Annotated in this window: 56 protein-coding genes (2 of these 56 only partly in view); 36 read left to right on the top strand and 20 right to left on the bottom strand. The window is 71.8% G+C overall.

Features of this window, described 5'->3' with window-relative positions:
• From AB5L52_RS15970 to AB5L52_RS15960, 3 genes are all read left to right on the top strand, one after another.
• A protein-coding gene (locus AB5L52_RS15970) for an ABC transporter permease (RefSeq protein WP_369364629.1) crosses the window boundary here: on the top strand, nt 1–397 show its final stretch. Its footprint begins 584 nt before the window's first position; the window shows 397 of its 981 coding nt (coding positions 585–981); its start codon lies beyond the left edge, outside the window; the stop codon is at nt 395–397.
• A 143-nt stretch (nt 398–540) separates the two neighbouring features.
• Nucleotides 541–1,515: an ABC transporter ATP-binding protein gene (locus tag AB5L52_RS15965; RefSeq protein WP_351033096.1), complete on the top strand. Its 975-nt coding sequence runs from the start codon at nt 541–543 to the stop codon at nt 1,513–1,515.
• Nucleotides 1,508–2,542 (top strand): dipeptide ABC transporter ATP-binding protein, encoded by a 1,035-nt coding sequence (locus AB5L52_RS15960; RefSeq protein ID WP_351033098.1) that lies wholly within the window; start codon nt 1,508–1,510, stop codon nt 2,540–2,542. The genes AB5L52_RS15965 and AB5L52_RS15960 overlap by 8 nt, the downstream gene beginning before the upstream one ends.
• A 169-nt stretch (nt 2,543–2,711) precedes the next feature.
• Here AB5L52_RS15960 and AB5L52_RS15955 read toward each other — a convergent pair whose 3' ends face one another.
• Nucleotides 2,712–4,838 (bottom strand): alpha/beta fold hydrolase, encoded by a 2,127-nt coding sequence (locus AB5L52_RS15955; RefSeq protein ID WP_351033100.1) that lies wholly within the window; start codon nt 4,836–4,838, stop codon nt 2,712–2,714.
• Between the two features lie 164 nt (nt 4,839–5,002).
• On the opposite strand from AB5L52_RS15955, the gene AB5L52_RS15950 reads away from it, so the two are divergent.
• From AB5L52_RS15950 to AB5L52_RS15910, 9 genes are all read left to right on the top strand, one after another.
• Nucleotides 5,003–5,197, top strand: coding sequence for a hypothetical protein (locus AB5L52_RS15950; protein WP_023546985.1), 195 nt, complete (start codon nt 5,003–5,005; stop codon nt 5,195–5,197).
• Nucleotides 5,198–5,419: 222 nt separating this feature from the next.
• Nucleotides 5,420–6,622 (top strand): MFS transporter, encoded by a 1,203-nt coding sequence (locus tag AB5L52_RS15945; protein WP_369364624.1) that lies wholly within the window; start codon nt 5,420–5,422, stop codon nt 6,620–6,622.
• A gap of 86 nt (nt 6,623–6,708) precedes the next feature.
• Nucleotides 6,709–7,623 carry an N-acetyl-1-D-myo-inositol-2-amino-2-deoxy-alpha-D-glucopyranoside deacetylase gene (gene mshB / locus AB5L52_RS15940; RefSeq protein ID WP_351033104.1) on the top strand — a complete coding sequence of 305 codons (915 nt, stop codon included), beginning with the start codon at nt 6,709–6,711 and terminating at the stop codon, nt 7,621–7,623.
• The gene (locus tag AB5L52_RS15935) at nt 7,620–8,036 is read left to right on the top strand and encodes a DUF6113 family protein (RefSeq protein ID WP_351033106.1); all 417 of its coding nucleotides are present in this window, start codon (nt 7,620–7,622) and stop codon (nt 8,034–8,036) included. Before mshB ends, AB5L52_RS15935 begins: the two co-directional genes overlap by 4 nt.
• A 159-nt stretch (nt 8,037–8,195) precedes the next feature.
• Nucleotides 8,196–10,598, top strand: a complete 2,403-nt coding sequence (locus AB5L52_RS15930) for a hypothetical protein (RefSeq protein ID WP_351033107.1) — start codon at nt 8,196–8,198, stop codon at nt 10,596–10,598.
• 168 nt (nt 10,599–10,766) lie between these two features.
• Nucleotides 10,767–11,696 (top strand): ABC transporter ATP-binding protein, encoded by a 930-nt coding sequence (locus AB5L52_RS15925; protein WP_351033108.1) that lies wholly within the window; start codon nt 10,767–10,769, stop codon nt 11,694–11,696.
• Entirely contained in the window at nt 11,693–12,433 is a 741-nt protein-coding gene (locus AB5L52_RS15920; protein ID WP_351033110.1) for an ABC transporter permease, read from the top strand. The genes AB5L52_RS15925 and AB5L52_RS15920 overlap by 4 nt, the downstream gene beginning before the upstream one ends.
• Nucleotides 12,434–12,438: 5 nt before the next feature.
• The gene (locus tag AB5L52_RS15915; RefSeq protein ID WP_369368887.1) at nt 12,439–13,623 is read left to right on the top strand and encodes a sensor histidine kinase; all 1,185 of its coding nucleotides are present in this window, start codon (nt 12,439–12,441) and stop codon (nt 13,621–13,623) included.
• On the top strand, nt 13,620–14,234 hold the full coding sequence (locus AB5L52_RS15910; protein WP_351033112.1) for a response regulator transcription factor: 615 nt from the start codon (nt 13,620–13,622) through the stop codon (nt 14,232–14,234). The genes AB5L52_RS15915 and AB5L52_RS15910 overlap by 4 nt, the downstream gene beginning before the upstream one ends.
• A gap of 13 nt (nt 14,235–14,247) precedes the next feature.
• On the opposite strand, the gene AB5L52_RS15905 is transcribed toward AB5L52_RS15910, so the two are convergent.
• Entirely contained in the window at nt 14,248–15,114 is an 867-nt protein-coding gene (locus tag AB5L52_RS15905; RefSeq protein WP_351033114.1) for a transglutaminase-like domain-containing protein, read from the bottom strand.
• A gap of 28 nt (nt 15,115–15,142) precedes the next feature.
• Nucleotides 15,143–16,159 (bottom strand): GNAT family N-acetyltransferase, encoded by a 1,017-nt coding sequence (locus AB5L52_RS15900; RefSeq protein ID WP_369364614.1) that lies wholly within the window; start codon nt 16,157–16,159, stop codon nt 15,143–15,145.
• 140 nt (nt 16,160–16,299) lie between these two features.
• On the opposite strand from AB5L52_RS15900, the gene fdxA reads away from it, so the two are divergent.
• Together fdxA and AB5L52_RS15890 are read left to right on the top strand one after the other, a co-directional pair.
• The gene (gene fdxA / locus AB5L52_RS15895) at nt 16,300–16,620 is read left to right on the top strand and encodes a ferredoxin (RefSeq protein WP_053758679.1); all 321 of its coding nucleotides are present in this window, start codon (nt 16,300–16,302) and stop codon (nt 16,618–16,620) included.
• Between the two features lie 125 nt (nt 16,621–16,745).
• Nucleotides 16,746–17,843, top strand: coding sequence for a bifunctional succinyldiaminopimelate transaminase/glutamate-prephenate aminotransferase (locus AB5L52_RS15890; RefSeq protein ID WP_369364611.1), 1,098 nt, complete (start codon nt 16,746–16,748; stop codon nt 17,841–17,843).
• Nucleotides 17,844–17,950: 107 nt separating this feature from the next.
• On the opposite strand, the gene AB5L52_RS15885 is transcribed toward AB5L52_RS15890, so the two are convergent.
• Together AB5L52_RS15885 and AB5L52_RS15880 are read right to left on the bottom strand one after the other, a co-directional pair.
• Nucleotides 17,951–18,358, bottom strand: coding sequence for an ATP-binding protein (locus tag AB5L52_RS15885; RefSeq protein WP_351033121.1), 408 nt, complete (start codon nt 18,356–18,358; stop codon nt 17,951–17,953).
• A 299-nt stretch (nt 18,359–18,657) separates the two neighbouring features.
• Nucleotides 18,658–19,644 (bottom strand): heavy metal transporter, encoded by a 987-nt coding sequence (locus AB5L52_RS15880; RefSeq protein ID WP_351034579.1) that lies wholly within the window; start codon nt 19,642–19,644, stop codon nt 18,658–18,660.
• Between the two features lie 120 nt (nt 19,645–19,764).
• Between AB5L52_RS15880 and dapE the strand changes: the two genes are divergently transcribed.
• The gene (gene dapE / locus AB5L52_RS15875) at nt 19,765–20,844 is read left to right on the top strand and encodes a succinyl-diaminopimelate desuccinylase (protein ID WP_351034576.1); all 1,080 of its coding nucleotides are present in this window, start codon (nt 19,765–19,767) and stop codon (nt 20,842–20,844) included.
• 104 nt (nt 20,845–20,948) lie between these two features.
• On the top strand, nt 20,949–21,707 hold the full coding sequence (locus AB5L52_RS15870) for a TIGR00730 family Rossman fold protein (RefSeq protein ID WP_351034574.1): 759 nt from the start codon (nt 20,949–20,951) through the stop codon (nt 21,705–21,707).
• A gap of 67 nt (nt 21,708–21,774) precedes the next feature.
• Here AB5L52_RS15870 and folP read toward each other — a convergent pair whose 3' ends face one another.
• Nucleotides 21,775–22,635: a dihydropteroate synthase gene (folP, locus tag AB5L52_RS15865; RefSeq protein ID WP_351034572.1), complete on the bottom strand. Its 861-nt coding sequence runs from the start codon at nt 22,633–22,635 to the stop codon at nt 21,775–21,777.
• 160 nt (nt 22,636–22,795) lie between these two features.
• Between folP and AB5L52_RS15860 the strand changes: the two genes are divergently transcribed.
• Genes AB5L52_RS15860 through AB5L52_RS15850 form a run of 3 tightly spaced genes read left to right on the top strand, consistent with a single transcriptional unit; the run spans nt 22,796 to nt 24,389 of the window.
• Nucleotides 22,796–23,152 carry a DivIVA domain-containing protein gene (locus AB5L52_RS15860; RefSeq protein WP_351034570.1) on the top strand — a complete coding sequence of 119 codons (357 nt, stop codon included), beginning with the start codon at nt 22,796–22,798 and terminating at the stop codon, nt 23,150–23,152.
• Complete coding sequence (locus tag AB5L52_RS15855; RefSeq protein ID WP_369364603.1) at nt 23,149–23,739, top strand: DNA-3-methyladenine glycosylase I; 591 nt, start codon at nt 23,149–23,151, stop codon at nt 23,737–23,739. Before AB5L52_RS15860 ends, AB5L52_RS15855 begins: the two co-directional genes overlap by 4 nt.
• Nucleotides 23,712–24,389, top strand: coding sequence for a GNAT family N-acetyltransferase (locus tag AB5L52_RS15850; protein ID WP_351034564.1), 678 nt, complete (start codon nt 23,712–23,714; stop codon nt 24,387–24,389). Before AB5L52_RS15855 ends, AB5L52_RS15850 begins: the two co-directional genes overlap by 28 nt.
• A 93-nt stretch (nt 24,390–24,482) precedes the next feature.
• On the opposite strand, the gene AB5L52_RS15845 is transcribed toward AB5L52_RS15850, so the two are convergent.
• A complete protein-coding gene (locus AB5L52_RS15845; RefSeq protein WP_351034562.1) occupies nt 24,483–25,286 on the bottom strand; it encodes an enoyl-CoA hydratase-related protein in 804 nt (267 codons plus the stop codon).
• 371 nt (nt 25,287–25,657) lie between these two features.
• Between AB5L52_RS15845 and AB5L52_RS15840 the strand changes: the two genes are divergently transcribed.
• Nucleotides 25,658–25,825, top strand: a complete 168-nt coding sequence (locus tag AB5L52_RS15840; protein WP_004950282.1) for a DUF3117 domain-containing protein — start codon at nt 25,658–25,660, stop codon at nt 25,823–25,825.
• Nucleotides 25,826–25,923: 98 nt separating this feature from the next.
• On the opposite strand, the gene AB5L52_RS15835 is transcribed toward AB5L52_RS15840, so the two are convergent.
• On the bottom strand, nt 25,924–26,622 hold the full coding sequence (locus tag AB5L52_RS15835) for an O-methyltransferase (RefSeq protein ID WP_351562192.1): 699 nt from the start codon (nt 26,620–26,622) through the stop codon (nt 25,924–25,926).
• A gap of 234 nt (nt 26,623–26,856) precedes the next feature.
• On the opposite strand from AB5L52_RS15835, the gene sigE reads away from it, so the two are divergent.
• The 5 genes from sigE to AB5L52_RS15810 all read left to right on the top strand — a co-directional run bounded on the left by sigE (nt 26,857) and on the right by AB5L52_RS15810 (nt 33,077).
• On the top strand, nt 26,857–27,567 hold the full coding sequence (gene sigE / locus AB5L52_RS15830; protein WP_351024191.1) for an RNA polymerase sigma factor SigE: 711 nt from the start codon (nt 26,857–26,859) through the stop codon (nt 27,565–27,567).
• Nucleotides 27,564–28,649: a zf-HC2 domain-containing protein gene (locus AB5L52_RS15825; protein WP_369364598.1), complete on the top strand. Its 1,086-nt coding sequence runs from the start codon at nt 27,564–27,566 to the stop codon at nt 28,647–28,649. The genes sigE and AB5L52_RS15825 overlap by 4 nt, the downstream gene beginning before the upstream one ends.
• 860 nt (nt 28,650–29,509) lie before the next feature.
• Nucleotides 29,510–31,564: a trypsin-like peptidase domain-containing protein gene (locus AB5L52_RS15820; RefSeq protein WP_369368886.1), complete on the top strand. Its 2,055-nt coding sequence runs from the start codon at nt 29,510–29,512 to the stop codon at nt 31,562–31,564.
• Nucleotides 31,565–31,650: 86 nt separating this feature from the next.
• A complete protein-coding gene (locus AB5L52_RS15815) occupies nt 31,651–32,112 on the top strand; it encodes a sec-independent translocase (protein ID WP_351024186.1) in 462 nt (153 codons plus the stop codon).
• 299 nt (nt 32,113–32,411) lie between these two features.
• Complete coding sequence (locus AB5L52_RS15810; RefSeq protein ID WP_351562114.1) at nt 32,412–33,077, top strand: hypothetical protein; 666 nt, start codon at nt 32,412–32,414, stop codon at nt 33,075–33,077.
• A gap of 146 nt (nt 33,078–33,223) precedes the next feature.
• Here AB5L52_RS15810 and AB5L52_RS15805 read toward each other — a convergent pair whose 3' ends face one another.
• The 3 genes from AB5L52_RS15805 to AB5L52_RS15795 are packed head-to-tail and all read right to left on the bottom strand — an operon-like array spanning nt 33,224 to nt 36,282.
• A complete protein-coding gene (locus AB5L52_RS15805; protein WP_351024181.1) occupies nt 33,224–34,357 on the bottom strand; it encodes an Mrp/NBP35 family ATP-binding protein in 1,134 nt (377 codons plus the stop codon).
• Between the two features lie 43 nt (nt 34,358–34,400).
• Nucleotides 34,401–35,003 carry a DUF1003 domain-containing protein gene (locus AB5L52_RS15800; protein WP_351024179.1) on the bottom strand — a complete coding sequence of 201 codons (603 nt, stop codon included), beginning with the start codon at nt 35,001–35,003 and terminating at the stop codon, nt 34,401–34,403.
• Complete coding sequence (locus AB5L52_RS15795) at nt 34,993–36,282, bottom strand: CBS domain-containing protein (protein WP_351024176.1); 1,290 nt, start codon at nt 36,280–36,282, stop codon at nt 34,993–34,995. Before AB5L52_RS15795 ends, AB5L52_RS15800 begins: the two co-directional genes overlap by 11 nt.
• A 238-nt stretch (nt 36,283–36,520) precedes the next feature.
• On the opposite strand from AB5L52_RS15795, the gene AB5L52_RS15790 reads away from it, so the two are divergent.
• The gene (locus tag AB5L52_RS15790) at nt 36,521–37,264 is read left to right on the top strand and encodes a hypothetical protein (RefSeq protein ID WP_351562119.1); all 744 of its coding nucleotides are present in this window, start codon (nt 36,521–36,523) and stop codon (nt 37,262–37,264) included.
• 43 nt (nt 37,265–37,307) lie between these two features.
• Here AB5L52_RS15790 and AB5L52_RS15785 read toward each other — a convergent pair whose 3' ends face one another.
• Nucleotides 37,308–37,823, bottom strand: coding sequence for a hypothetical protein (locus AB5L52_RS15785; protein ID WP_351024170.1), 516 nt, complete (start codon nt 37,821–37,823; stop codon nt 37,308–37,310).
• A gap of 24 nt (nt 37,824–37,847) precedes the next feature.
• Nucleotides 37,848–38,972, bottom strand: coding sequence for a magnesium and cobalt transport protein CorA (locus AB5L52_RS15780; protein ID WP_351024167.1), 1,125 nt, complete (start codon nt 38,970–38,972; stop codon nt 37,848–37,850).
• Between the two features lie 485 nt (nt 38,973–39,457).
• On the opposite strand from AB5L52_RS15780, the gene AB5L52_RS15775 reads away from it, so the two are divergent.
• From AB5L52_RS15775 to AB5L52_RS15760, 4 genes are all read left to right on the top strand, one after another.
• A complete protein-coding gene (locus AB5L52_RS15775; protein ID WP_369364589.1) occupies nt 39,458–40,042 on the top strand; it encodes a suppressor of fused domain protein in 585 nt (194 codons plus the stop codon).
• 226 nt (nt 40,043–40,268) lie between these two features.
• A complete protein-coding gene (locus tag AB5L52_RS15770; protein ID WP_351024162.1) occupies nt 40,269–40,910 on the top strand; it encodes a DUF6758 family protein in 642 nt (213 codons plus the stop codon).
• A 210-nt stretch (nt 40,911–41,120) separates the two neighbouring features.
• Nucleotides 41,121–41,978: a PHP domain-containing protein gene (locus tag AB5L52_RS15765; RefSeq protein ID WP_369364587.1), complete on the top strand. Its 858-nt coding sequence runs from the start codon at nt 41,121–41,123 to the stop codon at nt 41,976–41,978.
• A 155-nt stretch (nt 41,979–42,133) separates the two neighbouring features.
• On the top strand, nt 42,134–42,739 hold the full coding sequence (locus AB5L52_RS15760; protein WP_351024157.1) for a MarC family protein: 606 nt from the start codon (nt 42,134–42,136) through the stop codon (nt 42,737–42,739).
• 55 nt (nt 42,740–42,794) lie between these two features.
• Here AB5L52_RS15760 and AB5L52_RS15755 read toward each other — a convergent pair whose 3' ends face one another.
• Nucleotides 42,795–42,947: a hypothetical protein gene (locus AB5L52_RS15755; RefSeq protein WP_351024154.1), complete on the bottom strand. Its 153-nt coding sequence runs from the start codon at nt 42,945–42,947 to the stop codon at nt 42,795–42,797.
• A gap of 216 nt (nt 42,948–43,163) precedes the next feature.
• Here AB5L52_RS15755 and AB5L52_RS15750 point away from each other — a divergent pair, with 216 nt between their 5' ends.
• Nucleotides 43,164–44,060, top strand: coding sequence for an NYN domain-containing protein (locus AB5L52_RS15750; protein ID WP_351024152.1), 897 nt, complete (start codon nt 43,164–43,166; stop codon nt 44,058–44,060).
• A gap of 8 nt (nt 44,061–44,068) precedes the next feature.
• Here AB5L52_RS15750 and AB5L52_RS15745 read toward each other — a convergent pair whose 3' ends face one another.
• Nucleotides 44,069–44,953 carry an alpha/beta hydrolase gene (locus AB5L52_RS15745; protein WP_351024149.1) on the bottom strand — a complete coding sequence of 295 codons (885 nt, stop codon included), beginning with the start codon at nt 44,951–44,953 and terminating at the stop codon, nt 44,069–44,071.
• Nucleotides 44,954–45,838: 885 nt separating this feature from the next.
• Nucleotides 45,839–48,376, bottom strand: coding sequence for a DEAD/DEAH box helicase (locus AB5L52_RS15740; protein ID WP_369368884.1), 2,538 nt, complete (start codon nt 48,374–48,376; stop codon nt 45,839–45,841).
• Nucleotides 48,377–48,878: 502 nt separating this feature from the next.
• Between AB5L52_RS15740 and AB5L52_RS15735 the strand changes: the two genes are divergently transcribed.
• Nucleotides 48,879–49,616, top strand: coding sequence for a ferritin-like fold-containing protein (locus tag AB5L52_RS15735; protein WP_369364581.1), 738 nt, complete (start codon nt 48,879–48,881; stop codon nt 49,614–49,616).
• 149 nt (nt 49,617–49,765) lie between these two features.
• On the opposite strand, the gene AB5L52_RS15730 is transcribed toward AB5L52_RS15735, so the two are convergent.
• The 4 genes from AB5L52_RS15730 to AB5L52_RS15715 form a co-directional block, all read right to left on the bottom strand.
• Complete coding sequence (locus tag AB5L52_RS15730) at nt 49,766–50,035, bottom strand: hypothetical protein (RefSeq protein ID WP_369364579.1); 270 nt, start codon at nt 50,033–50,035, stop codon at nt 49,766–49,768.
• Nucleotides 50,036–50,241: 206 nt separating this feature from the next.
• Nucleotides 50,242–50,469 carry a DUF3107 domain-containing protein gene (locus AB5L52_RS15725; protein ID WP_351024142.1) on the bottom strand — a complete coding sequence of 76 codons (228 nt, stop codon included), beginning with the start codon at nt 50,467–50,469 and terminating at the stop codon, nt 50,242–50,244.
• Nucleotides 50,470–50,603: 134 nt separating this feature from the next.
• On the bottom strand, nt 50,604–51,245 hold the full coding sequence (locus AB5L52_RS15720) for a TetR/AcrR family transcriptional regulator (RefSeq protein ID WP_369364577.1): 642 nt from the start codon (nt 51,243–51,245) through the stop codon (nt 50,604–50,606).
• Between the two features lie 180 nt (nt 51,246–51,425).
• On the bottom strand, nt 51,426–51,647 hold the full coding sequence (locus AB5L52_RS15715; protein ID WP_351024136.1) for a hypothetical protein: 222 nt from the start codon (nt 51,645–51,647) through the stop codon (nt 51,426–51,428).
• Nucleotides 51,648–51,901: 254 nt separating this feature from the next.
• On the opposite strand from AB5L52_RS15715, the gene AB5L52_RS15710 reads away from it, so the two are divergent.
• From AB5L52_RS15710 to AB5L52_RS15695, 4 genes are all read left to right on the top strand, one after another.
• Entirely contained in the window at nt 51,902–52,909 is a 1,008-nt protein-coding gene (locus AB5L52_RS15710) for an alpha/beta hydrolase (RefSeq protein WP_351562138.1), read from the top strand.
• 7 nt (nt 52,910–52,916) lie between these two features.
• Entirely contained in the window at nt 52,917–54,563 is a 1,647-nt protein-coding gene (locus tag AB5L52_RS15705; protein ID WP_369364574.1) for a DUF3152 domain-containing protein, read from the top strand.
• A gap of 56 nt (nt 54,564–54,619) precedes the next feature.
• Nucleotides 54,620–54,715 carry an Ms4533A family Cys-rich leader peptide gene (locus tag AB5L52_RS15700; RefSeq protein WP_351024127.1) on the top strand — a complete coding sequence of 32 codons (96 nt, stop codon included), beginning with the start codon at nt 54,620–54,622 and terminating at the stop codon, nt 54,713–54,715.
• Between the two features lie 192 nt (nt 54,716–54,907).
• Nucleotides 54,908–55,353: the 5' portion of an ABC transporter substrate-binding protein gene (locus tag AB5L52_RS15695; protein WP_369364572.1), read on the top strand. 1,273 nt of this gene lie beyond the right edge of the window; the window shows 446 of its 1,719 coding nt (coding positions 1–446); the start codon lies at nt 54,908–54,910; its stop codon lies off the right edge, out of view.

Below are 55,353 nucleotides of genomic sequence, written 5' to 3'. Positions count from 1 at the left end.
GGTGCTGCTCGGCTGGCCGCAGATCTCCCGGATCGCGCGCGGCTCGGTCATCACCGCCAAACAGAACGACTACGTCCAGGCCGCCCGCGCCCTCGGCGCCTCCGACTCCCGCATCCTGCTGCGCCACATCGCCCCGAACGCAGTGGCCCCGGTGATCGTGGTGGCGACCATCGCGCTGGGCACGTACATCGCACTGGAGGCGACCCTGTCGTACCTCGGCGTGGGCCTCAAACCGCCCAGCGTCTCCTGGGGCATCGACATCTCCGCCGCGTCCCCCTACGTCCGCAACGCCCCCCACGCCCTGCTGTGGCCCTCGGGCGCCCTGGCCGTCACGGTGCTCGCCTTCATCATGCTCGGCGACGCGGTCCGCGACGCCCTCGATCCGAAGCTGAGGTGATGACGGCGTGCGGTGGGAGGCGCGAGGTGTGTGGGGGGAGTGCGCGGTGGCGTGCGGTCGCGGTGCCGATCGGCGTTCTGCTTCCGGTGGGCCGTGGATGCGGGTGCGCGGTGCTTTTGATCCGAGGGCGAGGTGACGGGGGCGTGCTGCTCGAAGTGCGGGATCTGCAGGTGGAGTTCCGGACGCGGGACGGGGTCGCGCATGCCGTCAACGGGGTGAGTTACGAGGTCGACGCGGGGGAGACGCTGGCCGTGCTGGGGGAGTCCGGGTCGGGCAAGTCCGTCACCGCGCAGGCCGTGATGGGGATCCTCGACATGCCCCCGGGCAGGATCACCGGCGGACGGATTCTGTTCCAGGGGCAGGATCTGCTGAAGCTGAGGGAAGAGGAACGGCGCAAGATCCGGGGCGCCGGGATGGCCATGATCTTCCAGGACGCCCTGTCGGCCCTCAACCCCGTCATCTCCGTGGGGGACCAGCTGGGAGAGATGTTCGTCGTGCACCGGGGGATGTCGGCGAAGGACGCGCGGGCCAGGGCCGTCGAGCTGATGGAACGGGTGCGGATCCCGGCCGCCGCCCAGCGCGTGCGGGACTATCCCCACCAGTTCTCCGGCGGTATGCGCCAGCGCATCATGATCGCCATGGCGCTGGCCCTGGAGCCGGCGCTCATCATCGCCGACGAGCCCACCACCGCTCTGGACGTCACCGTGCAGGCCCAGGTCATGGACCTGCTCGCGGAACTGCAGCGTGAGTTCCACATGGGGCTCATCCTCATCACCCACGATCTGGGGGTCGTCGCCGACGTCGCCGACCGGATCGCCGTGATGTACGCCGGGAAGATCGTCGAGTCCGCGCCCGTCCGTGACCTCTACAAGACGCCCGCCCACCCCTACACCCGCGGCCTGCTGGACTCCATCCCGCGCCTGGACCAGAAGGGACAGGAGCTGTACGCCATCAAGGGCCTGCCGCCGAACCTGATGGACATCCCGCCCGGCTGCTCCTTCCACCCGCGCTGCCCGATGGCCCAGGACGTCTGCCGCACCGACGAACCCCCGCTGTACGAGGTCTCCGACGTGCGCGGCAGCGCCTGCCACTTCTGGAGGGAGTGCCTCCATGGCTGAGCCGATCCTCGAAGTGACCGGGCTCGTCAAGCACTATCCGCTGACCCGGGGCATCCTCTTCAAGAAGCAGATCGGCGCGGTGAAGGCCGTCGACGGCGTCGACTTCACGCTCGGCAAGGGCGAAACCCTGGGCATCGTCGGCGAGTCGGGCTGCGGCAAGTCGACGGTCGCCAAGATGCTCTGCAACCTGGAGCGCCCGACGGCCGGCTCCATCAAGTTCAAGGGCGAGGACATCACCCGGCTGTCCGGCCGGGCGCTGAAGGCGGTACGCCGCAACATCCAGATGGTCTTCCAGGACCCGTACACCTCCCTCAACCCCCGGATGACGGTCGGCGACATCATCGGGGAGCCGTACGAGATCCACCCCGAGGTCGCGCCCAAGGGCGACCGCCGCCGCAGGGTCCAGGAACTATTGGACGTGGTCGGCCTCAACCCGGAGTACGTCAACCGCTATCCGCACCAGTTCTCCGGCGGCCAGCGCCAGCGCATCGGCATCGCCCGCGGGCTGGCGCTGCGCCCGGAGGTGATCGTCGCCGACGAGCCGGTGTCCGCGCTGGACGTCTCGATCCAGGCCCAGGTGATCAACCTGCTGGACCGGCTGCAGTCGGAGTTCGAGCTGTCGTACGTCTTCATCGCGCACGACCTGTCCATCGTCCGGCACATCTCCGACCGGGTGGGTGTGATGTACCTCGGGCGGATCGTGGAGATCGGCCGGGAGCCCGAGATCTACGACCACCCCACCCATCCCTACACCCAGGCGCTGCTCTCCGCGGTCCCGGTCCCGGACCCCGAGGCCCGGGAACACCGCGAGCGGATCATCCTCACCGGGGACGTGCCGTCCCCGACGAACATCCCCTCCGGCTGCCGCTTCCGCACCCGCTGCTGGAAGGCGCAGGAGCGGTGTGTCGTGGAGGTCCCGGCCCTGGCGGTCCCGGCCGTGTTCCGGGGCACGCCCGGGCCCGCGGCCCATGACTCCGCCTGCCACTTCGCCGAGGAGATGCAGGTGGTCCGGGCGGAGGGGGAGTAGCGGAGGGGCAGTAGCGGAGGGGGAGCGGAGCGCATGGCAACGGGCCGGGACGACATGCCGCGTCCCGGCCCGTTCACGGCACCCGCACGGCCGTACGCTGATCAGCCTCCCGTGTCCGTATATCGGTACCACTTCGGCGAAGTTGCCGGTGTGTTAACGCAGTTGGCGGTCATTTGTCCCCGTCTGGCAGCGAACGCCGCAGGAAGTCCAGCTGCAGCCGCAGCAGGTTCTCCGCGACGGTCTCCTGCGGGGTCATGTGCGTCACCCCGGACAGCGGCAGCACCTCGTGCGGGCGGCCCGCGGCGAGCAGCGCGGAGGACAGCCGCAGGGAGTGCGCGACGACGACGTTGTCGTCCGCCAGCCCGTGGATGATCATCATCGGGCGGTGCGGCTCGGCCGGGTCGACCAGGCCCGCGTCGTCGATCACCGAGTTGCGGCGGTAGACCTCCGGCTGCTCGTCCGGGAGGCCGAGATAGCGCTCCTGGTAGTGGGTGTCGTACAGCCGCAGATCGGTGACCGGGGCGCCGACGACCGCCGCGTGGAAGACGTCCGGGCGGCGCAGTACCGCCAGCGCCGCCAGGTAGCCGCCGAAGGACCAGCCGCGGATCGCCACCCGGCCGAGGTCCAGCGGGAACCGCTCGGCGAGCGCGTGCAGCGCGTCCACCTGGTCCTGGAGTACGACGGCCGCCAGCTCGTCCCGGACCGACTTCTCCCAGGCCGGCGAGGATCCCGGCGTGCCCCGCCCGTCGGCCACGACCACCGCGAACCCCTGGTCGGCGAACCACTGCGAGGTGAGGTGGGGGTTGTGCGCGGCGAGCACCCGCTGGCCGTGCGGGCCGCCGTAGGGGTCCATGAGGACGGGCAGGGGAGTGTCACCGGGGTAGTCCCGTGGCATAAGCACGGCGCACGGAATTCGGCGTGCGCCCCCTTGAGTGAGGGTCACTCGTGGGGACAAACCGGGATCTTCGGCGAACGACCGGACAGTTGCCGTCGCTTTTCCGTCACTCAGCACCTGGGCCCGGGTGCCCGGCCGGTCCGGCGTCGCGGACACGAGTACCGTAACGCCCCCGGCCCGTACCGCCGTGTGCACCCCCGGCTCCTGCGACACCCGTTCCACGCCCAGTTCGTTCACCCGGTACACATGGACTTCGCCAATCTCGGGCTCCTGGGCCTCCTCGCCCGCCGAGGCGGAAACCAGTACGTCCTCCGGACCCACGTCCAGCACCGCCCGCAGCTGCAACTGGCCGCTGGTCAAAGGCCGTTCGCCGACCGTCAGCACCCGGGCGCCACCCTCGTCCGCGATGCGGACAAGCTGTCCGGAGGGGCTCCAGCAGGGCACTCCAGCGAACAATTCAAGCCAACTTGGATCTTCGTCGGCGTGCACCATCCGGGTGGCCCCCGTGTCCGGGTCCACCGCCAGGAACAGCTGGCTGCGCTGGTCCCGCGCCTGCACGAGGATCAGCGGTGCACCCGCCTCTGACCAGTGCACATGGGCCAGATAGGGAAAGCGGGACCGGTCCCACGCCACCTCCGTGCGCGCCCCGTCGAGGCCCACCACGAAGAGCCGCACGTCCGCGTTCGGCGTACCCGCCGCCGGGTACGCGATGTTGAGTGGCTCACGCTCCGGACGGGCCGGATCCGCGATCCACCACCGCCGTACCGGCGTGTCGTCCACGCGCGCCACGAGCAGCCGGCGCCCGTCCGGCGCCCACCAGAAGCCGCGCGAACGCTGCATCTCCTCGGCCGCGATGAACTCCGCGAGGCCATAGGTGACCTGCTCCGACTCCGGCTCGGCGAGCGCCCGGTCGTCCTCGCCCTCGGCGCCCACGACCCGCAGCGCACCCCGCGCGACGTACGCGATGTGCCGGCCGTCGGGGGCGGGGCGCGGGTCGATCACCGGTCCCGGGACCCGGAGTTCACGCGTCGTGCCGGCCCGCAGCTCGGCCGTGAAAAGCCGCCCTGACAAGGCGAAAGATGCCAACTCCAGAGTCGTGTCGGTGGCATAGCCGACGATGCCCGCACCTCCCTCCCGGCTGCGCTCCCGGCGCGCCCGCTCCTCGGTCGAGAGCTCTTCGGAGGCGCCGCCGAGCAGCGCGCCCGGATCGGCCGCCGGGCGTTCCGTGCCCTCCGGAAGGTCCATGACCCAGAGGGAGTTGGCGCGGTCGGTGCCGGAGGCGGAGCGCAGGAACGCGACCCGCGAACCGTCGGGCGCCACGGTGAACGCACGCGGCGCGCCGAGCGTGAACCGCTGGGTCCTGGCGTGCCGACGGGGGAAGGAGTCAGACTCGGTCGTCATACCCCGACCATATTGGCCATGCGCCCCCTTGTGCGGCCGTGCGCCGCGCGATGCGCGAGCACGGATAGTTATGATCACTACCGCTGTGTGGGTATGAACCTGCTGGCGTCTGCATGGATTTGCTCTACTGATCTAGATCTGGCGATCTTTGGAGGTGAGCCGCCGTGGCACTCTCGATTTCGGCGGTGGTGCTGCTGGCGATCATCGTCTTCCTGCTGATCAAGAAGTCGGGACTGAAGGGCGGCCATGCCGTGATCTGCATCCTGCTCGGCTTCTATCTCGCCTCGTCGACCATCGCGCCCACGATCAGTCAACTCACGACGAACGTCGCGAGCATGATCGGCAGCATCAAGTTCTGAGCCGGCGGCGTCAAGTTCCGGGTCGGCGGAGCCAAGTTCGGAGAGGGCCTCGCGCCCGTCTGGATAGTTGCACTGTCTTCCAGTCCTGCCAGTCGTGGACCAGTTGCTCGCCGGTGACCCGACCCGCAGGGGCCCGTAGGAGTTCCGCAGACGCCTCGCCCGTGAAGTGGCCGCCGCCCGCCGGGGGCCGTACTGGTCCAACTCGGCTGCCACGCCGCCCAGTTGCTGGACTTCGCCTCCGTACCCCGCGCCGAGCCGGTCGCGGACGCCCCGGCCGCCCAGCCGGACCCGCGTATCGCGCTCCGGCAGACCCGGTCCCGGCCGGAGCCCGGGCCGCCGGCTCCGCTGCCTGCGCCGCCCGCGTACACCCTGACGCCGTCTCCCGCCCCGCATGCCGTCTCGCCCTCGGGTCCGCACCCGAGGCGCTGGTGGGGGCCGGCGGCGCTGGTGCCCGAAGCGAACCTGGGGACGGCATGGCTGTTCCTCGACCGTGAAGTGCACCTGGGACCCACGGGCCCGGCCGCGCTGCCGGTCGTCCACGGCCTCTTCTTCGGCGGGCTGCTGCTGTTCGGCGGGCAGCTCGCGGACCGCATCGGGCCCAGACGGACACTGATCACCGGCCTGGTCGGATCCGTGCCGGCCGCCCTGCTCGGCGGCACGGCCACCGATGCGGGCCGGCTGATGTCCGCCCGCGCCCTGCAGGGCGTCTCCGCCGCGCTGATCACACCGTCCCTGCTCGCCCTGGTGAGCACCGGCTTCACCGATCCGCGGGAACGCCGCAGGGCGTTCGGGAACCATGCCGCGTTCGGCGTCGGCGGAGCGGCACTCATGGCGCTGCCGGACGCAGGGCTGCTGGAGGCGCTGAGCTGGCGCATCTGCCTCTATGCCGCCGTTCCGCCGGCCGTGCTCGCCCTGGTCGGCACGGTCACCCTGGTGCGCGACGGCTCGGTCCGTCCCGGCGCCCGCTTCGACGTACTCGGTACGGTGCTCGGCCTCGCCGGAGTCGCCGGGCTCACCTACGGCCTGGGCCAGGGCGCGCGGGCCGGCTGGACCGACCCCCTCGTCGTGGCCCTGGTCGGCCGCTACCTGACCATGATCCTGTCCGGCGGGGCGCCGGACGGAGGCGCCGCGGCTGACCTGCCCGCCCTGTTCGTCATCGGCTTCGGCCTCGGCATCGCCTTCATGCTGGTCTTCGCCGTCGCGACCGACGCCCTCGCCCCGGGGCACTCCGGTGGGGCGTCGGCGGCCCTCATCGCGACCCAGCACCTGGGCGGAGTGATCGGCTCGGCGCTGTTCTCCGCCGTCGTCCACCCCCGCCACCTCTGGTACGTGTACGTGGCCGCCGGCGTCCTGCTCGCCGGACCGCTGGTCGGCCGGCGCGCGCGTACGACAGGAAGCGAGCCCGCGCATCCGGCGTCGGCGTGAGCGTCCGTTGCCGCGACGTCCGAAACCGCCCCGCGAGGACGCGAGCCGTGGCGTGGAGGAGGGAGCGGCCTCGTAGGGTGGTCCCCATGACGGAATTGCCCGATCGGCGTCTGCTGCTGGTGCACGCGCACCCGGACGACGAGTCGATCAACAACGGCGTGACGATGGCCCGGTACGCGGCCGAGGGTGTGCACGTGACCCTGGTCACCTGCACGCTCGGGGAGCGCGGCGAGGTCATCCCGCCCGGGCTGCGGCATCTGACGGGTGCCGCGCTGGGCCTGCACCGGCGCGGGGAACTGGCCGAGGCCGTGCGCGCGCTGGGCGTGAGTGACGCCCGGCTGCTCGGCGGGGCGGGCCGGTACGGGGACTCCGGGATGATGGGCATTCCGGACAATGACGACCCCGGGTGCTTCTGGCAGGCCGATCTGGACCAGGCCGCCGGCCACCTCGCCGAGGTGATTCTGGAGGTCCGGCCGCAGGTGCTCGTCACCTACGACGACCAGGGGGGCTACGGCCACCCGGACCACATCCAGGCCCACCGCGTCGCCATGCGTGCCGTGGAGCTGGCGGACCGGCGCGGGCACCGGATCGACAAGGTCTACTGGAACCGCGTCCCGCGCTCCGTCGCCGAGGCCGCCTTCGAGCGGCTCCAGGACGAGCTGTCCGCGCTGCCGTTCGACAAGAGCGCGTCCGTGGCCGACGTTCCGGGTGTGGTCGAGGACGAGCGGGTCACCACCAGCGTCGACGGCGCCGCCTTCGCCGCCGCCAAGGCCGCCGCGATGCGCGCCCACGCCACCCAGATCGACGTGGCCGAGCCGTACTTCGCGCTCTCCAACGAACTCGCCCAGCCGCTGTTCACCACCGAGTACTACGAGTTGGTGCGCGGTACGGCCGAGCCCGGGGAGACCGACCTGTTCGCCGGAGTCGGCCTCGGACCCGGCATCGGGTCCGGACCCGGACCCGGCATCGGCTCCGGCGTCGACATCGAGGAGGCCTCATGAGCAACTCCGGACCGGGCTCGCTGCTCGCCCAGCCGTTGCAACGGCCGTCGGCCGCACGGGTCGTCGCTTATGCCGGACTCTTCCTGCTCGGTGCCGTCGTCGGTCTCGCCGGGACCCTGGTGCAGGCCGCCTGGTTCCCCGGCGGGCTGCTGCTCGCCCTCGCGGGCGCGGCGGGGCTGTTCCTCGGTGGGGCGTACGTCACCCGCGGCCGGGGCGGGGCGGTCGCACCGGTGGTGGGCTGGATCGTCGCCGTCATCCTGCTCACCACGGCGCGCCCCGAAGGCGACTTCCTGTTCGCCGCCGGAGGCAGCTCCTATCTCTTTCTGCTCGGCGGCATGGCTCTCGCTGTGATCTGCGCCACCGTCGGTGCCGGGCGGCAACCTCGTGACGGTGCTGCCCGACTTGGCAAGTGACGTACCACTTCGCCATACGGCGCGCGTGCGAGTCCGGTGTGGGTTTCCTCGGCGGTCCTGGGATAAGCGCCAGAAGTGGCCAGTATGGTGGTGCGCGCCGCCGAGCCGCCCGAGCAGTCAGGTCGTAACGGGCGGTGGAGCCAACTGGGAGAACCTGCCTTGAGTCGTGAAACTGACACTCCGTCCTCCGGGCCCAACGGGCGCGGCGGAGCCGCATACCCCTCCGGCACGCCGCCGTACGGGACCCCCATGGCTTCCGACGACGCTACGGACGCAGGCCGTTCGGCCACGCGACCGGAGGAGAAGAAGACCGAGACCACGCTGACGACCCGGATCCGGATCAACATCCCCGGATCCCGGCCCATCCCGCCGGTCGTCGTGCGCAAGCCCGTCGGGGATTCCGACGGCGCCCGGGAAGAGGCGCCCGCCGGCGACCCGCGCCCCTCCGCCGACGGTGCGGCTCCGCGCCCCGCCGAGCCCGCCGCGGAGCCGGCGGCCCAGGCCGAGGAGAAGACCAGCGACTGGTTCGCGCCCCGCAAGTCCGGCGGCGGCAAGGGCGGTCCGGGCGGCGGGGGCACGAACGGGGCCGGAATGCCGGGTGGTTCGGGCGTTTCCGGCAGTTCCGGTGGTTCTGGCGGATCCACCCCCGCTTCCGGCGTAACGGGCACCCGTACGGGTGGTTCGGGAGCATCCGGCAGCCCCGGTGGCACCGGCGCACGCCCTGGCGGTGGCCGTCCCGGCGGTGTGGTCGGCTCCATGAGCGTCCCGGGCGCGTCCCGCTCCGGTACCACGAACGGCAAGGGCCTGCCCGGCGCCACCGGCGGCCCCGTCGCCCCGGGGCACGGTGGCGGCACCGGCTCCTTCGACGTGACCGAGGCACTGGCCGCGGGCCCGCTGGGCGGCGGCTCCCGCCCCGGCGCGTCCGGCGGCGAGCCGAGCCGCGACGACCTGCCGTACTTCTCGGAGAACGCCGGGCAGGAAGGCTTCGGCGGCACGGGCACGGCCGGCCCGAGCGGCCCCGACGGCTTCGGCGGTACGGGCGCCCCGGGCGGGAACGCCCACAACGGCTTCCCCGGCCCCGGCGCGGGCGGCCCGAGCGGTCCCGACGGCTTCGGCGGTACGGCGGGCACGAGCGGAGCGGACGGGCTCGGCGGTCTCGGCGGTCTCGGTGGCCCCGGTGGTCCCAGCGGCTTCAACGGCCCGCGCGGCCAGGGCGGACCCGGCGGCCCGAGCGGCCCGGCCGGCCCCACCAGCGGCCCGGTCACCGGCGACGGCCCCCTCGCCCCGTCGCCCGCCGCCCCCTTCGCCGGCCCGAGCGGCCCGGTCGGCCCCACCGGTCCGGGCTCCGGCAGCGGCCCCACCGGTCTCGGCCCCGGCGGCGGCCTCAGCGACGACACCGCGATCCTCACCCCGCAGAAGCCGGCCCCCGAACCGGGCACGCCCGCCTTCCGCCCCGACAATGTCTCCGGACACACCGTCACCAGCGGCATCCCGGTCGTCCCCGGCGCCGGCCCCTCCCCGTTCGGCAGCGGCTCCTCCGACGGCCCGGCCACCCAGACCCCGGCCAGGCCGGAGCCGGCCGCCACGGCGCCCAAGGCGCAGGCCAAGCCGAAGAAGAAGGGCCGTAGCAAGCTGGTGCTGCTGGGCGTCGGCGTGGTCGTCGTCGTGGGCGGTGCCTACGGCGCCGGACTGCTGATGAACCACACCGACGTCCCCAAGGGCACCACGGTCCTCGGCGTCGACATCGGCGGCGGCACCCGTGACGACGCCGTCAAGAAACTCGACGACGCCTTCGGCAGCCGGGTCAACAAGCCGCTGCAGCTCGCCGTCGGCGGCAAGACGGTCACCCTCACCCCGGAGAACGCCGGTCTGCAGTTCGACTTCCAGGCCACCGTGAGCAAGGCCGCGACCAGCGACTACAACCCGGTCCATGTCGTCGGCTCCCTCTTCGGGCAGAAGCGCGTGATCGAGCCCGACATGCCGGTGGACGAGGAGAAGCTGCAAGCCGCGCTCGCGCAGACCGGCGGCGGCTCCGGCTCGGTCGTCGAGGGCGGCATCGACTTCAAGCCCGGCCAGGCCGTCGCCGTCTACGGCAAGGCGGGCAAGGCCATCGACGCGAGCCAGTCGACCGACGCGGTCGAACAGGCCTACCGCCACATGGTGGAGACGGGCACGGCGTCCGCGGTCACCGTCCCGTCGACCACCAAGCAGCCGACGGTGTCGAATGCGGCGGTCGACGACGAGATGAAGAAGTTCGCGGAGCCGGCGATGTCGGGCAAGGTGACGGTGTCGGCGGGCGCGGGGCACGTGGTGGTGATGAGCCCGGCGAAATCGCTCTGGAAGTTCCTCAAGGTGGTGCCCACCGCGGACGGCAAGCTGGTCGACAAGCCCGACCTGAACGCCCTGAAGCAGCTCTACGGCGGGACCTTCGACGGCGTACTGATCACCCGCGCCAACGGCAAGAAGACACCGGTCACCCCGCAGGAGGTCTACATCGCCCTCCGCCAGGCCCTGATCAGCAGGACCAACCGGGTCGCGGTCATCTCCACGAACCCGACGTAGCCGAGAAAAGTCGTAGCCGAGAGAAGTCCTGGCCGAAAGGGGGCGTCCGTCGTTCGGCGGGCGCCCCCTTCGGCATGCCTGTCACCCGATCCGCATGACATCTGTCATCCGGCACTGAGGACCGCCGACACTGCCCGGTCAAGGGCCCTCGCCGCCAGCATGGAGGGCATGACGACAACTGCGGCACCGGCCACCACCACCCCGGTGGTCGGCTTCGACCAGGTGACCAAGACCTACGGCAATGTGCGGGCCGTCGACGGGATCTCGCTCCGGCTGCACCCCGGCGAGACCGTCGCCCTGCTCGGCCCGAACGGGGCCGGCAAGTCCACCACCCTCGATCTGCTCCTCGGCCTCAAGAACCCCGACAGCGGCACGGTGAGTCTCTTCGGCGGCACCCCGCGCGAGGCGATCGCCGCCGGGCGGGTCGGGGCCATGCTGCAGAGCGGCGGCCTGATGGACGAGGTCACCGTGGCCGAGCTGGTGAAGCTGGGCTGCTCGCTGCACCCGAAGCCGTACAAGCCCGCCGACGTCATGGCCCGCGCGGGCATCGCGCAGATCGCCGACCGCAAGGTCAACAAGCTCTCCGGCGGCCAGGCCCAGCGGGTCCGCTTCGCCCTCGCCACGGCCGGCGACACTGACCTGATCATCCTGGACGAGCCGACCACCGGCATGGACGTCTCCGCCCGCCAGGCCTTCTGGGCCACCATGCGGGAGCAGGCCGACCAGGGCCGTACCGTCCTGTTCGCCACCCACTACCTCGAAGAGGCCGACGCCATCGCCGACCGGGTCCTGGTGCTGCACCGCGGCCGGCTCCTCGCCGACGGCACCGCCGCCGAGATCAAGGCCAAGGCGGGCGCCCGCAGGGTCTCCTTCGACCTGGAGGGCGAGATCGAGGAGACGGCCCTGCGCGGGCTGCCCTTCCTCACCTCGATCGATATTTCCGGGCACACCGTCCGCATCCAGTCGTCCGACGCCGACGCCACCGTCCACGCCCTGTACGGCCTCGGTGTCTTCCCCCGCAATCTCGAAGTCGCCGGCCTCGGTCTGGAGCAGGCCTTCGTCGCCATCACGGAGGCCGAGGAGGCCAAGCAGTCATGAACGCCCTGATCAAGCTCGAACTGGCCCGCGTCCTGCGCAACAAGAAGTTCCTGTTCTTCTCGGTGCTCTACCCCTCGTTCATCTACCTGATCTTCTCCAGCAGCTCCGGCTCGGACCAGAAGGTCGACGGCACCGGCCTGACCGTCGCCACCTACCTGATGGTCTCCATGGCCTCCTTCGGCGCCCTGACCGCCGTCCTCATGGGCAACAGCGAGCGCATCGCCAAGGAGCGCGAGAGCGGCTGGGTACGGCAGCTGCGGCTGACCCCGCTGCCCGGCCGCGGATATGTCCTCGCCAAGACCGCCAGCGCCGCCGTGGTGAGCCTGCCGTCGATCATCGTGGTGTTCCTCGTCGCCGCGGTGGTCAAGCACGTCCACCTGGACGCCTGGCAGTGGCTCGCCCTCACCGGGGTCATCTGGGCCGGCAGCCTCGTCTTCGCCGCGCTCGGCGTCGCCATCGGCTACGTCGCCTCCGGTGACGCGGTCCGCCCGATCACGATGATCGTCTACTTCGGTCTGTCGATCCTCGGCGGTCTGTGGATGCCGTCCACCACCTTCCCGAAGGTCCTCCAGGACATCGCGAAGTGGCTGCCCACCCACGCGTACGCTGCACTGGGACGGGCCATCGAACAGAGCCAGGCTCCCAGCGCGACGGACGTCGCCATCCTCGCCGTCTACTTCGTTCTCTTCGCGGGCGGTGCGGCCTGGCTGTACCGGAAGGACACGCTGAAGGCGTGAGCGCGATGACGGAAGACCAGACGGCCACAGCCGCGGGGGACACCCCCATGGGCCGGCCGCCCCGCAACCGGCGCGAGCTGCTGGTGAAGATGCTGTGGATCGGCGTCTGGCTGATCTTCCTCAGCTCGCCGATCAGCGACCTCACGAGCGGCCGCCACACCACGGGCGCCACCGTCGCCGGCGCCCTCGGCCTCGCGGCGTTCGTCGGTGTCTACCTCTCGCTGGTCTTCCGCCGCATGGGCCGGCCGTTCTCGCCGCGCCTGACCGTCTCGATGATCACGATCCTCGGCGTGCTCGCCCCCGCGCTGGCCTACAGCCTCGGCAGCGCCTGGCTCGGCCTGTTCGTCTACCTCTCGGTGGCCTGCGGGGCGACCCTGCCGGTCCGGGCGGCCTACTGGGCGATCCCGGTGTCGGGCGCGGCGATGTACCTCGTCGGTCTGCACTCCAGCGAGAAGGAGGCCCGCGGGCTGCTGTTCCTGGTCGTGATGATCGGGTTCTCGATGGTCGGCGTCGGCCAACTCGTCCGCACCACCATCGAGTTGCGCAAGGCCCGGGCCACCGTGGCCCATCTCGCGGCCAACGAGGAGCGGCTGCGGCTCGCCCGCGACCTGCACGATCTGCTGGGCCACTCGCTCTCCCTGATCACGCTGAAGAGCGAGCTGGCCGGCCGGATGCTGCCCGACCAGCCCGAGAAGGCGGCCCAGCAGGTCGCCGACATCGAACAGGTCAGCCGGCAGGCCCTGGTCGACGTCCGGGAGGCCGTCTCCGGCTACCGGCGCCCGCGGCTGGCCGCCGAACTCGCCGGCACCCAGGTCGCCCTGACCGCCGCCGGCGTCACCGCCGACGTGCCCGCCGAGCCCGACCTCACCGGCGTCCCCGAGGAGTCCGAGTCCGCGCTCGCCTGGGCGCTGCGCGAGGCCGTCACCAACGTGGTCCGGCACAGCGGCGCCGACAAGTGCCTGATCCGGCTCACGCACCGCCAGACCCTGGACGGCCCGATGCTCGAACTCTGCGTCGAGGACAACGGATCCGGCGGCTCGGGGAAGGGTCCGGGCAACGGTCTGACCGGGCTGACCGAGCGTCTGGAGAAGGCGGGCGGCACCCTGGAGGCGGGCCGGGTCAGGCATGGATTCCGGCTGGTCGCCCACGTACCTACGGCCACTTCGGGGCACGTAGGATCCGGGGCATGACGAGCACGATCAAGGTCCTTCTCGCCGAGGACCAGTCGATGGTCCGCGAGGCCCTGGCCGCGCTGCTCGGCCTGGAGGACGACATCGAGGTCGTCGCCCAGGTCGCGCGCGGGGACCGGGTACTGGCGGCCGTCGGCGCGCACGGCGTGGACGTGGCACTGCTCGACATCGAGATGCCCGGCTGCACCGGAATCGAGGCGGCCGCCCAGGTGCACCGGGAGTTCCCGCAGGTCAAACTGGTCGTCCTGACCACCTTCGGGCGCCCCGGCTATCTGCGCAGCGCCATGGAGGCCGGCGCCGACGCCTTCCTCGTCAAGGACGCCCCGGCCGCCCAGCTCGCCGAGGCGATCCGCAAGGTGCTGTCCGGCGAGCGGGTCATCGACCCCACGCTCGCCGCCGCCGCGCTCGCCGAGGGCGCCAACCCCCTCACCGAACGCGAACGCGAGGTGCTCCGCGCGGCGGCCGACGGCTCCACCAACGCCGAGCTGGCCAAGGCCCTGCACCTCTCCCAGGGCACGGTCCGCAACTACCTCTCCACGGCGATCCAGAAGCTGGCGGTACGCAACCGGGCGGAGGCGGTGCGGATCGCGCGGGAGAAGGGCTGGCTGTAGGCGGACCGGGGCTTCAGTTGAGCATCGCGCGAGCGGTGTGCGCCTGTTCCCGCACCTTCCGCGCCGCGGACTCGTCGACGACCTCGATCAGGTCGGCATAGGCGTCCAGTTCCTCCGCACCCGATACGAACTCGCCCCGCTGCACGAGCAGTTGCCCGTGCTCGTACCGCAGCCGGGCCGGATGCGCGGGGATCAGCAGCGCCAACTCCACGGCCCGCAGGGCGACATCCGACCGTTCGGGCCGGGCGGCGGCCCACGCGCGGATGTTGTTCAGGATGCGCTGGACGACCTCCAGCGGCGCCGCCGGCTCCAGCATGGCGGCGTCCAGCGGCGCCCCCGTCGCCCCCACCACGAGCATCTCCGCATCGGTGCCGGTCAGCACCCGCCCCGCGTCGAACGGATCGGCCAGCACCTGCTCGTCCGCCGCCCCGAACCCCACCACGAAGTGCCCCGGCAGCGCGACCCCGTACACCGGCGCTCCCGCCCGCCGTGCGACCTCCAGCCACACCACCGACAGCAGGATCGGCAGCCCGCGTCGGCGCCGCAGCACCTCGTGCAGCAGGGAGGACTCCAGCCGCTGGTAGTCGCCGGGTGTGCCGTGGAAGCCGTAGCGCGCTCCGAGCAGCCGTCGTACGGCCTCCGCCCATGCGTGCGGCCCGCCCGGCCGGTACGGCAGCTCGCCCGCGAGCCGGTCCAGCTCCAGCTGGGCGGCATCGATCCCGGCCTCGTCCAGCGAGCCGTCCGCCACGGCGCCGATCAGCAGGCACAGCGCCGACAGGTCCGGCCGCTCGGACCGGGCCTCCTCGGCGAACCGGCGGCGCAGCTCGGCCGACCGCTCCGGCGGGGGCGGATACGGCGGCGGCAGATACGGGTGACGCATGCGAGGCTCATGCCCTTCCACGACGGTTCTACGACGGGGCCAGGCCGGAGTCGTCCGGCTCCCGGTAGTGGTGGTAGCTGTGGTGCGGGGCGAAGCCCAGGCGGGCGTACAGGCCGCGGGCGCCCTCGTTGTCCGTCTCGACCTGCAGCCAGGCCGCCGACGCGCCCTCGGCCAGCGCCCGGCGGGCGAGCGCGGCCATCACCTCCGTGGCGAGGCCCTGCCGGCGCCGCACGGGATCCACCTCGACCGCGGCGAACCCGGCCCACCGCCCGTCCACGACACACCGCCCGATCGCCGCCGGAGGCTCACCTTCCGCCCCCGGCATGGTCGCGAACCACACCGACGGGCCGCCGCCGAGCACCCGCAGGGCCACCTCGCTCACTCCCTTGCGCTGGTACCGGGCGAGCCAGGCCTCGTCCGCCCGCCGGGAGAGGGTCACGCCCGCGCCCTCGGCCAGGTCCGCGACCGGCGCCAGGGCACCGGTCCACACCTCGGCGGTCACCTCCCGCACCCAGCCGCGTCGCTCCAGCTCCGCGCAGAGCAGCTCCTGCGTGCCCTCGGCCCCGGTGGCCGGCTGGACGTAGGCGGGCAGGCCACGCTCGCGGTACCAGCGTCGTACGACCGTGAGGGCCGCGTCGAGGGGGAGACTGGGGTCGCCGAGCGGCAGCACGCTGTTGGCCCGCCGGGTGAACCCGCCGGACGCCCGCAGCTCCCACTCCCCGAGCCGCTCGGTCTCCAGCGGTGGCCAGCCGCGGGAGGTGACCCGCGCGAGTTCGTCGTACGAGGCGGCGGGCCCGCGGCGGCGTGCCGGAGCGGCCGGTACGACCTTGCCCGCGACCAGGGCAGACTCGGCGATTCGGACACTTCGCCCGTCCCGTCGTGTGATCATGAGCACGCCATTATCCCATGATGTGAGAACACCCACCGTGTCGGTGAACTTCTCCTTCGCCGTTCCAGGTTCGCTCAAGCGCCGTACGGAGACACGTTTTCCCACGTCAGCCGGGGTGATCCGGACTTCCAGCCGCCCTGCCGCCGATATTTCCACTGGTCAGTTCACCCCTCCTGTATGGATCATGCCCCGGAACGGAGATACTAGGGGCGGGCATCGACGACGCCGCGCTCCCGCGCGCCAGGCGGCGGAGCCTGAGGAGGCCCGCCAGCGCCCTATCGAGGAGGAACGACAGCGTGACCTACGTCATCGCGCAGCCTTGTGTCGACGTCAAGGACAAGGCGTGCATCGAGGAGTGCCCGGTCGACTGCATTTACGAGGGCTCCCGGTCCTTGTACATCCACCCGGACGAATGCGTCGACTGTGGTGCCTGTGAGCCGGTCTGCCCGGTCGAGGCGATCTTCTACGAGGACGACACTCCGGAGGAGTGGAAGGACTACTACAAGGCGAACGTCGAGTTCTTCGACGAGCTGGGCTCTCCCGGTGGCGCCAGCAAGCTGGGGCTGATCGAGCGCGACCACCCCTTCATCGCCGCGCTGCCGCCGCAGGGCGAGTGACCGTCTAAGAGCCAAGCGGCCGCCCGCGAGCGCGCCGCCTCGGTCCCGTACGGCCCGATCACCCCGATCACCGCCGCACGGGACCGAGGCGTTTGCCGCACCGTACGAAAGTGAGCCTGATTCCCGTGTCCGCAGTCTCCGACCGGCTCCCCACCTTCCCCTGGGACAAGCTGGAGCCGTACAAGAAGACGGCCGCCGCGCACCCCGACGGGATCGTCGACCTGTCCGTGGGCACCCCGGTCGACCCGGTGCCCGAGCTGATCCAGAAGGCCCTGATCGACGCGGCCGACTCACCGGGCTACCCGACCGTCTGGGGCACCCCGGCGCTGCGCGACGCGATCACCGGCTGGCTGGAGCGCCGCCTGGGCGCCCGTGAGCTCACCCACCGCCATGTCCTGCCGATCGTCGGCTCCAAGGAACTGGTGGCCTGGCTGCCGACCCAGCTGGGCCTCGGCCCCGGCGACACAGTGGCCTACCCGCGCCTCGCCTACCCGACGTACGAGGTCGGCGCCCGCCTGGCCCGCGCGGACCACGAGGTCTACGACGACCCGCGCGACCTGGACCCGGCGAACCTGAAGCTGCTCTGGCTGAACTCGCCCTCCAACCCCACCGGCAAGGTGCTCTCGAAGCAGGAGCTGACGGACATCGTCGCCTGGGCCCGCGCCCACGGCGTCCTGCTCTTCTCCGACGAGTGCTACCTGGAACTGGGCTGGGAGGCCGACCCGGTCTCGGTCCTGCACCCGGACGTCAACGGCGGCTCCTACGACGGCATCGTCGCCGTCCACTCCCTCTCCAAGCGCTCCAACCTGGCGGGCTACCGCGCGGCCTTCATCGCCGGTGACCCGGCCGTCCTCGGCCCGCTGCTGGAGATCCGCAAGCACGGCGGCATGATGACCTCGGCGCCGACGCAGGCGGCCGTCGTGGCGGCCCTGGGCGACGACGAGCACGTCCGCGTCCAGCGCGAGCGCTACGCCGCCCGCCGCGCGGCCCTGCGCGCGGCCCTGCTCGGCCACGGCTTCCGCATCGAGCACAGCGAGGCGAGCCTCTACCTCTGGGCCACCCGCGACGAGTCCTGCTGGACCACCGTCGCCCACCTCGCCGACCTCGGCATCCTCGTCGCCCCGGGCGACTTCTACGGCGAGGCGGGCGAACAGTTCGTACGGGTGGCCCTGACGGCGACGGACGAACGCGTCCAGGCGGCGGTGTCCCGCCTGACGGTCTGATCACTGGCTGATCGCTGGCGTACTCCCGTGCCGCGTGCGGCACAAGGAAACGGGGCCCAGGGAACTCCCTGGACCCCGTCGGCGGTCACCGCCGGACGCTCATCCGCTCAGCCGAGCGGCAGCGCCCCGCCCGGCACCGACGGCAGCTCCGGCGCCCCGGTCCTCGCGGCGTCCCCGATGACGCTGCCCGCCGTCCTGGCCGTCTGCCCCGCGGCCTTCCCCGCCACCGGCGTCGTCTTGTTCAGGGTGCTGCTGCTGGCCTTGGTCACGCCCGGCAGGGTGTGCCCGACCGCGTTGCCGCCCGTGGTGGTCGCGACCGAGCTGACGTTCTGCGCGGCTTCGCCAACGGTGCCGACAGTCGTCGCGTCCGGGGTGGTCACACCACTCAGGTTCGGGGCCGCCGCCGGCAGGTTAGTGGCCGCACCGGCGGAGCCGGCCGCACCGACCCCGGCTGCCGCTCCCGCTGCGACGAGCAGCGCGGCACGGGCGATCCGGCGGGTCAGAGGGAGGGACATGATGCTCCATTCGATGGGAGAGAACGGTGTCTGTGTCCGGACCCGGCTCCGGGCTCGGACGCCGTGACTACCGCTCGAAGCCCGCGAAGGTTGCGGACGCCCCAGGTAAAGAATGGATAACGCATCGCATTATCAGGTGGGGATAAAAACGGGCAAAGAACGTCTCCCGGAAATCCTGCAGAATCCTTACGGCCCTTGATTTCCAAGGGATTTTGGCGACGGCGCGCGTCCCGCCCGTGCGGTGGGCCCGCCCGTCGTCGCATCACCTGCCGGGGTGAGTTCCCGTACTACTGTCCGGTCTACTGCCCGGTCACGATCCGAACGGTCCCCGCGGACGTCTCCGCACCGTCGGCCCCGTCCGACGAGGCCGGCTTCCACTGGCCGCCGTTGCCGGCCGTCCACTCCCGGCCCGCGTACGACACCCGCTGGATGTGCAGCGCCGAGGAGTTGGCCACGGCCCACTGCGCCACCTGCCAGCCGCGCTCCCGTTCGCCCCGCCCGATCGCATCGACCTTCGTGCCCTGCGGCACCGGCACGGTCACGGTCTGCCCCTGCGCGGTCGCGGTCACGCTCGGCGAGGGGGACGGCGACGGCACGGGCGTGCCGCCCACCTCCGCACCGGTCTCCTGCAGCGCGTCCCGCCCGAAGTCCCGTACCAGCGCGGCCCGTACCGCGTCCGGGCCCGTCGCCGAGTCCGTGGGCTCCTGGCGCCCGTCACAGGTCAGCGTGGCCGCCGCACGCCCGGTCAGCGCCGCCGCCAGCAGCGTCGCATCCGGCTCGTGCTTGGCGTACGCCTCCGGATAGCCGCTGCGCTGGACCTCCTGGGCCGCCTCGGTCAGCGGCAGATCGGCGTAGCCCGGCACCTTGGCGAGGTGCGCGTAGAAGATGCCGGCCGCGTACGCCGGGTCCATGATCTGCTGCGCGGTGCCCCAGCCCTGCGAGGGCCGCTGCTGGAACAGGCCCAGCGAATCCCGGTCGCCGTGCTCGATGTTGCGCAGCCCCGACTCCTGCAGGGAGGTCGCCAGCGCGATCGTCACGGCCCGTTCGGGCATCCCGCGCCCGGTGCCCACGGCCGCGATCGTCGCCGCGTTCACCGCCTGCTCGGGCGTGAACTCGTACGACGTTCCGTCGCCCGAGGACGACACCACCTTGCAGCCGCGCGCTCCGCCGCCGGTGACGTACTGCACCACGAGGTACGCGGCGACACCGCACAGGACCAACAGGGCCGCGCCGAAACGAAAGAGGCGGCCGCGACGTTTGGGACGGGTGGGGGACGGCTCTGGCACTCCTACAAGGTACTGGAGGCCCGCCGGGCCCTCACCGGGCGGGCCGCCGGACAGCGCTTACCCCCCGGTCCGGGCGGCGGCGCCCCCGGCCTCGGCGGGTGGCGCGCTAGGGTCGGAGCCATGGCCGACACCTCGCTTGACCTCACGCTGGATGCCGCGGCGCTCACCGCGCGGCTCGTGGACTTCGCCTCCGAGAGCGGCAGCGAGAAGCCGCTCGCGGACGCGATCGAGACCGCCCTGCGCGCCCTGCCGCACCTGACGGTCGACCGCTACGGCAACAACGTGATCGCCCGCACCCACCTGGGCCGCGCCGAGCGCGTGATCCTGGCCGGCCACATCGACACCGTCCCGATCGCGGACAACGTGCCCTCGCGCCTGGACGCGGACGGCGTGCTGTGGGGCTGCGGCACCTGCGACATGAAGTCGGGCGTCGCGGTGCAGCTGCGCATCGCGGCCACGGTCCCCGCCCCCAACCGCGACCTGACCTTCGTCTTCTACGACAACGAGGAGGTCGCCGCCGAGCTCAACGGTCTGGGGCACGTCGCCGAGGCCCATCCCGAATGGCTCCGGGGCGACTTCGCGGTCCTGCTGGAGCCCTCCGACGGCGAGGTCGAGGGCGGCTGCCAGGGCACCCTGCGGGTGCTGCTGAAGACCAAGGGCGAGCGGGCCCACTCGGCGCGCGGCTGGATGGGCTCCAACGCCATCCACGCCGCCGCCCCCATCCTGGCCCGCCTCGCCGCCTACGAGCCGCGCTGGCCGCTGATCGACGGGCTGGAGTACCGCGAGGGCCTGAACGCGGTCGGCATCAGCGGCGGGGTCGCCGGCAACGTCATCCCCGACGAGTGCGTGGTCAAGGTCAACTTCCGGTACGCCCCCGACCGCACCGAGGAGGAGGCGATCGCGCACGTCCGCGAGGTGTTCGCGGACTGCGATGTGACGGAGTTCGTGGTCGACGACCACAGCCCCGGTGCGCTGCCCGGTCTCTCCCACCCGGCCGCGGTGGCCTTCATCGAGGCGGTGGGCGGCACCCCGAAGCCCAAGTACGGCTGGACCGACGTCTCCCGCTTCTCCGCGCTCGGCGTCCCGGCGGTCAACTACGGCCCCGGCAACCCGCACTTGGCCCACAGGCGCGACGAGCGGGTGGAGACGGCGAAGATCCTCGCGGGCGAGGAACGCCTGCGGGACTGGCTGACGGCGTAAGGATCCCGCACGGCGCACGCATGGGGGACATGCGCATGTACCCCCTCCGTAACCTGCGTGGATCTACGCTGAGGTGGAACGACTGGCAGACGGAGGGAGCGCACATGGCTACCGGGAACCCCGAGGGGAAGAAGATCCCGCCGGACGAGCAGCGGCTCGGACCGGTCCTCCGGCGGCGGGGACAGGTGACCCCCAGTACGACCGACCAGCGCCTGCTGGACGAGCGCGCCCCCACGGACTGGGTCCACACCGACCCCTGGCGGGTGCTCCGCATCCAGTCGGAGTTCATCGAGGGCTTCGGCACACTGGCCGAACTCCCGCCTGCCATCAGCGTGTTCGGCTCGGCCCGGACTCCGCTGGACTCGCCGGAGTACGACGCGGGGGTGCGGCTCGGCCGTGGCCTGGTGGAGGCGGGCTGGGCGGTGATCACCGGTGGTGGCCCCGGGGCGATGGAGGCGGCCAACAAGGGCGCGTGCGAGGCGGGCGGTGTCTCGGTCGGACTCGGCATCGAACTGCCCTTCGAGCAGGGGCTGAACCCGTACGTCGACATCGGGCTCAACTTCCGCTACTTCTTCGTCCGCAAGATGATGTTCGTGAAGTACGCGCAGGGGTTCGTGGTGCTGCCCGGCGGCCTCGGCACGCTCGACGAGTTCTTCGAGGCGCTGACCCTGGTCCAGACCCAGAAGGTGACCCGCTTCCCGATCGTCCTCTTCGGCAGCGAGTACTGGGGCGGCCTGGTGGACTGGCTGAAGAACACGCTGGTCGCCCAGGGCAAGGCCGCCGAGAAGGACCTCCTCCTCTTCCACGTCACGGACGACGTGGACGAGGCGGTGGCCCTGGTCTCGAAGGAGGCGGCCCGCTAGCACGGAGCGTGTGCCGCCGCCCTCCGGCATCCGGCGCCGCACTGACCCCGGGGGGAGCCCCTGGGGGTCAGGCCAGACCCCGGCGGGCCACCGCGGGGAGCCGGTGGCCCGCTATCGACGCGACCATCTCCAGTACCTGGCGGGTCTCGGCGACCTCGTGCACGCGATACACCTGCGCCCCGAGCCACGCCGACACCGCGGTCGTCGCCAACGTACCGATCAGACGTTCCTTCACCGGCAGGTCCAGGGTCTCGCCCACGAAGTCCTTGTTGGACAACGACACCAGCACCGGCCACCCCGTGGCGACCATCTCGCCGAGCCGCCGGGTCGCCTCCAAGCTGTGCCGCGTGCTCTTCCCGAAGTCGTGCCCGGGATCGATCAGCACCGACTCCGCCGGCACCCCGAGCGTCACCGCCCGCTCGGCCAGCCCCAGGGTCACCGCGAGGATGTCGGCCATGACGTCGTCGTACGTCACCCGGTGCGGACGCGTCCGCGGCAGCGCACCCCCCGCATGCGTGCACACCAGCCCCACCCCGTACCGCGCCGCGACCTCCGCCAGCCCCCGATCGACGCCGCCCCACGCGTCGTTCAGCAGATCCGCCCCCGCCTCGCACACCGCCGCGCCGACCGAGGCACGCCAGGTGTCCACACTGATGATCACGTCCGGGAAGCACCGCCGTACCTCCGCCACGAAGCCGACCGTGCGCCGCTCCTCCTCAGCGGCCGTGACCTCCTCGCCCGGCCCGGCCTTCACCCCGCCGATGTCGATGATCGCGGCCCCCTCGGCCACCGCCTCCTCCACCCGCGCAAGGGCGGGCTGGTCGAGGAAGGTGGCCCCCTGGTCGTAGAAGGAGTCCGGAGTCCGGTTCACGATCGCCATGATCACCGGCTCCTGGGGTCCGAACTCCCGTCTGCGCAGCCTGAGCATCCGCTGTGACCCCTCCCTGGACGTCCCGCGGTACGGGCGCCTGAGACCGTTAGTGTCAGACCCGCATGGCACGATCGGACCCTGAAAGAGTCAAGAGATTCAGCGGATACATTTCGACGTCCGGTAGTGCGTCCGGCAGAGAGCGTGGGGACCCCTGGCGATGGTGATGTTCTTGTTCCTGGTCGTCGCGCTGGCCGTCGTGGTCGCCGCGGTGACCCTCGCCGTGGTGGGCGGCGGCGACAGCGCCCCGCTGCCCGAGGTGGCGCCGGAGCGGCTGCAGGACCCGCTGCCCCCGGACCGCCCGGTGGACCGGGCGGACGTGGAGAACCTGCGCTTCCCGGTCGCCCCGCGCGGCTACCGCATGGCGGACGTCGACGACGCCCTCGGCCGGCTCGGCGCCGAACTGGCCGAGCGGGACGCCCGGATCGCCGACCTGGAGTCGGCACTGGCCGGAGCCAGAGCCGCGGCGGCACACGTCCACATGGAGAAGCCCGAGCACCCGGAGGACCAGCGATGAGCGACGGAGCCGCCGTCGCCGGGCCCGACGGCGCGCTGCGCTGCCCCTGGGCCCTGTCGGCCGAGGACTATGTGGCGTACCACGACGAGGAGTGGGGCCGCCCGGTGCACGGCGACGACGCCCTCTTCGAGCGGCTCAGCCTGGAGGCCTTCCAGTCGGGCCTGTCCTGGATCACGATCCTGCGCCGCCGCCCGGGTTTCCGGTCGGCCTTCGCCGGTTTCCGCATCGAGAAGATCGCCGCGTACACCGACGAGGACCGCGAGCGCCTGCTGGCGGACCCGGGCATCATCCGCAACCGCGCCAAGATCGACGCCACGCTCGCCAACGCGCGCGTGCTCGCCGACTGGGCCGAGGGCGAGCTGGACGAGCTGATCTGGTCCCACGCGCCCGACCCGGCCACCCGTCCGGTCCCGAAGACCGCCGCCGACATCCCGCCCGTGACCCCGGAGTCGACGGCCCTGTCCAAGGCCCTGAAGAAACGGGGCCTCAGATTCGTCGGCCCGACGACCGCGTACGCCCTGATGCAGGCGTGCGGCCTGGTCAACGACCACCTGGAGGCATGCGTGGCAAGAAGGGCCGGCTCCTGACCGCCATGACCCCTGCCGCTCTGGCCGGCATCCTCGACGCGGCGGCCCGCGGGCACTTCCCGCCGCCCGACGGCGGTACGACCGTGGTGCCGCAGCCGAGCCACCGCGACGCCGGCGTGATCGCGTTCACCGCGCACTCGGTGGTGTTCACCGACGAGGATCCGCAGTGGGTGCGGAGCACGCTCGCCTCCCTCGACTGCGACGAGCTGGCGGCCGCGATGAACCCTCGTTTCCTGGCCGCGTTCCTGGACCGCACGGGCCGGTCGACCGACACCGTCGACCTGCTCACCGTGGCGGGGGCGCTGCCCGGCCCACCCTCGCTGGAGCTGCGGGAACTGGCCGACCCGGACCATCCGCGCGTGCGTAGTGCGCGGGGGCGCCGGGACGACGTGCGCGTCTGGGCGACGGAGGGCGGGGTGCTCGTCCTCGGCCGGGGCGTGGCGGGCCGCTGGGAGACGGCGATCGAGGTCGACGAGGACGTACGGCACCGGGGCCTGGGCCGGGCCCTGGCCTCGGCCGCCCGGCACCTCGTACCCGCGGGGGAGTGGGTCTGGTCGCAGCAGGCCGCCGGCAACGCCCGGAGCGTGCGCGCCTTCCAGGCGGCCGGCTACCGGCCGGTGGGCGCGGAGGCGCTACTCATCGCGCCCTAGGTTCCTGGGGCCGGCCGGTCGACGGGCGTGGCGGGGCGGGCAGGCCCTGTTCATCACGGTTCATCACGCCGTGGATCCGGCCGGCCGACGGGTTCAGCGGCCCAGGTACTTCGGCTTCTCCTTGTTCACGAAGGCCTGCACGGCGATCGCGTGGTCCTCGGACTGCCCGGCCCTGGCCTGCAGTTCGTCCTCCTTCTCCAGGGTCTCGGCGAGGGAGTGCGAGAGCCCGTAGGCCACCGCCTCCTTGAGCGCCGCGTACGCCACCGTCGGCCCCTCGGCCAGGGCCCGCGCCGTCTTCTCGGCCTCGGCGCGCAGCTCGGCGGCGGGTACGACCCGGTTGGCGATGCCCAGCTCCAGTGCGTCCTGGGCGCTGATGCTGCGCGGGAAGAGCAGCAGGTCGGCCGCGCGGCTCGGGCCGATCACCCGGGGCAGGGTCCAGGAGATGCCGGAGTCGGCGGTCAGCGCCACGCCCGCGAAGGAGGTGTTGAAGGCGGCCGTGTCGGCGACCAGCCGGTAGTCCGCGGCGAGTGCGAAGCCGAAGCCGGCTCCGGCCGCGACGCCGTTCACCGCGGCGAGCACCGGCTTCGGCGCTCCGGCCAGCGCCTTCACGATCGGGTTGTAGTGCTCCTTGACCGTGGACATGGTCTGCCCGGACCCGGTCTCCCGGTCCGCCGCCAGGAGCCCGATGTGCTCCTTGAGATCCTGGCCGACGCAGAACGCCCGGTCCCCGGCCGCGGTCAGCAGGATCGCCCGTACGGCGGTGTCCCCGGCCGCGGATTCCGCCGCCTCACGGAGGGCGACCTTGGTCGCGATGTTCAGCGCGTTCATCGCTTCGGGGCGGTTCAGCGTGATCGTCGCGAGTCCGTCGCTCACCTCGTAGAGCACGGTGTCGGCCATGGCGCATCCCCTCCGGTATCGGGATGACGTACCGCTCAGTACGTCCCTGTGTGAAGGACAGCATGGCGGAGATCGCCGGCCAAGGGCCGGAGCGCACGTGTGACCTGCGTCAAAGAAAACCGGAGCGGAGTCGGCCGGCGGGTGTCCGTGCGGTGGCGCAGTATCGCAGCCACATCCCCGAATTGAGTGGTTTTGCTCGCGCGCGTTGCCCAAGCGATGCCGACTGATGTTGGTCATCGGGTCCTGCCATGCGGGATAATGGCCGGGAAGCAATGTGTTCGATGCCGGTGTCGCGTGTCCGTACCGGAACCGCGGATGCCCTCCGAGGGCTCTCGGCAGACGATGAGCTGGTTTCAGGAAGGGGAACGAGCATGGCGGCCATGAAGCCGCGGACGGGTGATGGCCCGCTCGAGGTGACCAAGGAGGGGCGGGGCATCGTCATGCGCGTTCCGCTCGAAGGCGGCGGTCGACTCGTCGTCGAGCTGACCCCTGACGAGGCCGCGGCGCTCGCCGACGCCTTGAAGAACGTCGTCGTCTGACGCGTCAGCGACCCAGTCCTCACGGCTGCCCCGGCATCGTACGCGGTGCCGGGGCAGCCGCGTATCGAGCCCCGTGGTCCCGCTCTGCGGCGAACCGGTCAGCGCTTGACGGCGCACAGCAGGCCGTCGCCCACCGGCAGCAGCGAGGTGACCAGCTCCTGGCTCTCGCGCACCGCGCGCAGCAGTTCCCGCAGCCGCAGCACCTCCGTGGGCTGAGGCCCCGAGCCGACCGTACGGCCTCCCGCGAAGACGCCCTCGAAGACCACCAGACCGCCCGGTCGCAGCAGGCGCAACGATTCAGCGAGATAGTCCAGGTACTCCAGCCGGTCGCCGTCGCAGAAGACGAGGTCGTAGCCGGCGTCCGCGAGCCGGGGCAGGACGTCCAGGGCGCGGCCGGGGATGAAGCGGGCCCGGTTGCTGGCGAACCCGCAGGCGCGGAAGGCCTGCCGGGCGAACTGCTGGTGCTCCGGCTCCGGGTCGACCGTGGTCAGCACCCCGTCCGGGCGCATGCCGTGCAGCAGATGAATTCCGGACACTCCGCAGCCGGTGCCGATCTCCGCGACGGCCTTCGCGTCCACGGAGGCGGCGAGCAGTCGCAGCGCGGCGCCCGTGCCGGGCGACACCGAGCGCAGCCCTGCCTCGCGGGCCCGGTCACGGGCCCAGCGCAGCGCTTCGTCCTCGGCGACAAAGGCGTCGGCGAAGGCCCAGCTCGTCTGCCGGTTGCCGGTAATGACCCTCTCCTGTCCCCGTGAATGCCTGGGCGTGACTGTATCCGTTGCCGTCGGGAACCCGCAGATGGGACTGGACGTTTACCGGGTTGAGACGGTGGCCGGATGTGCGACGGGGGGTAAGAGGTGGATCAGGACGCCGAGCAACTGCTGACGCAGCCGCATGAGCCGTGTCAGCGTGTATCAAATTCTCGTAAAACCGCTTATCCGGAGCTAACGGGCGAGGTGGCTATGGTAGGGGCTCCACTGGACACCACCAGAGCCGACAGGGGAGGTGCGGCTGCGCCCGGGGATCGGGGTGGAGTGCTGCGGCGCTTCCTCGGGTCGGCGGGCAGGCCGAAATCCGTGACCGACACCGCTGCTGACCACCACGCCGGTCTCGCCGCAGGCGAGGCCCAGACCGCGACCTTCTCCACCGACGCGGACGGGCAGGCGTGGACTCCGCCCACGTGGGAGGAGATCGTCAGCACCCACAGTGCCCGGGTCTACCGCCTCGCCTACCGCCTGACCGGAAACCAGCACGACGCCGAGGACCTCACCCAGGAGGTCTTCGTCCGTGTCTTCCGCTCCCTGTCGACGTACTCGCCGGGCACCTTCGAGGGCTGGCTGCACCGCATCACCACGAACCTCTTCCTGGACATGGTCCGGCGCAAGCAGCGCATCCGCTTCGACGCCCTCGGCGAGGACGCGGCCGATCGCCTGGCCAGCCGCGAGCCCACCCCGCAGCAGCTCTTCAACGACGCGCACTTCGACGCCGACGTCCAGCAGGCCCTGGACACCCTCGCGCCCGAGTTCCGCGCCGCCGTCGTCCTGTGCGACATCGAGGGACTGTCGTACGAGGAGATCGCCGCGACCCTGGGCGTGAAGCTCGGCACGGTGCGCTCCCGTATCCACCGCGGCCGCTCCCAGCTCCGCAAGGCCCTCGCGCACCGGTCCCCGGAGGCGCGCGCGGCCGAGCGGCGCTCCTTCCTGACCCGTGTGCCCGCTCTGGGGGGAGGGGGCGCGACCGCGTGAGTGGAACCCGGCCGAAACCTGCGGGGGCCCACCTCGCAGAGCAGCACCTGGGAGACCGACTCTCCGCCCTGGTGGACGGCGAGCTCGGTCATGAGTCGCGTGAGCGGGTCCTCGCGCACCTGGCCACCTGCGCCCGGTGCAAGGCGGAGGCGGACGCCCAGCGCCGACTGAAGAACGTGTTCGCGGAGGCGGCCCCGCCGCCGCCCTCGGCGAGCCTGCTCGCCCGCCTCCAGGGCCTTCCCGGCGGAGGCGACCTGGACGACGACGGCACGTCGCCGCCCGGCGGTGGCCTCTTCGGACGCGGCCCCGACGACGAGACCGCGGCGGCCCCCGGTGCCTCCGGCGTCCTCGGCGGCTTCGGCGTCTTCGGTGTCTTCGGAACGAGGCGCGCCGACCGCTTCGCGTTCGGATACGTCCCCGCCCGCCCGCACGGCCCGGCCGTCCCGGAGAGCCCCGTCCCCGCCGCCGAAGAACGCGGGTTCCGCATCCATCCCGTCGGCCGCCCGGACGACGGCCGCTCCGCCTCGCGCGGGCTGCGGTTCGCCGTGGCCGCCGCCGGCGCCGTGTCGCTGGCCGCGGTCGCCCTCGGGGGCGTCACCACCGCCGTCCCCGGTGACACCACCGCGGACGCCCGCGGCGGCGGAGGCACCGGCAGCAACGTCATCCCGGCGCGCTCGGCCGGCACGGGTGCGGGCGCCGCAGCCACGCCCGACAGCCAGCGCCGTCGTGCCGTGGGGCCGCTGCTCGCCTCGGGCGGCAGCCAGTTCGGGCAGACACCGGTCGTCCCGATGTCGATGTCCGCACCGCTGGTGCCCGGACTGCCGTCCGGTACGAGCCGGGCCGAGGGCGATGCCGTGCGTGGCCTGACCGCGCCGGTCATGGCCGGTGCGGCCGCCGTCTCCCCGCTGATACGCCCGCTCGACGACACCGTGGTCTACCCCCTCACCGCCTGGCCCACGGTCCCGGGAGTGACGTCCACGCTCCCCGGAGCCACCGGCTCGAGCCTGCTGACCGCCCCCGTCCCCGGCGCCGCCACCCCCACTCCCTCACCGTCGGCCTCCGTACCCCGCCAAACGCCCTGACCGGCCACTTCGCCACGGCCCGCGAACCTGGTTGAATCCTGTGAGGATCGTGTCCGCGGCGACCCGCGGACACAGCCGACGTTCCGTGGCCGCCGCCGAACCGCGCGACCGCGGCCAGCCGTGGAGAGAGCATGAACGAGGGCAACCGTGTCCCGCCGGGGGAAGAACCGGAGGGACCGGAGGAAGCGGCGGGGACAGCACCGACACCGGCTGACCGAACCGACGCTGCGGAGTGGACGAGCGCCGGCAGCGGCCAATTGCCGGGCGCCGTCGAGCCGTTGCGGGCCGAGCGGATGGGCTCCGAGCCGGGTGATTCCGGGCCGGTGGATCGGGGTGCGGCGGGTGCTGAGTCCATGGCGAGTTCTGGGCCGGTGGGTTTGGGGACGGCGGGCTTCGAGTCGGCGGGTTCGGGGTCGGCGGGTTCTGGGCTGACGGATTCCGAGCGGATGGGCTGCGGGCGGAAGGGAGCCGAGCCGGTGGATTCGGGGGCGGCGGGCTTCGAGTCGACCGGTTCTGAGCCGACGGGCTCCGGGTCGGCGGACTTCGAGTTGGCGCGTCCGGTGACCGTGGCCGCGTCCGTGCCGACGGCTGAGGTGGAGACGGCTGGGTCGGGGAGCGCCGGGTCGGAAAGTGCAGGGTCGGATGGGGCGGAGCCTGTTGTCGACGGGGGCGCGTCGTCTGTTCGCGCGGCCGGGTTGGAGAGTGCAGGGTCCGACAAGGTGGACGTCGTAGTCTCCGGGGACGCCGAGACTGCTCGGGCGGCCGGGGCCGAGGCCGTAGCCGACGGGGACTTCGAGCTGGCCAAGCCGGTGTCGGGGCCGACGGCTGGGGCCGAGGAGGACGGCAGCGTAGCGCCCGGCGTGGCGTCCGCGCGCGGAGAAACCGCCTGGGCGGCCCCCACCGAGCGGCCGAAGCCCTTGCACGACCCCGATCCCTACGGCACTCCGCCCTACGGCGAGCCGGGCCCCTGGGCGCCCGCACCGCCCGTACAGCACCCGGCGGCAGCTCCGGCGCAGGGCACACCCATGCCCGCCCCGACGGCTCCGCCGCCCCCGGCACCTGTGGCTCACGCCCCGGTGCCGATGCCCCCTCCTGCCCCCGGTGCGTCGATGCCCACCCCCACGGGTGTTCCGGCACCGGGGCCCATGGCCTCAGCACCCGGGGCTCCTGCCCCTGCACCGGGGGTTCCCGCACCCGTACCCGGGCCGCACCCCGTCGCCCCCGACGCACCCGCCCCCGGCACTCCCACGGCGACCCCCGGGGCCCCCGCCCCCAGCGCTCCGGCTGTCGGCGGTGTGGCCCCCGGCACTCCGGCCACCACTGATCGTGCCGTCAGCGGGCAGGTTGGCGGCGGCGCGGCTGTCGATGGTGTGGCCCCCGGTGGACCGGCCCTCGGTGGATCAACCCCCGACAGCCCCGCCCCCGGCGCTCCCCTGGTCACTGGTCCTGCCACCAGCGGAGCGGCTGGCGGCGCTCCGGCACCTGTCGGCACCCCGTCCCCCGGCGCTCCCGCCGCCGGTCTTCCCGACCCCGACCCCGCCGCCACCCCTCTCCCAGCCGCCACCCCCCTGCCCAGCCCTACCACCCCTCTCCCCGACGTCGTCGCCCCTCCCTCCAGCCCCACCACCCCCCTCCCTAGCTCCACCGCTCCCCTCCCCAGCCCCACCCCCACCACCCAAGGGACACCGTCACCGCCCGAGGCCGTCGGGGATGCTGTGCGGCGTTATGACCCCTGGGGCGGTGGTTCGCCTGTTGAGCAGGTGGGGGTGTTGCGGCAGGGCGAGGGAGAGGGGTCGGCCGGTGCGCGGCGTAGGCGGCGGTTTCTCGTTGTGTGGAGTCTTGTGGTCGCCCTTCTTGCGGCCGGTGTGGGTGGGGTGGTGGGGGCCTATGTCGAGCGGGAGGGGTTCGGCGGTGATGTGCGGCTGCCGCAGGGCGGGCGTGTGCCCGCCGGGCGGGCGCCGGACAGCGTGGCAGGGATAGCCTCGCGGGCGCTGCCCAGTGTCGTCACGCTGCATGTCAGCGGGACCGACCAGCAGGACACCGGGACGGGCTTCGTGCTCGACGCCCAGGGCCACATCCTCACCAACAACCACGTCGTCGCGCCCGCCGGATCGGGCGGGGAGATATCCGTGACGTTCAGCAGCGGTGACAGCGTCAAGGCCGCGGTGGTGGGTCACGACAGCGGCTACGACCTCGCCGTCGTCCAGGTCCGCGGCATGGACGGGCTCACCCCGCTGACCCTCGGCAACTCCGACGACGTCCGCGTCGGCGACCCCGTCGTCGCCATCGGCGCCCCCTTCGACCTCGCCAACACCGTCACCTCCGGCATCATCAGCGCCAAGGAGCGGCCCATCACGGCCGGCGGCGAGAAGGGCGACGGGAGCGACGTCAGCTACGTGGACGCGCTGCAGACCGACGCCGCCATCAATCCGGGCAACTCCGGCGGGCCCCTGCTCGACTCCCGCGCCCAGGTGATCGGCATCAACTCCGCCATCCGCTCCGCCGACAGCGGCACCGAATCGGGCGGCAGCCAGTCCGGTTCCATCGGTCTGGGCTTCGCCATCCCCGTGAACCAGGCCAAGCGCGTCGCCGAGGAACTGATCAACGACGGTCATGCGACCCACCCCGTGATCGGCGTCACCCTCGACATGGCGTACACCGGCGACGGTGCCCGTATCGACGACAAGAGCGCGGGCGGCGGCCCCGCCGTGACCCGGGGCGGCCCCGGTGAGCAGGCCGGACTCAAGGCGGGCGACGTCATCACCGAGGTCGACGGGCAGCCCGTGCACACGGCCGAGGAGCTGATCGTCAAGATCCGCGCGCACCGGCCCGGCGACTCGCTACGGCTGACCGTCCGGCGCGGCGGAACCGACCAGGAGGTCACGCTCCGGCTGGGCGCGGCGGAACAGAACTGACAGAAGTCTCACCTCGGGACGGTACCGGTCGGACAGGAACGCCGGGTACCGTTGAGCGACCGAGGACATCGCAATGGGAGCGTCAGGTGTTCAATGACATAGGGCCACTGGAGCTGCTGACGATCGTGGTGATCGCCGTGCTCGTCTTCGGTCCGGACAAGCTCCCGAAGGTCATCCAGGACGTGACGCGCACCATCCGGAAGATCCGCGAGTTCTCGGAGAGCGCCAAGCAGGACATCCGTAGCGAACTGGGCCCGGAATTCAAGGACTTCGAGTTCGAGGACCTCAACCCCAAGACGTTCATCCGCAAGCAGCTGGACAGCGACGAACTGGGGCTGAAGGAGATCCGCAACGGATTCGATCTGAAGCAGGAGATGGCCGAGGTCACCGACGCCGTCAACGGCCGGGAGAGCGAGGTGTCCGCGTCCTCGTCGTCCTCGGGCTCCTCGGCCTCGGGAGCCGCTGCCGCGGGGCGCGTGGACATGACCAAGAAGCCCGAGGAACTCGGCAAGGACGAGCGGCCGCCGTTCGACGCCGACGCCACGTGATCGGGTACGCCGCCTGATCCCTTGGGCCACCTGCTCCTGTGCGCCCCCTTGAGCCGTGCCCGCGCCCGGTCTGCACCGACACGCGCACGGGGGCGTATGCCCCGCACGTGACGCGTGTCATATCACATACCCGTCGCACACGGCCCGAACAGGCCGTTCATACGACCCACGCATCCAGCGCCTGCCCTGCGGCTCTCAGCGGTGTGGCTATGCTGCCGAGTTGTTGTGCGGACCGGACGACTACGCCCGAAGGGGGGCGGGCCACGCTGGTCCGACGAGAGCGAGGAGGCGTCCGGCAGATGGAGACGACGAGTCAGGTGGGCGCAAAGGCGCCGGTCGCGGCGGGTGAACAGCAGCTGGCCTCCGCCCGGCGCGCGATCGACGGATACCTGCAGGCGCCCTTCCCTTGGTACGGCCTCGACGAGGCCTTCACCGGGCCGCGCTGGCTGATGCAGGTCGGTACGGCGGCCGACGGCGCCGTCGAGCACGGTTCGATCGGGCACGGGGACGAGCCCACCGTACGGGGCGAGACCGGCTCCGCGGGGGAGCCGCGGGAGAAGTTCGCGGTGGTCGTGACCGTCTCCGCGCAGCCGTCGCGGCGGAGTGCCGACGGTACGGGGCTGTTGGAGGCCACCTCGGTCTCCTCGGCGGCGTGGCTGGCCGGGGTGGGGCTGCTGACGTGCACCTGGCCCGGGCAGATGGATCACACGCTGCGGGACGACTGGCTGGAGCAGCAGACGGAGACGGCGTGGGCCCTGGCCGACGATCTCGACGGGCCGGAGTGGTCCAAGCTCTCTCTTCCCGTGGACGGCGCCGCGGCACCCTTCTACTACCGGGAGTCCGAGTTCGGGTGGGTGCTCGCCGGTACGACCGAGGCGGGGGTGCACTTGGGGGCGTACGGGCGGGGCATGAGCGCGTACGGTCTCGGGTTCGCCGTGGTGAAGGACATCGCCGCTTACGCGTGACCATGGGGCGCCGAAGCGTTTCGGCGCCCCGCCCCGTAGGGCTCCTCGCCCCTGCTGAAGACTCCCTGGCGACTCCCCTGGGGTCCCCGCGCTGAAGAGCCCCCTGCACTGAAGAGCCCCCGCGCTGGTCCCCTGCCGAACAGTTCTCAGAACTTGTTCTTCGGGGTGATCCCCAGCGACAGGCCCGAAAGCCCCCGCTGCCGTCCGCCCAGCTTCCCGGCGATCGCCCTGAGCGCGCTGCCCGCCGGGGAGTCGGGGTCGGTCAGGACGACCGGCTTGCCCTCGTCGCCGCCCTCGCGGAGGCGGACGTCGATGGGGATGCTGCCGAGGACCGGGACGGTCGTACCCGTGGTGCGGGTGAGGCCGTCGGCGACCAGCTGGCCGCCGCCCGTGCCGAAGACGTCCACCATCTCGTCGCAGTGCGGGCAGGGCAGGCCGGACATGTTCTCGACCACGCCGACGATCTTCTGGTGGGTCTGGACGGCGATGGAGCCGGCGCGCTCGGCCACCTCGGCCGCCGCCTGCTGCGGCGTCGTCACGACCAGGATCTCCGCGTTCGGGACCAGCTGGGCCACCGAGATCGCGATGTCGCCCGTGCCCGGCGGGAGGTCCAGCAGCAGGACGTCCAGGTCGCCCCAGTACACGTCCGCCAGGAACTGCTGCAGAGCCCGGTGCAGCATCGGGCCGCGCCAGACCACCGGCGCGTTGCCCGGGGTGAACATACCGATGGAGATGACCTTCACGCCGTTCGCGGACGGCGGCATGATCATGTTCTCGACCTGCGTGGGACGGCCGTCGGCGCCCAGCATGCGCGGCACGCTGTGGCCGTAGATGTCGGCGTCGACCACGCCCACCTTGAGGCCGTCGGCGGCCATGGCGGCCGCCAGGTTCACCGTCACCGAGGACTTGCCGACGCCGCCCTTGCCGGAGGCGACCGCGTAGACCCGGGTCAGGCTGCCGGGCTTGGCGAAGGGGACCTCGCGCTCGGCCTGGCCGCCGCGCAGGGCCGTCGCCAGCTCCTTGCGCTGCTCGTCGCTCATCACGTCCAGCGTCACGTCGACGCGGGTGACGCCCTCGACCCGGGAGACCGCCTCGGTGACGCGCCGGGTGATCGTCTCGCGCATGGGGCAGCCGGAGACCGTCAGGTACACGGTGACCGCGACCGCGCCGTCCTCCCCGATCTCCACCGATTTGACCATCCCCAGTTCGGTGATGGGTCGGTTGATCTCGGGGTCGTTCACCGTCGCCAGTGCCTCGCGCACCGCGTCTTCCGTAGCCATAAGCACGATGGTACGGCGCCGTGAGGGGCCTTCGGGATGCCCCTCAGCGGTCGTCTGTGTCACGTCGCGGAGACCGTTCTGACCGTTCCGCCGGGAATACGACATGCCCGTCGTGACGCCGTCTGTCCTCCAGCTCCTTGACCAGGTCCTGCAGCTCCGAGCGGATCCAGTCCCGGGTCGCGACCTCGCCGAGGCCCATGCGGAGCGAGGCGATCTCCCGGGTCAGGTACTCGGTGTCGGCGATGGACCGCTCGTTCTGCTTGCGGTCCTGCTCCAGGTTGACCCGGTCGCGGTCGTCCTGCCGGTTCTGCGCGAGCAGGATCAGCGGGGCGGCGTAGGAGGCCTGCAGGGACAGCACCAGGGTCAGGAAGATGAACGGGTACGTGTCGAAGCGCAGGTGCTGGGGCGCGGCGATGTTCCACACCACCCACACGACGATGACGACCGTCATCCAGACGATGAAGCGGCCCGTGCCCAGGAAGCGGGCGATCCGTTCCGACAGCCGCCCGAAGGCCTCCGGGTCCCACTCGGGCAGGAACCGGTGGCGCGGCGGGCGCGGCTGGTCCAGGCGGGGCGTACGGGGCCGGGTGGCCGCCGTGGCGCCCGCCGGAGTGCGCTCGCGGGTGCTCTCGCGCTCAGGAACCATGCGTGGCCGCCCCCTCTCCCTCGTCCAGATGGAACTCGGTCTCCCGCCAGTCCTCGGGCAGCATGTGGTCCAGTACGTCGTCCACGGTCACCGCGCCCAGCAGCGACCCGGACTCGTCCACCACGGGCGCGGCCACCATGTCGTACGTGGCGAAGAACCCGGCGATGACGGGGAGGGCGGCGTCCGGGGCCAGGGTCTGCAGATCCTCGTCCACGAGGGAGCTGACCAGGGTGTACGGGGGGTCGCGCAGCAGCCGCTGGAAGTGGACCGTGCCCAGGTACTTGCCGGTCGGGGTCTCGTCGGGCGGGCGGCAGACGTAGACCTGGGCGGCGAGCGCGGGGGAGAGGTCGGGGTTGCGGACCCGGGCGAGCGCGTCGGCGACGGTGGCGTCCGGGCGCAGCACGATCGGCTCGGTGGTCATCAGACCGCCGGCCGTGTGCTCCTCGTACGACATCAGACGGCGCATGTCGGCCGCGTCGGCCGGCTGCATCAGGCTCAGCAGCCGCTCCTTGTCGTCCTCGGGCAGCTCGGACAGCAGGTCGGCCGCGTCGTCGGGGTCCATGGCCTCCAGGACGTCCGCCGCGCGCTCCTCCTTCAGCTTGCCGAGGATCTCGATCTGGTCGTCCTCCGGCAGCTCTTCGAGGACGTCGGCCAGGCGGTCGTCGTCGAGCGCTGCGGCGACCTCGGCGCGCCGCTTGGCGGAGAGGTGGTGCAGGACGTTGGCGAGGTCGGCGGGGCGCAGCTGCTCGAAGGTGGCGAGCAGGCTCTCGGCGCCCTGTCCGTGTTCTTCGAGGGAGAAGCCGGTGACGGCGGACCAGTCGGCGGTCAGCGTCTCGCCCTTGGCCCGCCGGAAGGTGGTCGCCTTCTTCCCCTTGCGGACGAAGACGCGGTCGACCTCCCAGTCCCGGCGGGCGGGCAGCTGCTGCACGGAGACGTCGAGGACGGTGACCTGCTCGCCGGTCTCCACCAGCGTCACGCGCCGGTCCAGCAGCTCCCCGAAGACCAGCCGCTCGGTGGGCCGCTGCTCGAACCGCCGGACGTTCATCACGCCGGTGGTGATGACCTGGCCGGACTCGACACCGGTGATCCGGGTCATGGGCAGGAAGATACGGCGCCGGGTGGTCAGTTCGACGACGAGCCCGAGCAGCCGTGGCGGCCGGCGGCCCACGCGCAGCATCACGACCAGATCGCGCACACGGCCCACCTGGTCGCCGTTCGGGTCGAAGACGGGGACCCCGGCGAGGTGCGAGACGAAGATCCGGGGGGCGCCGGCTGCCATGGCTGTGCTTCCTCTGCTGACGTGACCTGGGAATCGCCCCTTTCTGGGGTGTTCCGCTTTCTTTGTGAATAGATCAGTGAATTGCTCGGATTTGCTCGCTCGGGTGCGCTTCAGGCTAGCCCTTACCGGTCGGATACGCCCTGGTGGGCGGTCCGGACGGACTGGCTCCGCCGGGCGGCCGAGGCACGGGTACGCTGCCGTACGCCGCTCAGGAACCCTCAGAAAGGCAGCGCTCTCTGTGACTGCGATTCCCCAGGGCCGTACCCGTCGGGCCGCGCGGGCGACCGCCCTGTGCGCACTGGCCCTGACCGGGGTGGCGGTACTGACGGCGTGCGGGGGCGACGATCCGGACGCGGGGACGAACGGCGTGGGCAAGCTGCCCGCCGACAAGATCCAGGCGAAGACCCGGGCGGCCGCCCAGGGGGCACCGGCGGTACGGCTGTCCGGGACCGTGGTCACCAGCGGCCGCACGTACCAGCTGGACATGCGGCTCAAGGCCGACGGCGGGACCGGCTCGGTGACCTCGAAGGGGTCGACCTTCAAGCTGCTGCGGATCGGCGAGCAGCTGTACCTGAAGGCCGACGCGGACTTCTGGAACCAGGCGGGCGGGCAGAGCGGCGACGCGGCCCTCACGCTGAACGGCAAGTACGTGAAGGTGCCGCAGGGCGATCCCGCGTACAAGAAGTTCAGCGGCTTCACGGACAAGGACGTCCTCCTCGAGGGACTGCTCACACTGCACGGCTCGCTGGCGACGGACGGCCATCACGACGACGCCGGCACCCGCACCATCCGCATCACCGGCGACAAGGGCTCCGGCGGCAGCCTCGACGTCTCCCTGGAGGGCACGCCGTATCCACTCCGCCTGGTTCGCGCCGGCGGAGCCGGCACGCTCAGCTTCTCCGACTGGGGTAAGGACTTCGCCGTGTCCGAACCCGCAAAGGGTGAGACCGTCGACTACGGCAAGCAGCTGCCGACGTCGTAGCGAAACTTTTCTCCGCTGCTGCGGTGCACTCCTCGCTCCGCACTCACTTTCGCTTCCGGCGCTTCACGAGAAGCTTCGGCAGGCCCGCGGGCACCGGTCGCCGTGTGGTCGCCGCAGTCGCCACCGGAACCTCCGCCAAGCTGCCGGAAGGCAACGGAACGACAGCCCCGGCCGGAGTCAGGCGCAGCACTCGGCACTCCCGGGCCCAGCGCGCCGGCATCTGCTCCCCGTCGGGCGCGTTCAGGCGCTTGCCCTTCAGCTCGGCGACGGCCGCCTCCCACTCGGCCGAGCCGGCGGGCAGCTCGGACACGGCCGCCGGGAACGTCACCAGCCGGCCGCCCTTGTCCTTGCTGCGCACGGTCACCTCGGCGGAGCCCCCGTCGACCAGCCCCTCCAGCGGCTGCTCACCGGGCCCGTCACCGACCAGGCACACCGCACCCTCGTGCCACACATGCCACAGCGCACGCGCGGCTGGGGCCCCGGCGCCCCGGACCCAGATGAGCCCGGACTTCTTCGCGGCCTCCTCGATGAGGGCCCGGTCGAGCAGCTCGCTTGTCATGTGCCCAGCCTATCCAGCGCCTGGTCACAGCCAGCCGTTGCGCTTGAGCACCCGGTGGATGCCCACGCACATGGCGATGGTGAGGCTCAGGACGAGCGGGTAGCCGTACTTCCAGTGCAGCTCCGGCATGTGGTCGAAGTTCATGCCGTACACACCGGTCACCATCGTCGGTACGGCGATGATCGCGGCCCAGGCGGTGATCTTGCGCATGTCCTCGTTCTGCGCGACGGACGCCTGCGCCAGGTTGGCCTGGAGAATGGAGTTGAGGAGTTCGTCGAAGCCCAGCACCTGCTCCTGGACCCGGGCGAGATGGTCGGCGACGTCCCGGAAGTACTTCTGGATGTCCGGGTCGATCAGCCGCATCGGCCGCTCGCTCAGCAGCTGCATCGGGCGCAGCAGGGGAGCCACCGCGCGCTTGAACTCCAGTACCTCGCGCTTGAGTTGGTAGATCTGGGCCGAGTCCACACCACGGGACACCCCGCCCTTGCGGCCCGGCGAGAAGACCTCGGTCTCCACGGCGTCGATGTCGTCGTGCACCGCGTCGGCGACCGCGATGTAGCCGTCCACGACATGGTCGGCGATCGCGTGCAGCACCGCCGAGGGGCCCTTGGCGAGCAGCTCCGGGTCGTCCTGCAGGCGGTGCCGCAGCGCCCTGAGCGAGCCCTTGCCGCCGTGCCGGACCGTGATGAGGAAGTTCCGGCCGGTGAAGCACATGACCTCGCCGGTCTCGACGACCTCGCTGTTGGCGGTGAGCCGGTCGTGCTCGACGTAGTGGATGGTCTTGAAGACGGTGAAGAGCGAGTCGTCGTAGCGCTCCAGCTTGGGTCGCTGGTGAGCCTGCACCGCGTCCTCGACGGCCAGCGGGTGCAGCCCGAACTCGCCCGCGATACCGGCGAATTCGGCCTCGGTCGGCTCGTGCAGCCCGATCCACACGAAGCCGCCGTCCCGGCGCACGAGCCGCATCGCCTCGTGCGGGCTCAGCGGCCCCGCGCTCTCGACGCGGGTGCCGTCACGGTAGACGGCGCAGTCCACGACGGCCGAGGGCGTGGCCGGGTCACGCGTGGTGTCGTACGACGCCGTGCTCGCGTTCTTGCGCGGCGAGACACGGGACGGACGGACCGCGGCGCGCAGGTCGCGGATCATCGACATGGGCAGGCTCCTTCGCGACAGGCAACGAAAGACCGCACGGCAACGGGTGGAACTACCCGGAATGGGGACGTCCTGACTGCGGGATGTTTGGCACGTCCGCAAAGCGGGGAGCACCGCACCGTCGCGGTGGCGACTTCGCTACTGATGCGGAACTGATTCAGATCAGGCAGACCGAGTGATCAGACGGATCAGGCAAAGCGAGACGAAGTGCTCTTCCGATGGGCGATACGCACGGGAAGGCGGCATTCAGCCGGAAACCAGCCAGTGACCGGATCAGCGGGCGGAAGAGCGAGTGGTACTGCACGGTCGACTTCGATCCATGACAGCCCCACCTCCTCCGGCCGGTCCCTCGTAAGGGAGTCCCCTGTGTCGGGACTTGACAAGCACGCTCTGCGCACTGTCCCGAACCATCGGCTCAGCGTAGCAGTCGCCCGAACTGTCAAGGCGCCGCTTTGCCCGCTGCTGACGAGTTCTATGCTCGCGGCATGGTTGATGTTCTCCCTCTGGTCGAGGCACGGTTGACCACCGCGCTGGGCACGCCGAACGCGCGCGCCGCCGTCACCTTCCTCGGTACGGACCGCATCGAGGTGCTCCGGTTCCAGGAGGGGGACGTCCTGCGGTACGCCACCCTCGGCATGTCCGCGCACCCCATGGCCGACCCCACCGCGGTGCTCGCCGACCCGGTCAAGGGCCCCCGCGCCGAGCTGGTCCTCTCCGTCCGCGCGGGCCTCGCCGACACCGACAAGGTGCTCCGTCCGCTCGCCGTGCTGGCCGCGTCCCCGCAGGTGGAGGGCTTGATCGTGGCCCCGGGGGCCTCCCTGGACGTCGGTGATCCGCTGTGGCCCGGCGCCCCCTTCACCTCGGTCCTGGTGGGCGAGCCCGGCGGTCTGGTCGAGGACCTGGAGCTGGACGACCCGATGGAGCCCGTACGGTTCCTGCCGCTGCTGCCGATGACCCCGAACGAGGCCGCCTGGAAGCGGGTGCACGGCGCGCAGGCGCTCCAGGAGCGCTGGCTCGCCAGCGGGACGGATCTGAGGGATCCCGCCCGTAAGTCCGTCCCGCTGGAGTGAGCAAGCTCACCAAACCCCGGCCGTGTTCGGCCAGTTGGTGAAGGCGGTGACGCCGGGCCACGGCCCGGACCGCCTCAGGGCGTCGCAGAACGTCCATGCATTCCCCCCTTTCAATTTAGCTCCTCTAATAAATGCGAGATGCATGCATCTCGGCGTGGTCAAGGGTTCCGTCCGGACGGGTGATCGTCCTTGACGTGGGCGGGCAGGGGTAGGACCGTGGGGCCCTATGAGGGGCGAACCCAGTTGCCCGAGGTGTGGTGGCCGGGTCAGGGCTCCCGGTCTCTTCGCCGATTCGTGGCAGTGCGATGTGCACGGCACGGTGTATCCGCTGCAGCCCGTGATCCCGCCCAGCGTCGAAGCCCTCGGTGCCGTCGTGCACCGCACCCACGTCCCGGTGTGGATGCCCTGGCCGCTGCCCGTCGGCTGGCTCTTCACCGGTGTGGCCTACGCGGGCGACGACCGCAGCGGCGGCCGCGCGACCGCCGTCGCCTGCTCCGGGCCCGGCCCGCTCGGCGGCCCGGGTGAACTCATCCTGGTCGCGGAAGAACTCGGCGTCGGCCTCGGCGCGCGGTACGCGGGCATCGACGGCCCCGACCCGGGGTCGTACATGAACGTCGAGAAGCCGCCCCAGGCCAAGGTCCTCGCCGCCGGCCGCCCGACCCCGCTCTGGCATGTCTACCGCACCCCCGACGACCGCGCCGTCTTCGCCGGTGAGGCGCTCGGCATGTGGGTGTGGGCGGTGATGTGGCCCGAGCAGGCGGGGCTGCTCATGTACGACGAGCTGGTGCTGACGGATCTGCGGGACGCGGGGGCGGAGCTGGATCTGGTGCCGTGCGGAGCGTTGTCGCCGCGCTTGCTTCGGCCGTAGCGCCCACTGGTGCCGGGTTCTCGCCGTGGGCGGTGCGGGTGCGTTGTGGGCTGGTCGCGCCCGCGCGGCGGAGCCGCACATCGAGCACAGCCCCGCGCCCCTTGGGCAGTTCCAGTAGGGGGCACTGAGTGGTTTCGGGTGTGACAGTGGTGCTTGAAAATCCCGCTATCCTTAGGTGTCCCCTTCCGTCCGTCACTGCCTGGAGTTCGCGTGCGCATCGATCTGCACTGTCACTCCACGGCCTCCGACGGTACGGACACCCCCGCCGAGCTGGTGCGCCATGCCGCCGCCGGTGGGCTGGACGTCGTCGCGCTGACCGATCACGACACGACTCGTGGGTACGCCGAGGCGATTGCCGCGCTGCCCGAGGGGCTCACCCTGGTCACCGGCGCCGAGCTGTCCTGCCGTGTCGACGGCATCTCGATGCATCTGCTGGCCTACCTCTTCGACCCCGAGGAGCCCGCTCTGCTCGCCGAGCGCGAGCTGGTGCGGGACGACCGGGTGCCGCGGGCTCAGGCCATGATCGCCAAGCTCAACGCGCTGGGCGTGCCGGTCACCTGGGAGCAGGTCGAGCGGATCGCCGCCGGCGGCTCCGTGGGGCGCCCGCATGTCGCGACGGCCCTGGTCGAGCTGGGCGTCGTACCGACCGTGAGCGACGCGTTCACCGAGGACTGGCTGGCCGACGGCGGCCGGGCCTACGTGGAGAAGCACGAGACCGACCCGTTCGAGGCGATCCGGCTGGTCAAGAGCGCGGGCGGGGTCTGTGTGTTCGCGCACCCGGCGGCCGCCAAGCGCGGCCGTACGGTCCCGGAGTCCCGGATCGCGGAGCTGGCCGAGGCCGGCCTGGACGGCATCGAGGTCGATCACATGGACCACGACGCCGACGCGCGCGACCGGCTGCGGGCCCTGGCCAAGGACCTGGATCTGCTGGTCACGGGCTCCTCGGACTACCACGGCAGCCGCAAGGCCGTGTCCCTGGGCGCGTACACGACCGACCCCGAGGTGTACGGGGAGATCACGCGACGGGCCACCGGGGCGTTCCCCGTCCCGGGCACCGGCGGGATCTGACGCAGTCCCCTCTCCAGCCCAGCCCCTCTCTCAGCCCAGCCCCTCCTGCTTTCCGCTCACTCGGCGCTGTCCGCCGTGCCCGTCCGTCCCGCTGTGTCCGTCCCGCCCTGCGCGACGACGGCCCACGGCGGTGGCTTCATCCTGCAAGGTTCACCATGTTCGACGTCGCTGTCTTCGGCTCTCTGTTTCTGACCCTCTTTGTCATCATGGATCCCCCAGGGATCACCCCGATCTTCCTCGCCCTCACCGCCGGCCGGCCGGCCAAGGTGCAGCGGCGCATGGCCTTCCAGGCCGTGTGTGTGGCGGGCGGGGTCATCGCCACGTTCGGTGTGCTCGGGCACCGGATCCTCGACTATCTGCACGTCTCCGTCCCCGCGCTGATGATCTCGGGCGGTCTGCTGCTTCTGCTGATCGCGCTGGACCTGCTCACCGGCAAGACCGACGAGCCGAAGCAGACCAAGGACGTGAACGTCGCACTCGTCCCCCTGGGTATGCCGCTGCTGGCCGGGCCCGGTGCGATCGTGTCCGTGATCCTGGCCGTGCAGAAGGCCGGCAGCGTGTCCGCGCAGATCTCGGTGTGGTGCGCGATCCTCGCGATCCATGTCGTGCTGTGGCTGGTGATGCGCTACTCGCTGCTGATCATCCGGGTCATCAAGGACGGCGGTGTCGTGCTGGTGACGCGGCTCGCGGGCATGATGCTCTCCGCGATCGCCGTGCAGCAGATCATCAACGGGATCACTCAGGTGATCCGGGGGAGCTGAGCCCTCGTCGGCTCGGCTCCCCCGGAAAGCTTGAGTGGCGCGCCACGCGTGAGCGTTACGAGGCCTGGGTCTCGGCCGGGCGGATCCACAGGCGCTGTCCGATGGCGGCGGCCTGCTGAACGATCCGGTTGACGGAGGCGGCGTCCACGACGGTGCTGTCCACGGTGGTGCCGTTGACCTCGTCGAGTCGCATGATTTCGAAGCGCATGGGCTTCTCCCTTCGTCTGGTCATCCTCCTGAGGAGAACTACTCGGTGTGCCGGAGCTGTCTCCGGTCTCGTAGGTAGTCAACGAGCTGCATGTTACAAACATTCCCTACGCTAAAGAAATTTTTCGAACGGCTAATTACCGACCGGTAAGCATCGCGAGCCGGACCGACCGGGATCGGTTGTGTCCACAGCGTGACCACCGGGACAATGGAGGCGATGAACGACGACCTGGCCGCCCTGGGCGCCCGCATCGACCGCACGAACGAGCTGCTGGAACGCATGCTCGCCGAGGTGGCGAAGACGCCCTCCACCCACGCGATCTTCGTGGACGCGGGGTATCTGTACGCGGCCGCCGGCCGGCTGGTCGCCGGCACCGAGGACCGCCGGGCCTTCGACCTCGACGCCGAGGGCCTGATCGAGGCCCTCATCGACCGGGCCCGCTCGGTCTTCGCGGACAGCCGCCTGCTGCGCGTCTACTGGTACGACGGCGCCCGCCGCCGCATCCACACCGCCGAGCAGCAGACCATCGCCGAACTGCCCGACGTCAAGGTCCGCCTGGGCAACCTCAACGCCAACAACCAGCAGAAGGGCGTCGATTCACTGATCCGCTCCGACCTGGAGTCCCTGGCCCGGCACCGCGCCATCAGCGACGCGGCGCTCCTCGGCGGCGACGAGGACCTGGTCTCGGCGGTCGAGGCGGCGCAGGGGTACGGCGCCCGGGTCCACCTCTGGGGCATCGAGGCCCCCGAGGGCCGTAACCAGGCGGAACCCCTCCTCTGGGAGGTCGACAGCCAGCGCACCCTCGACCTCGACTTCTTCAAGCCGTACGTCTCCCGCCGCACGGCCGCCGCCTACGAGGCCACCACCGGCACCCGCCCCACCCGCGAGAACGTCCGCTTCGTCGGCGCCCAGATCGCGGCGAAATGGCTGGCCGCCCGGGGCCGCGAGTCCCTGGCCGACCTCCTGCCCGGTCACCCCTACCTCCCCGGCTCCGTCGACCAGGACCTGCTGGTCGAGGCCGAGGGTCTGCTGCAGTACTCCCTGCGCGGCCAGGCGGACCTCCGCCGAGCCCTCAGGGACGGCTTCTGGGACCATCTGCAGGGGCAGTACTGACGGCGTCGCTAGCGGCGTTCGACGGCGGCGGTGTCCCAGAAGTCGGCGATCGCGCGGGCCGTGGCCAGGGGCTGGTCGGTGTTGGGGGAGTGCTCGGCGTCCTCGATCACCGTGCGCCGCGCGCGCAGCCGCAGGGCCATGTCGTCCAGCAGGGGCAACGGCCAGGTGTCGTCCCGCGCACCCGACAGGACGTGGAACGGCAGCGGTACGGCGGCCAGTTCCGCGACGCGGTCCGGCTCCGTGCACAACTGTCGCCCGGTGGCGAGGAGTTGGGCGGACTTGGTGCCCAGCCAGCGGCGCCGCAGGTCGTCCCGGTCGTCGAGACCGTCGTCGAGTGCCGCCGTCTCGGTCTCCTCGGGCGTCTCCATCGCCTGGATCGCGTCCCACACGTCGGCCATGCTCATCACCGCGAGCGCGTCCCGCAGCAGCTTCACGCGCTGCTGCTGTGACTCCGAGATCTGCGCGGGGCCGGAGGCCATGAGGGTCAGTGAGCGGAAGGGGGCGTGGTCGAGCAGCACGGCCGCGCGCGAGATCTGCCCGCCCAGGGAGTGCCCCAGCAGATGCACCGGCCGACCGAGCGCCTCGGCCTGCGCCACCACGTCCCGCGCCAACTCCCGCTGCGCATAGGCGGATTCATCGGCGTCGGGCCCGTCCGACTCGTACTGCCCGCGCCCGTCGACGGCCACGGTCCGATACCCGCGCCGCGCCAGCGGCACATGCAGCGGATTGAAGTCCTCCTTGCTCCCGGTGAACCCCGGCAACAACAGCGCGACCCCCCGCGGCTCGACCCCGTCGGCCACGGGAGAGTCGACCACGGCGAACTCCCCACGCACGGTCCCCAAGGAGTACGCACGAGCACCGGGCGGCGGAACAAAGGTGGCGGGCCTGCTCATGGGGGAGAGGCTATCGGTCGAGGGAGGACGGCTGGGAGGCGGCTGGGGTGAGGGGGGACGGCAGGGAGGCGGTGCGGTGGGCGCGGTGGGGAGGTGGGCCGGGGTGGGGCGCGGCAGGGGAAGGGCCGTGGCAGGTGCGCTGGGGGCGGCGAGGAGGCGGCCGGGGCGGCCCTGCGGTGGGCACGGTGGGGAGGCAGCCGGGCTGGGCTCGGTGGGCGGGGCGGGGGAGGTGTGCCGGGCTGTGGTGTGGATGGCGGGGAGGTGACCGAGGCGGGTTGGGGACGCGGCAGGAGGGGAGGCCGTTCGGCTGCGATGGGGGCGGTGAGGAGGCGGCTGGGGCAGCCTGCGGTGGGTGCGGTAGGGGGCAGCCCGGGCTGGGCTCGTGTGGGCGGGGCAGGGGGAGGTGCGCCGGGCGCGGTGTGGATGGCGGGGAGGTGACCGAGGCGGGCTGGGGGCGCGGCAGGAGGGGAGGCCGTTCGGCTGCGATGGGGGCGGTGAGGAGGCGGCTGGGGCAGCCTGCGGTGGGTGCGGTAGGGGGCAGCCCGGGCTGGGCTCGTGTGGGCGGGGCAGGGGGAGGTGCGCCGGGCGCGGTGTGGATGGCGGGGAGGTGACCGAGGCGGGCTGGGGGCGCGGCAGGAGGGGAGGCCGTTCGGCTGCGATGGGGGCCGGTGGGGATGCGGGCCGTGTCCGGCCGTAGGGGGCGTGCGGGAGGAGGGGATGACGGGCGGCTGTGGGCGCGGTAGGGAAAGGAGTTGGCCGTGCCGGGAGGCGGGTTGTGGCGGGCCGCGGTGGGGGCTCCGGGTGTCGTCGGGGTGGCGGTGTGCCGAATGCACGACGGCCCGGCCCACAGAGAGTGGGCCGGGCCGTCGGTGACGGGGTGCCGGATCAGCCTTCGGTGACCTCGACGGCCGCCGCGGCCTTGCGTGTACGGCGCCGCGGCTTGGCCTCCGGCTCCTCGGTGGCCTGCGCCGGGATCTCCGCACCGGCCGTCTCGGCGACGGCCTTACGAGTCCGCCGCACCTTCGGCACGGCCACCTCGGCGGCACCGTCCACGTCCGTGACGGCAGCAGCCGTCTTACGGGTGCGGCGCGGCTTGGCCTCGGCTTCCGGGGCTTCGGCAGCTGCCGCGGTCTTGCGGGTGCGGCGGGGCTTGGCCTCGGTGGCTTCGGCCGTGTCGGTGGCCTCGGCGGCTGCCGTGCTCTTGCGGGTGCGGCGGGGCTTGGCCTCGGCTTCCGGAGCCTCGGCGGCCGCGGCCGTCTTCCGCGTGCGGCGCGGCTTGGCTTCCGTGCCCTCGGCGGTGTCCACGGCCGCGGTGGCGGCCGTTTTCCGGGTGCGGCGGGGCTTGGCCTCGGCTTCGGTGGCTTCCGGAGCCTCGGCAGCTGCCGCGGTCTTGCGAGTGCGGCGCGGCTTGGCCTCGGTCGCTTCCGCGGTGTCCACTGCGGCCTCGGCCGCTGCTGCCGTCTTGCGGGTGCGGCGGGGCTTGGCTTCCGCTTCGGGGGCTTCCGGAGCTTCGGCAGCTGCCGCTGTCTTGCGGGTGCGGCGCGGCTTGGTCTCCGTGGCTTCGGCGGTGTCCACCGCGGCTTCGGCAGCTGCCGCCGTCTTGCGGGTGCGGCGCGGCTTGGGCGCGGGGGTGGCCTCGTCCGTGTTCTCGGTGGACTCGGCCGTGGCTACGGCCGTCTCCGCACTGGTCTTGCGGGTGCGGCGACGCGGCTTCGCCTCCGGTGCTTCCACGGTCGCGGTGTCGGACGCCGCCACGGCCTCCGTCACCGTCACCGTCGTCTCGGCCACCGGCTCCGCCGCGGGCTCGACCACAGTCTCGACCGGCGCCGTCACCGTCGGCTCCGCCGACTTGCGGGTACGACGGCGGCGCGGCTTCTCCGGGGCGTCCGGCAGGGCCGGAGCCTCCACCGTGTCCACCGTCTCCACGGCAGAGTCGGCGGCCTCGGTGGCCGGCACCGGCTGCGGCGTGACCCCGCCGCGCGTGCGGCGACGGCGGCGCAGGGCGCGGGGTGCCGTCGGGGACTCGTCCGCCGGGCCGGACTCGGCGACCGGCGTCGGAGCAGTCGTAGCGTCGGTGGTGGCATCCAGCGGAGTGCCACCGCGCGTGCGGCGGCGCCGGCGCGGCGTGCGGGACGGACCCTCGCGCTCCGCCGAGGCGGCGCCGGACTCGGCGCGGCCGCCACGGCCACCGCGCTCACCCCGGCCACCGCGACCGCGCGCACCGCGACCACCGGTCTCGCCGAGGTCCTCCAGCTCCTCCGCCTCCAGACCCGCACGGGTCCGCTCCGAACGCGGCAGAACACCCTTCGTGCCCGCGGGGATGTCGAGGTCGGAGAACAGGTGCGGGGAGCTCGAGTACGTCTCCACCGGGTCGTTGAAGTCCAGCTCCAGCGCCTTGTTGATCAGCTGCCAGCGCGGGATGTCGTCCCAGTCGACGAACGTGATCGCCGTACCCTTGGCGCCCGCGCGGCCGGTACGGCCGACCCGGTGCAGGTACGTCTTCTCGTCCTCGGGGGACTGGTAGTTGATGACGTGGGTCACGCCCTCGACGTCGATGCCGCGAGCGGCGACGTCGGTGCAGACGAGGACGTCCACCTTGCCGTTGCGGAAGGCGCGCAGCGCCTGCTCGCGGGCGCCCTGGCCAAGGTCGCCGTGGACCGCGCCGGAGGCGAACCCGCGGCGCTGCAGCTGCTCGGCGATGTCGGCGGCCGTGCGCTTGGTGCGGCAGAAGATCATCGCCAGTCCGCGGCCCTCGGCCTGCAGGATGCGGGCCACCATCTCCGGCTTGTCCATGTTGTGCGCGCGGTAGACGAACTGCTTGATGTTCGCGACCGTCGCGCCCTCGTCGTCCGGCGCGGTGGCGCGGATGTGCGTGGGCCGGGACATGTAGCGGCGCGCGAGGCCGATGACCGCGCCCGGCATGGTCGCCGAGAACAGCATGGTCTGGCGCTTGACCGGCAGCATGTCGATGATCTTCTCGACGTCGGGCAGGAAGCCCAGGTCGAGCATCTCGTCGGCCTCGTCGAGGACCAGGCACTTGACATGCTTCAGGTTGAGCTTCTTCTGGCCCGCGAGGTCGAGCAGCCGGCCCGGGGTGCCGACGATGACGTCGACGCCCTTCTTCAGGGCCTCCACCTGCGGCTCGTAGGCCCGGCCGCCGTAGATCGCGGTCACCCGTACGTTACGGACCTTGCCGGCCGTCAGCAGGTCGTTGGTGACCTGGGTGCACAGCTCGCGCGTGGGGACGACGACGAGGGCCTGCGGGGCGTCGGTGAGGGCCTCGGGGGCGGCGCGTCCGGCCTCGACGTCGGCGGGGACGGTGACGCGCTCCAGGAGCGGAAGACCGAAGCCCAGCGTCTTGCCGGTGCCGGTCTTGGCCTGGCCGATGACGTCCGTGCCGGAAAGGGCGACGGGGAGCGTCATCTCCTGGATGGGGAAGGGAGTGATGATGCCGACGGCCTCCAGGGCCTCGGCGGTCTCGGGAAGGATTCCGAGTTCTCGAAACGTCGTAGTCAGGGTCATGCCTCTTCTGTGTGCGCGGTGCGAGGCGAGCGCGGGGGTCATGACTGACCGTGCCGGGGACGTCGGCTGCCGTACGGGCGAACCACTCGGGCAAGCCGTAAAGCACGGGACCTCTGCCGACGCTCTAGCGCTCGTACCGCTGAGGGTCCCTCCTGTCGTCGTACGGTCTTCGCCGTACGGCCAGGGAGGGCTGTCGGGTCGGAGCCGATCGGGCCACCGACCGGGCATCCTCATGCGTGCGCCCTGTCGGGAGACGTCGAACACCGTCGACGCACTCTGGCAGGCGCATTACCACCATACCCCGGATTCACGCACATGCGATGGCCGATTTGGTCACGTCATGGTGGTCACACTGATCCACCAGCACCTTCCGGGGCCACGCGAGCGGACTATTGTGCGGCTCATGACTAGCTCTGACAAGCCTGAGAACGACTCCGCAGCGCCCACGGGCGTCGCCGCCCAGGACTGGGCGCAGGCCTCCGCCGACCCGCACTACCGCGCCGCCGTCGTGGACCTGCTCGGCGCGCTCGCGTACGGGGAGCTGGCGGCGTTCGAGCGGCTCGCGGAGGACGCGAAGCTGGCGCCGACCCTCGCGGACAAGGCGGAGCTGGCGAAGATGGCCTCGGCCGAGTTCCACCACTTCGAGCGGCTGCGGGACCGGCTGACCGAGGTCGGCGAGGAGCCGACGGCCGCGATGGACCCGTTCGTCGCCGCGCTCGACGGCTTCCACAAGCAGACCGCGCCCTCGGACTGGCTGGAGGGCCTGGTCAAGGCCTACGTCGGCGACTCGATCGCGAGCGACTTCTACCGGGAGGTCGCGGCCCGGCTCGACTCCGACACCCGGGAACTGGTTCTGGCCGTTCTCGACGACACCGGGCACGCCGAGTTCGCGGTGGAGAAGGTGCGGGCCGCCATCGACGCCGACCCGCGCGTGGGCGGCCGGCTGGCGCTGTGGGCGCGGCGGCTGATGGGCGAGGCGCTGTCGCAGTCCCAGCGGGTGGTCGCCGACCGGGACGCGCTGTCCACGATGCTCGTGGGCGGGGTGGCCGACGGGTTCGATCTCGCGGAGGTCGGGCGGATGTTCTCGCGGATCACCGAGGCGCACACGAAGCGGATGGCTGCGCTGGGCTTGGCGGCGTAGCGCCCTGTGGGGGTGGTTGCGGGGAGTTGCGCGGCTGCGGGTCTGTTGTGGCTTGTCGCGCCCACGCGGCGGAGCCGCATATCAAGCACAGCCCCGCGCCCCTAGGGGGTGTCCGGGGTGTCCTTGCGCCCGTTGTAGAGGCGCCGGTGCTACGCCGTCGCTGATCGTCGGCGTAGGCCCGCTGACGGGCGCAGCAGGAGGGACAGGGAGGCCGCGGCGATGACCGCGGCGCCCAGGAGGCTCAGCCAGGCGGCGCCGGGGCCCAGAGCGGTGTGCGTGACGAAGTCGCCGAAGAGGGCGCCGGCCACGCCTGTCGAGAGGACCAGCGGGCGGGCCGGGAGCCGGTGGGACAGGCGGTAGACCGCCGCCCCGGCGAGGATCAGACCGAGCACTGCGGATCCGAGTGCTTCCAGGATCATGTCGGGGTCCCTCCCACGGCCGGTCTGCCCAGATACGGTCGTAGCCCGTCATACCCGTGACCTGCGGATTGCAATCCTCCGCTGTGGAGGAGTTGTGCGCCAACTGTGCGCACAGTTCATGGAGAAGCCTAGGGGGGACCGGGTGCCCGCCTCATGCGAAAGGGCCCGGCGGCACGCGGCCGCCAGGCCCTTTTCACTACGACGGCCTACAGGGCGCCGAACCCCACCTTGCGCACAGTCGGCTCGCCGATCTCCACGTACGCCAGGCGGTCGGTCGGCACCAGGACCTTGCGGCCCTTCTCGTCCTGGAGGCTCAGCAGCTGCGTCTTGCCGGACAGGGCGTCGGACACCAGACGCTCGACCTCCTCGACGCTCTGACCGCTCTCCAGAACGATCTCGCGGGGCGCGTACTGCACGCCGATCTTGACCTCCACGGCTTTGTCCCTCCGACGGTCACTGATGTGCGCGATCTTCCGCGCCGTACCCAGCACACATTAGTCCGGTGAGGGGACGCACACGCTGCGGGCCGGAACGCCGTCAGCGAACAGGGCGCGGGAACAAAAGGCCGTCAGTGGTGTTGGGTGCCGTGCAGCGGGAAGCCGGCGATGCCCCGCCAGGCCAGCGAGGCCAGCAGCTGAACCGCCTGGTCGCGCGGCACGCTGCGGTCGCTGTGCAGCCAGGAGCGGGCCACCACCTGGGCGAGACCGCCGAGGCCGGAGGCGAGCAGCATCGACTCCGCGCGCGACAGACCGGTGTCCTCGGCGATCACCTCGCAGATCGCCTCGGCGCAGTCGTTCGTGACCTTGTCGACGCGCTCGCGGACCGCGGGCTCGTTCGTCAGGTCCGACTCGAAGACCAGCCGGAAGGCGCCGCCGTCGTCCTCGACGTACGCGAAATAGGCGTCCATCGTGGCCCGGACGCGCTGCTTGTTGTCGGTCGTCGAGGCCAGCGCGCCCCGCACCGACTGGATCAGCGCCTCGCAGTGCTGGTCCAGCAGGGCCAGATACAGGTCGAGCTTGCCGGGGAAGTGCTGGTAGAGCACCGGCTTGCTCACGCCGGCCCGCTCGGCGATGTCGTCCATCGCCGCGGCGTGATAGCCCTGCGCGACGAAGACCTCCTGGGCCGCGCCCAGGAGCTGGTTCCGTCGGGCTCGGCGCGGCAGACGGGTGCCACGCGGGCGGGCCGCCTCAGTTTGCTCGATGGCTGTCACGCCGCCTCCCAAAGTCGTCCATTTCGCGGTCTCAGCCGCGCGGCCATCGTACTTTTCGGTAACCGTGGTGTGCGCGGTGCGAGCGCAGAATTTCACGTACCGGACGGCGGCGGAAGCGGCACCCTGCTCCTCGCGCGGCCGCGGGACCGTGTCGAGGTCGGTGGTGGCCGAGGTCGGAGGTCAGCGGTAGTCGTCCTCGTCGAGTGTGACGACACGCGTCTGTTCGACCAGATCGGCCACGTTCGCACGGTCCTGGTCCACGCCCGTCAGCGGGTCGTCGGTGTCCGGTGAAAGGGCGGCGTGCTGCTCGGCGGCGTCCACCTCGGGGGCCTCGACGTCGATCTCGGCCGGGTCCGCCTCCAGATCCTCGGTCGCGTCGGGCTCTGTGGGGTCATAGGCCATGGTGGGCTCCCTTCCTACGAACGTCCCTGGAAGCGGCAGGGGCCACATACGGGTGCCCTCGGTATGAGCCTATGAGACAGCCATCCCGGACGCCATGCCGTCTCGCCCGTTCGTCGCCCTTGTTCACCGGTCCACACCGGTGTCGCCGATCACGTACGTTCCGCGCGCACTCGTCCGTTTCACTCGTCACTCAGCGTTCACTCTGTGACCGCGAACACACGAACCCCGGCGTGATCACCTCGTAACATTGCCGCATGTCTTCGACCGAGTCGCCGTCCGTGCCGGCCGCCAGTGTGCTTCCGGAGGTGGCGCCGCCCGTCCGGGTCGGTGAGGGCGAGCGGCTGCGGTCCGTGGGGCTGCCCGGAGTCACCCTGTCGATCCGGTCCCGCAATCCCGCGGACGAGGGCCTGCCGCCCGCGCTCTACGTCCACGGGCTCGGCGGTTCCTCGCAGAACTGGTCGACGCTGATGGCCCAGCTGGACGGCGTCGTCGACAGCGAGGCGCTCGACCTGCCGGGCTTCGGCGACTCGCCGCCCCCTGACGACGGGAACTACTCCGTCACCGGGCACGCGCGCGCGGTGATCCGCTATCTCGACGCGGCAGGGCGTGGCCCGGTCCATCTGTTCGGCAACTCGCTCGGCGGCGCGGTCACGACGCGCGTGGCCGCCGTACGCCCCGATCTCGTCCGTACGCTCACCCTCGTGTCGCCCGCCCTGCCGGAGCTGCGCATCCAGCGCACCGCGGCGCCGACCGCACTGCTCGGCGTGCCCGGGGTCGCCGCCCTGTTCACCCGGCTCACCAAGGAGTGGACGGCCGAGCAGCGGGTGCGCGGGGTCATGGCGCTCTGCTACGGCGACCCCTCGCGCGTGTCACCCGAGGCGTTCCAGGACGCCGTCGAGGAGCTGGAGCGGCGGCTGCGGCTGCCGTACTTCTGGGACGCGATGGCCCGCTCCGCGCGCGGGATCGTCAACGCGTACACGCTCGGCGGACAGCACGGGCTGTGGCGCCAGGCCGAGCGCGTGCTCGCGCCGACCCTGCTCATCTACGGCGGCCGCGACCAGCTCGTCGGCTACCGCATGGCCGGCCGCGCCGCCCGCTCCTTCCGTGACTCCCGCCTGCTGTCCCTGCCGGACGCCGGGCACGTGGCGATGATGGAGTACCCGAACGTGGTGGCGACGGCGTTCCGCGAACTCCTCACGGACACCGGGGAGCCGGGCGCGGATCGCGAAGACCCCGTCACCGTCCCGGGTGCGGGGAGCTGAGGCCCGCGTGGGACGCCACAGTCGCCGGGGCCCGGCCCCCAAGGACGACTCCGCAGACATAACCGCACAGCGCACCCCCCGGCAGGGGACCCGCCCGGGAGACGGCAGGGACATCCCGGGGCAGGGAAGCGCGGCCGGGACACCGCACGCTCAGGGGCGTGGGGGCGTTCCGGGCGCGCCCGGAACGGCGACCGGTGCGTCCGGCGCGGCGACCGGTCCGTTCGGCGCCGCTGCGCCGCGAGGCGGGCAGCCGCTGCTGCCGGGGCAGCGACAGGCGCCGATGGGCGCCACGCCCGCACACGGTGTCCCCAGGCTTCCTGACGGGACTCCGGCTCATGGTGTGCCGAGGTTCCCCGATGGCACCCCGGCGCGCGGCGTGCCCCGGTTCCCTGACGGGACTCCGGCGCGCGGTGTTCCGAGGTTCCCCGACGGCACCCCCGCGCGCGGCGTGCCCCGTTTCCACGAGGGTGCTGTCGCTCGTGGTGGGCATCCCGAGCAGCGGGAAGCCGGTGGTGGCTGGGGTGAGTTCGTGGGGGCCGGCGGGCCCGGGGTCGTCCTTCCGCGGCAGCGGTCGGCGGGGCCGGGGCCGGGGCCCGGAGGCGGGCCTCGGCAGGAGTATCTCGACGCCTTCACCGACGGGCGCGACGGCACCGTCGGACTCGACGGCACCGTCGGACTCGACGGCACCGTCGGGCTCGACGACGACATCGACGTCTTCGCGCCCCGCACGGGGGAGCCGCGCCCCGCCGAGGAGCACCCGGCCGACGCGCCTGCGGCAGACGCCCCTGAAGGGGCGCGGGGAACCGCGCGAGCAGCCACCGCGCACCCGCAGTCGCGGGACGACGGAGCCACCTCCCAGGGAGTGCTTCGCGGCCGGACCCTCACGGGGATCGCGGCGGCCGCCGTCACCACCGTGCTCGCGGTGGTCGTCGCCGGACAGGTGGCCGAGTCGAAGGACGCCGGCGGCACGCAGTCGCGGTCCGTGCCCGACCAGGCCGGTGACGCGCGCACCGGGGGCGGTCGGGCCCCGTCCTCCTTGCCCGGCACGGTCACGCTGTCGTACGAGCAGAAGATGGACCGGACGTACCCGCTCAGCGCCACGCTGAAGGGCTCGGGGAAGTTCGCCGTGGTGCCCGGTTTCGCCAAGGCGCCGGGCACCGGACGGAAGTACACCTACCGTGTGGACATCGAGCAGGGCATGGGCCTGGACGGCGAGCTGTTCGCCGAGGCCGTGCAGAAGACCCTGAACGACGACCGCAGTTGGGCCCACGGCGGCGCCCGTACCTTCGAGCGGATCTCCTCCGGCAGGCCCGACTTCGTGATCACGCTGGCGAGCCCCGGTACGACCGCCCAGTGGTGCGCCAAGTCCGGGCTGGACACCACGGAGGACAACGTCTCCTGCGACTCCGCCTCCACCGAACGAGTGATGATCAATGCATACAGGTGGGCCCAGGGCAGCAAGACATACGGGGACAAAATCTACCCTTACCGGCAAATGTTGATCAATCATGAGGTCGGCCACCGGCTCGGATACGGCCATGTGAGCTGCCAGAAGAACGGCGAACTCGCTCCCGTCATGCAGCAGCAGACCAAGTTCCTCGACCATGACGGAATCCACTGTCTGCCCAATCCCTGGCCGTATCCCGGGAGTTGACGGGCGCCGCTTACGTCACATTGACACGAGGCGCATGGTCGTTCATATTTCTGCGCATGTGGTCTAGTCATGCCGTCCGTGAGAGCGCAGCCATCGAGCTGGCGCTCATCGGCGTGACCGCGCTCTGCGTGGCCGACATCGACTGTCGCTGACGCCGCCTCCCCGGCGTTCGCGTCGCGACCTTCTCTTCTCCTCCGTCCGTGACCGTGTCACGGATTTTTCGGCGACCCGAAGCCCGGGGCCGACGTCTGCTCGCAGTCGTCTCACTCCTCGTCCGCATGTCTCACTTTTCGAGAAGTCCCTGATCAGGGTCTCGATCATTTCCCCGAGAGGTCGTCATTCCGATGCGTCAACCGTCCGTCAGAGCGCGCCGCGTGGCAGCGGCATCCGTCAGCCTGGTCGTGGCAGCGGGCGTCGCCGCCTGCGGCCCGAAGGACAACGATGCCAAGGGCTCCGGTGGCGACTCCACGCCTCACAAGGGCGGCACCCTGACGGTGCTGAACTCCCAGCCGCAGACCGACTTCGACCCGGCCCGCCTCTACACCTCCGGCGGCGGAAACGTCCCTTCGCTGGTCTTCCGCACCCTCACCACGCGCAACCGCGAGAACGGCGCGGCCGGTTCCAAGGTCGTCCCCGACCTCGCCACCGACACCGGACGCCCCAACAAGGACGCGACCGTGTGGACGTACACCTTGAAGAAGGGCCTCAAGTACGAGGACGGTACGCCCATCACCTCGGCCGACATCAAGTACGGCATCGAGCGCTCCTTCGCGCCCGAGCTGTCCGGCGG

Origin of the sequence: Streptomyces sp. CG4 (assembly GCF_041080655.1) — a bacterium.
Lineage (GTDB): Bacteria > Actinomycetota > Actinomycetes > Streptomycetales > Streptomycetaceae > Streptomyces.
Note: the sequence above shows the minus strand (reverse complement) of the source record. Positions and strands in the feature narration are given on the sequence as shown.

What these genes read in the sequence shown, in the direction of transcription:
- AB5L52_RS15735 (WP_369364581.1), top strand. Translation starts at nt 48,879, where the DNA reads ATGACTAGCTCTGACAAGCCTGAGAACGACTCCGCAGCGCCCACGGGC.
- AB5L52_RS15715 (WP_351024136.1), bottom strand. Translation starts at nt 51,647, where the DNA reads ATGGCCTATGACCCCACAGAGCCCGACGCGACCGAGGATCTGGAGGCG.
- AB5L52_RS15870 (WP_351034574.1), top strand. Translation starts at nt 20,949, where the DNA reads ATGGCTACCGGGAACCCCGAGGGGAAGAAGATCCCGCCGGACGAGCAG.
- AB5L52_RS15915 (WP_369368887.1), top strand. Translation starts at nt 12,439, where the DNA reads ATGACGGAAGACCAGACGGCCACAGCCGCGGGGGACACCCCCATGGGC.
- mshB (WP_351033104.1), top strand. Translation starts at nt 6,709, where the DNA reads ATGACGGAATTGCCCGATCGGCGTCTGCTGCTGGTGCACGCGCACCCG.
- AB5L52_RS15905 (WP_351033114.1), bottom strand. Translation starts at nt 15,114, where the DNA reads ATGCGTCACCCGTATCTGCCGCCGCCGTATCCGCCCCCGCCGGAGCGG.
- AB5L52_RS15700 (WP_351024127.1), top strand. Translation starts at nt 54,620, where the DNA reads ATGTGGTCTAGTCATGCCGTCCGTGAGAGCGCAGCCATCGAGCTGGCG.
- AB5L52_RS15840 (WP_004950282.1), top strand. Translation starts at nt 25,658, where the DNA reads ATGGCGGCCATGAAGCCGCGGACGGGTGATGGCCCGCTCGAGGTGACC.
- AB5L52_RS15845 (WP_351034562.1), bottom strand. Translation starts at nt 25,286, where the DNA reads ATGGCCGACACCGTGCTCTACGAGGTGAGCGACGGACTCGCGACGATC.
- AB5L52_RS15755 (WP_351024154.1), bottom strand. Translation starts at nt 42,947, where the DNA reads ATGCGCTTCGAAATCATGCGACTCGACGAGGTCAACGGCACCACCGTG.
- AB5L52_RS15740 (WP_369368884.1), bottom strand. Translation starts at nt 48,376, where the DNA reads ATGACGCTCCCCGTCGCCCTTTCCGGCACGGACGTCATCGGCCAGGCC.
- AB5L52_RS15885 (WP_351033121.1), bottom strand. Translation starts at nt 18,358, where the DNA reads ATGTCCCTCCCTCTGACCCGCCGGATCGCCCGTGCCGCGCTGCTCGTC.
- folP (WP_351034572.1), bottom strand. Translation starts at nt 22,635, where the DNA reads ATGCTCAGGCTGCGCAGACGGGAGTTCGGACCCCAGGAGCCGGTGATC.
- AB5L52_RS15795 (WP_351024176.1), bottom strand. Translation starts at nt 36,282, where the DNA reads ATGGCAGCCGGCGCCCCCCGGATCTTCGTCTCGCACCTCGCCGGGGTC.
- AB5L52_RS15810 (WP_351562114.1), top strand. Translation starts at nt 32,412, where the DNA reads ATGGAGACGACGAGTCAGGTGGGCGCAAAGGCGCCGGTCGCGGCGGGT.
- AB5L52_RS15800 (WP_351024179.1), bottom strand. Translation starts at nt 35,003, where the DNA reads ATGGTTCCTGAGCGCGAGAGCACCCGCGAGCGCACTCCGGCGGGCGCC.
- AB5L52_RS15770 (WP_351024162.1), top strand. Translation starts at nt 40,269, where the DNA reads ATGAGGGGCGAACCCAGTTGCCCGAGGTGTGGTGGCCGGGTCAGGGCT.
- AB5L52_RS15850 (WP_351034564.1), top strand. Translation starts at nt 23,712, where the DNA reads ATGCGTGGCAAGAAGGGCCGGCTCCTGACCGCCATGACCCCTGCCGCT.
- AB5L52_RS15785 (WP_351024170.1), bottom strand. Translation starts at nt 37,823, where the DNA reads ATGACAAGCGAGCTGCTCGACCGGGCCCTCATCGAGGAGGCCGCGAAG.
- AB5L52_RS15855 (WP_369364603.1), top strand. Translation starts at nt 23,149, where the DNA reads ATGAGCGACGGAGCCGCCGTCGCCGGGCCCGACGGCGCGCTGCGCTGC.
- AB5L52_RS15910 (WP_351033112.1), top strand. Translation starts at nt 13,620, where the DNA reads ATGACGAGCACGATCAAGGTCCTTCTCGCCGAGGACCAGTCGATGGTC.
- AB5L52_RS15920 (WP_351033110.1), top strand. Translation starts at nt 11,693, where the DNA reads ATGAACGCCCTGATCAAGCTCGAACTGGCCCGCGTCCTGCGCAACAAG.
- AB5L52_RS15955 (WP_351033100.1), bottom strand. Translation starts at nt 4,838, where the DNA reads ATGACGACCGAGTCTGACTCCTTCCCCCGTCGGCACGCCAGGACCCAG.
- AB5L52_RS15750 (WP_351024152.1), top strand. Translation starts at nt 43,164, where the DNA reads ATGAACGACGACCTGGCCGCCCTGGGCGCCCGCATCGACCGCACGAAC.
- AB5L52_RS15775 (WP_369364589.1), top strand. Translation starts at nt 39,458, where the DNA reads ATGGTTGATGTTCTCCCTCTGGTCGAGGCACGGTTGACCACCGCGCTG.
- AB5L52_RS15860 (WP_351034570.1), top strand. Translation starts at nt 22,796, where the DNA reads ATGGTGATGTTCTTGTTCCTGGTCGTCGCGCTGGCCGTCGTGGTCGCC.
- AB5L52_RS15745 (WP_351024149.1), bottom strand. Translation starts at nt 44,953, where the DNA reads ATGAGCAGGCCCGCCACCTTTGTTCCGCCGCCCGGTGCTCGTGCGTAC.
- AB5L52_RS15780 (WP_351024167.1), bottom strand. Translation starts at nt 38,972, where the DNA reads ATGTCGATGATCCGCGACCTGCGCGCCGCGGTCCGTCCGTCCCGTGTC.
- AB5L52_RS15730 (WP_369364579.1), bottom strand. Translation starts at nt 50,035, where the DNA reads ATGATCCTGGAAGCACTCGGATCCGCAGTGCTCGGTCTGATCCTCGCC.
- AB5L52_RS15925 (WP_351033108.1), top strand. Translation starts at nt 10,767, where the DNA reads ATGACGACAACTGCGGCACCGGCCACCACCACCCCGGTGGTCGGCTTC.
- AB5L52_RS15710 (WP_351562138.1), top strand. Translation starts at nt 51,902, where the DNA reads ATGTCTTCGACCGAGTCGCCGTCCGTGCCGGCCGCCAGTGTGCTTCCG.
- dapE (WP_351034576.1), top strand. Translation starts at nt 19,765, where the DNA reads ATGGCCGACACCTCGCTTGACCTCACGCTGGATGCCGCGGCGCTCACC.
- AB5L52_RS15805 (WP_351024181.1), bottom strand. Translation starts at nt 34,357, where the DNA reads ATGGCTACGGAAGACGCGGTGCGCGAGGCACTGGCGACGGTGAACGAC.
- AB5L52_RS15760 (WP_351024157.1), top strand. Translation starts at nt 42,134, where the DNA reads ATGTTCGACGTCGCTGTCTTCGGCTCTCTGTTTCTGACCCTCTTTGTC.
- AB5L52_RS15960 (WP_351033098.1), top strand. Translation starts at nt 1,508, where the DNA reads ATGGCTGAGCCGATCCTCGAAGTGACCGGGCTCGTCAAGCACTATCCG.
- AB5L52_RS15935 (WP_351033106.1), top strand. Translation starts at nt 7,620, where the DNA reads ATGAGCAACTCCGGACCGGGCTCGCTGCTCGCCCAGCCGTTGCAACGG.